Origin of the sequence: Cellulomonas sp. Leaf334 (genome assembly GCF_001424195.1) — a bacterium.
Lineage (GTDB): Bacteria > Actinomycetota > Actinomycetes > Actinomycetales > Cellulomonadaceae > Cellulomonas.
The window spans coordinates 746,294-803,964 of the sequence record NZ_LMOO01000005.1; the positions used below are offsets into that span (position 1 = coordinate 746,294).

Annotated in this window: 44 protein-coding genes, 1 tRNA gene and 1 pseudogene (2 of these 46 running past the window's edge); 26 read left to right on the forward strand and 20 right to left on the reverse strand. The window is 73.2% G+C overall.

From position 1 onward, the window contains the following. Both ASF78_RS13820 and ASF78_RS13825 read right to left on the reverse strand, forming a co-directional pair. Positions 1 to 253: the beginning of a hypothetical protein gene (locus tag ASF78_RS13820; RefSeq protein WP_156374169.1), read on the reverse strand. 311 nt of this gene lie to the left of the window's left edge; only the first 253 of its 564 coding nucleotides appear in the window; the start codon lies at positions 251 to 253; its stop codon lies beyond the left edge, outside the window. Further along, the gene (locus ASF78_RS13825; protein WP_056590276.1) at positions 250 to 600 is read right to left on the reverse strand and encodes a PadR family transcriptional regulator; all 351 of its coding nucleotides are present in this window, start codon (positions 598 to 600) and stop codon (positions 250 to 252) included. Before ASF78_RS13825 ends, ASF78_RS13820 begins: the two co-directional genes overlap by 4 nt. 108 nt (positions 601 to 708) lie before the next feature. Between ASF78_RS13825 and ASF78_RS23075 the strand changes: the two genes are divergently transcribed. The 9 genes from ASF78_RS23075 (at position 709) to ASF78_RS13870 (ending at position 8,947) form a co-directional block, all read left to right on the forward strand. Further along, on the forward strand, positions 709 to 1,440 hold the full coding sequence (locus ASF78_RS23075) for a septum formation initiator family protein (protein ID WP_235518574.1): 732 nt from the start codon (positions 709 to 711) through the stop codon (positions 1,438 to 1,440). Positions 1,441 to 1,469: 29 nt separating this feature from the next. Continuing rightward, the gene (locus ASF78_RS13835) at positions 1,470 to 1,970 is read left to right on the forward strand and encodes a DUF501 domain-containing protein (RefSeq protein ID WP_156374170.1); all 501 of its coding nucleotides are present in this window, start codon (positions 1,470 to 1,472) and stop codon (positions 1,968 to 1,970) included. A 194-nt stretch (positions 1,971 to 2,164) separates the two neighbouring features. Then, positions 2,165 to 3,118: a Ppx/GppA phosphatase family protein gene (locus ASF78_RS13840; protein ID WP_082495101.1), complete on the forward strand. Its 954-nt coding sequence runs from the start codon at positions 2,165 to 2,167 to the stop codon at positions 3,116 to 3,118. Positions 3,119 to 3,463: 345 nt separating this feature from the next. Further along, positions 3,464 to 3,793, forward strand: coding sequence for a PadR family transcriptional regulator (locus ASF78_RS13845; protein ID WP_055917522.1), 330 nt, complete (start codon positions 3,464 to 3,466; stop codon positions 3,791 to 3,793). After that, positions 3,790 to 4,902: a hypothetical protein gene (locus ASF78_RS13850; RefSeq protein WP_056590286.1), complete on the forward strand. Its 1,113-nt coding sequence runs from the start codon at positions 3,790 to 3,792 to the stop codon at positions 4,900 to 4,902. Before ASF78_RS13845 ends, ASF78_RS13850 begins: the two co-directional genes overlap by 4 nt. Before the next feature lie 116 nt (positions 4,903 to 5,018). Continuing rightward, a complete protein-coding gene (locus tag ASF78_RS13855; protein WP_082495052.1) occupies positions 5,019 to 6,503 on the forward strand; it encodes a GH1 family beta-glucosidase in 1,485 nt (494 codons plus the stop codon). 70 nt (positions 6,504 to 6,573) lie between these two features. After that, a complete protein-coding gene (locus ASF78_RS13860; RefSeq protein WP_056590289.1) occupies positions 6,574 to 8,061 on the forward strand; it encodes an NAD(P)/FAD-dependent oxidoreductase in 1,488 nt (495 codons plus the stop codon). A 76-nt stretch (positions 8,062 to 8,137) separates the two neighbouring features. Further along, a tRNA-Leu gene (locus ASF78_RS13865) sits at positions 8,138 to 8,211 on the forward strand. A 58-nt stretch (positions 8,212 to 8,269) separates the two neighbouring features. Next, positions 8,270 to 8,947 carry a hypothetical protein gene (locus tag ASF78_RS13870; RefSeq protein ID WP_056590292.1) on the forward strand — a complete coding sequence of 226 codons (678 nt, stop codon included), beginning with the start codon at positions 8,270 to 8,272 and terminating at the stop codon, positions 8,945 to 8,947. On the opposite strand, the gene ASF78_RS13875 is transcribed toward ASF78_RS13870, so the two are convergent. The 3 genes from ASF78_RS13875 to ASF78_RS13885 all read right to left on the reverse strand — a co-directional run bounded on the left by ASF78_RS13875 (position 8,922) and on the right by ASF78_RS13885 (position 13,174). Continuing rightward, positions 8,922 to 10,202: a GTPase gene (locus tag ASF78_RS13875; protein WP_056590295.1), complete on the reverse strand. Its 1,281-nt coding sequence runs from the start codon at positions 10,200 to 10,202 to the stop codon at positions 8,922 to 8,924. The genes ASF78_RS13870 and ASF78_RS13875 overlap by 26 nt on opposite strands. Beyond that, positions 10,199 to 12,034 (reverse strand): dynamin family protein, encoded by a 1,836-nt coding sequence (locus ASF78_RS13880; protein WP_235518576.1) that lies wholly within the window; start codon positions 12,032 to 12,034, stop codon positions 10,199 to 10,201. The genes ASF78_RS13875 and ASF78_RS13880 overlap by 4 nt, the downstream gene beginning before the upstream one ends. Before the next feature lie 72 nt (positions 12,035 to 12,106). Further along, complete coding sequence (locus ASF78_RS13885) at positions 12,107 to 13,174, reverse strand: IniB N-terminal domain-containing protein (RefSeq protein ID WP_056590297.1); 1,068 nt, start codon at positions 13,172 to 13,174, stop codon at positions 12,107 to 12,109. Between the two features lie 480 nt (positions 13,175 to 13,654). Here ASF78_RS13885 and ASF78_RS13890 point away from each other — a divergent pair, with 480 nt between their 5' ends. The 3 genes from ASF78_RS13890 (at position 13,655) to ASF78_RS13900 (ending at position 26,058) form a co-directional block, all read left to right on the forward strand. After that, entirely contained in the window at positions 13,655 to 16,153 is a 2,499-nt protein-coding gene (locus tag ASF78_RS13890) for a helix-turn-helix transcriptional regulator (RefSeq protein WP_056590300.1), read from the forward strand. 186 nt (positions 16,154 to 16,339) lie between these two features. Then, complete coding sequence (locus ASF78_RS13895; protein ID WP_235518579.1) at positions 16,340 to 22,504, forward strand: Ig-like domain-containing protein; 6,165 nt, start codon at positions 16,340 to 16,342, stop codon at positions 22,502 to 22,504. Positions 22,505 to 22,506: 2 nt separating this feature from the next. Further along, positions 22,507 to 26,058, forward strand: coding sequence for a family 43 glycosylhydrolase (locus tag ASF78_RS13900; RefSeq protein ID WP_056590306.1), 3,552 nt, complete (start codon positions 22,507 to 22,509; stop codon positions 26,056 to 26,058). Positions 26,059 to 26,101: 43 nt separating this feature from the next. On the opposite strand, the gene ASF78_RS22055 is transcribed toward ASF78_RS13900, so the two are convergent. The 4 genes from ASF78_RS22055 to ASF78_RS13920 form a co-directional block, all read right to left on the reverse strand. Beyond that, positions 26,102 to 27,487 (reverse strand): family 43 glycosylhydrolase, encoded by a 1,386-nt coding sequence (locus tag ASF78_RS22055; RefSeq protein ID WP_082495056.1) that lies wholly within the window; start codon positions 27,485 to 27,487, stop codon positions 26,102 to 26,104. A gap of 138 nt (positions 27,488 to 27,625) precedes the next feature. Beyond that, positions 27,626 to 27,934 carry a hypothetical protein gene (locus tag ASF78_RS13910; RefSeq protein WP_056590309.1) on the reverse strand — a complete coding sequence of 103 codons (309 nt, stop codon included), beginning with the start codon at positions 27,932 to 27,934 and terminating at the stop codon, positions 27,626 to 27,628. Between the two features lie 110 nt (positions 27,935 to 28,044). Next, the gene (locus tag ASF78_RS13915; protein WP_056590311.1) at positions 28,045 to 28,473 is read right to left on the reverse strand and encodes a VOC family protein; all 429 of its coding nucleotides are present in this window, start codon (positions 28,471 to 28,473) and stop codon (positions 28,045 to 28,047) included. Between the two features lie 2 nt (positions 28,474 to 28,475). Further along, a complete protein-coding gene (locus ASF78_RS13920) occupies positions 28,476 to 29,336 on the reverse strand; it encodes a siderophore-interacting protein (RefSeq protein ID WP_056590313.1) in 861 nt (286 codons plus the stop codon). Positions 29,337 to 29,535: 199 nt separating this feature from the next. Here ASF78_RS13920 and ASF78_RS13925 point away from each other — a divergent pair, with 199 nt between their 5' ends. Next, complete coding sequence (locus ASF78_RS13925) at positions 29,536 to 32,586, forward strand: efflux RND transporter permease subunit (RefSeq protein ID WP_056590315.1); 3,051 nt, start codon at positions 29,536 to 29,538, stop codon at positions 32,584 to 32,586. A gap of 54 nt (positions 32,587 to 32,640) precedes the next feature. Here ASF78_RS13925 and ASF78_RS13930 read toward each other — a convergent pair whose 3' ends face one another. Together ASF78_RS13930 and ASF78_RS13935 are read right to left on the reverse strand one after the other, a co-directional pair. After that, positions 32,641 to 33,504: an ABC transporter permease subunit gene (locus tag ASF78_RS13930; RefSeq protein WP_056590318.1), complete on the reverse strand. Its 864-nt coding sequence runs from the start codon at positions 33,502 to 33,504 to the stop codon at positions 32,641 to 32,643. Continuing rightward, positions 33,501 to 34,478 carry an ABC transporter ATP-binding protein gene (locus ASF78_RS13935; RefSeq protein ID WP_056590320.1) on the reverse strand — a complete coding sequence of 326 codons (978 nt, stop codon included), beginning with the start codon at positions 34,476 to 34,478 and terminating at the stop codon, positions 33,501 to 33,503. Before ASF78_RS13935 ends, ASF78_RS13930 begins: the two co-directional genes overlap by 4 nt. A 197-nt stretch (positions 34,479 to 34,675) precedes the next feature. On the opposite strand from ASF78_RS13935, the gene ASF78_RS13940 reads away from it, so the two are divergent. The 3 genes from ASF78_RS13940 (at position 34,676) to ASF78_RS13950 (ending at position 38,005) form a co-directional block, all read left to right on the forward strand. Further along, complete coding sequence (locus ASF78_RS13940) at positions 34,676 to 35,491, forward strand: Bax inhibitor-1/YccA family protein (protein ID WP_056590321.1); 816 nt, start codon at positions 34,676 to 34,678, stop codon at positions 35,489 to 35,491. A gap of 97 nt (positions 35,492 to 35,588) precedes the next feature. Continuing rightward, complete coding sequence (locus tag ASF78_RS13945; RefSeq protein ID WP_056590323.1) at positions 35,589 to 36,974, forward strand: cystathionine beta-synthase; 1,386 nt, start codon at positions 35,589 to 35,591, stop codon at positions 36,972 to 36,974. Positions 36,975 to 36,997: 23 nt separating this feature from the next. Further along, positions 36,998 to 38,005: an acetylxylan esterase gene (locus ASF78_RS13950; protein ID WP_056590326.1), complete on the forward strand. Its 1,008-nt coding sequence runs from the start codon at positions 36,998 to 37,000 to the stop codon at positions 38,003 to 38,005. Here the strand turns inward: ASF78_RS13950 and ASF78_RS13955 are convergent. Beyond that, complete coding sequence (locus ASF78_RS13955) at positions 37,998 to 38,585, reverse strand: TetR-like C-terminal domain-containing protein (protein ID WP_056590331.1); 588 nt, start codon at positions 38,583 to 38,585, stop codon at positions 37,998 to 38,000. The genes ASF78_RS13950 and ASF78_RS13955 overlap by 8 nt on opposite strands. Further along, positions 38,578 to 39,441: an alpha/beta fold hydrolase gene (locus tag ASF78_RS13960; protein ID WP_056590334.1), complete on the reverse strand. Its 864-nt coding sequence runs from the start codon at positions 39,439 to 39,441 to the stop codon at positions 38,578 to 38,580. Before ASF78_RS13960 ends, ASF78_RS13955 begins: the two co-directional genes overlap by 8 nt. Positions 39,442 to 39,619: 178 nt before the next feature. On the opposite strand from ASF78_RS13960, the gene ASF78_RS13965 reads away from it, so the two are divergent. From ASF78_RS13965 to ASF78_RS13975, 3 genes are read left to right on the forward strand one after another with little or no spacing between them, the layout of a single operon-like run. Beyond that, positions 39,620 to 40,030, forward strand: coding sequence for an FKBP-type peptidyl-prolyl cis-trans isomerase (locus tag ASF78_RS13965; protein WP_056590337.1), 411 nt, complete (start codon positions 39,620 to 39,622; stop codon positions 40,028 to 40,030). Positions 40,031 to 40,086: 56 nt separating this feature from the next. Then, entirely contained in the window at positions 40,087 to 40,935 is an 849-nt protein-coding gene (locus ASF78_RS13970; protein ID WP_056590340.1) for a MerR family transcriptional regulator, read from the forward strand. Positions 40,936 to 40,939: 4 nt separating this feature from the next. Then, the gene (locus ASF78_RS13975) at positions 40,940 to 41,854 is read left to right on the forward strand and encodes a transglutaminase-like domain-containing protein (RefSeq protein WP_056590343.1); all 915 of its coding nucleotides are present in this window, start codon (positions 40,940 to 40,942) and stop codon (positions 41,852 to 41,854) included. Positions 41,855 to 41,875: 21 nt separating this feature from the next. Here ASF78_RS13975 and ASF78_RS13980 read toward each other — a convergent pair whose 3' ends face one another. Continuing rightward, positions 41,876 to 43,120, reverse strand: a complete 1,245-nt coding sequence (locus tag ASF78_RS13980; protein ID WP_056590346.1) for a D-arabinono-1,4-lactone oxidase — start codon at positions 43,118 to 43,120, stop codon at positions 41,876 to 41,878. Between the two features lie 9 nt (positions 43,121 to 43,129). Then, complete coding sequence (locus ASF78_RS13985) at positions 43,130 to 43,930, reverse strand: CPBP family intramembrane glutamic endopeptidase (RefSeq protein ID WP_056590945.1); 801 nt, start codon at positions 43,928 to 43,930, stop codon at positions 43,130 to 43,132. A gap of 131 nt (positions 43,931 to 44,061) precedes the next feature. Here ASF78_RS13985 and ASF78_RS13990 point away from each other — a divergent pair, with 131 nt between their 5' ends. Beyond that, on the forward strand, positions 44,062 to 44,349 hold the full coding sequence (locus tag ASF78_RS13990) for a SelT/SelW/SelH family protein (protein ID WP_056590351.1): 288 nt from the start codon (positions 44,062 to 44,064) through the stop codon (positions 44,347 to 44,349). Between the two features lie 313 nt (positions 44,350 to 44,662). Here the strand turns inward: ASF78_RS13990 and msrA are convergent, their stop codons facing one another. The 3 genes and pseudogenes from msrA to ASF78_RS23420 all read right to left on the reverse strand — a co-directional run. Continuing rightward, on the reverse strand, positions 44,663 to 45,331 hold the full coding sequence (gene msrA, locus ASF78_RS13995) for a peptide-methionine (S)-S-oxide reductase MsrA (protein WP_156374171.1): 669 nt from the start codon (positions 45,329 to 45,331) through the stop codon (positions 44,663 to 44,665). A 159-nt stretch (positions 45,332 to 45,490) separates the two neighbouring features. Then, positions 45,491 to 45,730 carry a helix-turn-helix domain-containing protein gene (locus ASF78_RS22800; protein ID WP_200940606.1) on the reverse strand — a complete coding sequence of 80 codons (240 nt, stop codon included), beginning with the start codon at positions 45,728 to 45,730 and terminating at the stop codon, positions 45,491 to 45,493. A gap of 232 nt (positions 45,731 to 45,962) precedes the next feature. Next, a pseudogene (locus ASF78_RS23420) lies at positions 45,963 to 46,400 on the reverse strand (AraC family ligand binding domain-containing protein); the annotation flags it as partial. Positions 46,401 to 46,434: 34 nt separating this feature from the next. On the opposite strand from ASF78_RS23420, the gene ASF78_RS14005 reads away from it, so the two are divergent. From ASF78_RS14005 to ilvA, 5 genes are read left to right on the forward strand one after another with little or no spacing between them, the layout of a single operon-like run. Continuing rightward, a complete protein-coding gene (locus ASF78_RS14005; protein WP_162243364.1) occupies positions 46,435 to 48,813 on the forward strand; it encodes a beta-galactosidase in 2,379 nt (792 codons plus the stop codon). Continuing rightward, positions 48,800 to 51,718: a DUF5107 domain-containing protein gene (locus ASF78_RS14010; RefSeq protein WP_056590358.1), complete on the forward strand. Its 2,919-nt coding sequence runs from the start codon at positions 48,800 to 48,802 to the stop codon at positions 51,716 to 51,718. The genes ASF78_RS14005 and ASF78_RS14010 overlap by 14 nt, the downstream gene beginning before the upstream one ends. Positions 51,719 to 51,760: 42 nt before the next feature. Then, positions 51,761 to 52,993 carry a cystathionine gamma-synthase gene (locus tag ASF78_RS14015; protein WP_056590361.1) on the forward strand — a complete coding sequence of 411 codons (1,233 nt, stop codon included), beginning with the start codon at positions 51,761 to 51,763 and terminating at the stop codon, positions 52,991 to 52,993. Beyond that, a complete protein-coding gene (locus tag ASF78_RS14020; protein ID WP_056590364.1) occupies positions 52,990 to 54,282 on the forward strand; it encodes an AI-2E family transporter in 1,293 nt (430 codons plus the stop codon). The genes ASF78_RS14015 and ASF78_RS14020 overlap by 4 nt, the downstream gene beginning before the upstream one ends. Beyond that, positions 54,266 to 55,465, forward strand: a complete 1,200-nt coding sequence (gene ilvA / locus ASF78_RS14025; RefSeq protein WP_056590367.1) for a threonine ammonia-lyase — start codon at positions 54,266 to 54,268, stop codon at positions 55,463 to 55,465. The genes ASF78_RS14020 and ilvA overlap by 17 nt, the downstream gene beginning before the upstream one ends. 52 nt (positions 55,466 to 55,517) lie before the next feature. Here ilvA and greA read toward each other — a convergent pair whose 3' ends face one another. Next, on the reverse strand, positions 55,518 to 56,003 hold the full coding sequence (gene greA / locus ASF78_RS14030) for a transcription elongation factor GreA (RefSeq protein ID WP_056590370.1): 486 nt from the start codon (positions 56,001 to 56,003) through the stop codon (positions 55,518 to 55,520). A gap of 254 nt (positions 56,004 to 56,257) precedes the next feature. Then, a complete protein-coding gene (locus tag ASF78_RS14035) occupies positions 56,258 to 56,677 on the reverse strand; it encodes a DUF4307 domain-containing protein (RefSeq protein WP_056590950.1) in 420 nt (139 codons plus the stop codon). 169 nt (positions 56,678 to 56,846) lie between these two features. Here ASF78_RS14035 and mca point away from each other — a divergent pair, with 169 nt between their 5' ends. Then, positions 56,847 to 57,671 carry the 5' portion of a mycothiol conjugate amidase Mca gene (gene mca / locus ASF78_RS14040; protein WP_082495102.1) on the forward strand. 24 nt of this gene lie beyond the right edge of the window, so the window shows 825 of its 849 coding nt (coding positions 1-825); its start codon is at positions 56,847 to 56,849; the stop codon falls past the right edge of the window.

Here is a 57,671-nt window from a genome sequence, read left to right on the forward strand (position 1 = left end):
AGCGGCGGACCGTCGGGTCGGGTGGCGCGTCCGGGCTCCAGGCGGCGGCGACCGCGTCGACCGTGCCCAGGTCCGCGAGGACGCGCCGCACGTCGTCGCTCGTCGGCTCGTGCTCGAGCTCGTCGAGCGCGACGTCGATGTGCTCGCGGACGGAGTCGACGATGTCGGCCCGCTCGGCCGGGTCGGCGCCGGACAGGCGGCGGTAGAGGTCGGCGAGGTAGGCCGCGACGAGCGGCGGGACGGTACGCATCACGCGATGCCCTTCAGGAGGTGGTCCACGCCGGTGCGGAACGGCTCCCAGACGGCGACGAACGAACGCAGCGCGTCCCGGCCCTCGTCGGTGAGCGCGTGGTAGCGGCGGGGCGGTCCGGTGGGGGACTCCTGCCAGGTGGTGTCCACCCAGCGGCGGCGACGCAGCCGCGTCAGGAGGGGGTAGAGCGTGCCCTCCGACCCGAACAGGATGTCGTCCCCGCCGAGCGCGCGGGCGATGTCCTGGCCGTACGACGGCCCGCGGTCGAGGTGGGCGAGCACGCAGTACTCGAGCGTGCCGCGGCGCAGCTGGGTGAGCACCGCGTGCGCATCCGATCCGTCCGGTTCCATGTGACGCATGGTACCGAGCGACGCATGGAACCTGTCAATGGGTGGTCCGGCGCGCCACGGCAGCCGATATCCGGGCAGGTCGGGGCGGTACGGGGCACAATCGACGCCATGTCTGCCCCCCGACGCCCGGCGTCCCCGAGCGCCCCCGGTCGGCGCGCGGCACCCCGGTCCGGGACGCCCACGCCCGCGGGCGGCGTACCGCGGGGGAGCGCGGGCAGCCGGCCGTCGGCACCCCGCTCCGGGGCGGTCCCTCGCGTCGGACCCACCCCCTCGTCGTCGCCCAAGCCGTCCTCGTCGCGACCCTCCGCCAGCCGCCCCGCCACGCGCGGGACGCCGACCCCGCCCCGGGGCACCCCGCGCGCGGAGCGCGTGCAGGTCCGGGTGCCGCGACTGTTCACCATCCGCACGATGGTGTTCTCGTGCGTGCTCCTGCTGGCGTTCGTCCTGGTGTACCCGACGCTGCACGCGTACCTGGAGCAGCGCGTCGAGGTGGACCAGCTGCGGGCCGAGGTCGAGGCGGCCCGCGAGCGCAACGACGACCTCGAGGCCGACCTGGCGCGCTGGGACGACGACGCGTTCGTGCGCGCACAGGCGCGTGAACGGCTCTCGTTCGTGATGCCCGGCGAGAAGGCGTTCCGGGTCATCGACCCCGAGACCGTCCCCGACACCCCGCCCGCCGCCGAGGGTCCCGCGACCGCGCTGGACGCCGGGTCCACCCTGCCCTGGTACGCCAACGTCTGGGAGTCGGTCGAGGTCGCGGGGGAGACGCCCGTGCCCGAGGCGGAGGATGCGGTGACGCCGGGCGACAATGGGACGCCCGCGCCGCCCGCCGGCGGCTGACCGGACCCCCAGCACGAACGGATCGACCTGTGGCACCCTCCTTCGACACCGTGACCGACCAGGACCTCGCGGTGCTCGCCGAGCAGCTCGGCCGGCCCCCGCGCGGCGTCGTCGGCATCGCTGCCCGCTGCGTCTGCGGCCGCCCCCTCGTGGTCCGCACCGCCCCACGGCTCGACGACGGCACCCCGTTCCCGACGACGTACTACCTCACCTGCCCGCCGGCGGTCGCCGCCGTGAGCACGCTGGAGGCCGGCGGGCTGATGAAGGAGCTCACGGCCCGGCTCGCCGACGACGAGGAGCTCGCCGCCGCCTACCGACGCGCCCACGACGCCTACCTGGTCGACCGCGAGGCGCTCGGGCACGTCGAGGAGATCGCGGGCATCTCCGCCGGCGGCATGCCGACCCGCGTGAAGTGCCTGCACGTCCTGGTCGGCCACGCCCTCGCAGCCGGCCCGGGCGTCAACCCGATCGGCGACGAGGCCCTGACCCTGATCCACGACGACTGGCGCCCGGACCGCTGCACCTGCTGACGCACCACGGGACGTCCGCGCCGGGCGCCCCGACGACCGAATGTGCGGACGTCCGAGCATCTGCGCGCTATGGCGCGCACTACCTCGGACGTTGCGGGTTCTCGGACGGCCGGAGCTGACTGTCGTGCGGTCCTGGCTGCCATGTCCTCGGACGGTGCCGGTGGAGGTGGGCGAGCGGTGCGAGGATGGTGCGCGTGACGCGTGTGGCTGCCATCGACTGCGGGACCAACTCGATCCGACTGCTCGTCGCCGACGTCGATCCGGACGCCGGGACGCTGGTGGACCTGGACCGGCGGATGGAGGTCGTGCGGCTCGGCCAGGGCGTGGACCGGACCGGGCGGATCGCCCCGGAGGCGCTCGCGCGGACCCTCGACGCCGCCCGTCGGTACAACGACGTCTGCACGGGGCTCGGGGTGGAGGCGGTCCGGTTCGTCGCCACGTCGGCGTCGCGCGACGCGGAGAACCGTGCTGACTTCGTCGACGGCGTCCGGGCCGCGCTCGGCGTCGAGCCGGAGGTCGTCGCGGGGCAGGAGGAGGCCGAGCTCTCCTTCCGCGGGGCCACGGGCGTGCTCGGCGCGAAGCACCCGGGACCGTTCCTCGTGGTCGACCTCGGTGGCGGCTCGACGGAGCTGGTGCTGGGCACGTCGACGCCCGAGGCGGCGTTCTCGATGGACGTCGGCTGCGTGCGGATGACCGAGCGGCACCTGCGCAGCGACCCGCCGACCACCGCCGAGATCGCCGCGGCGCACACCGACGTCGCGGCGGCGCTGGACACCGCGTCGGCCGTCGTCCCGCTCGGCAAGACCGTCACGCTCGTCGGCCTGGCGGGCACCGTCACCACGGTGACCGCCCATGGGCTCGGGCTCCCCGCGTACGACGCCGAGGTCATCGACGGGTCCGTGCTCCCGGTCGACGTCGTCCTCGCCGCGTGCGACGACCTCCTGCTCCGGTCCCGTGAGGACCGCGCAGCACTGGGCTTCATGCACCCCGGCCGGGTCGACGTCATCGGCGCGGGTGCCCTGGTGTGGGCGGACGTCGTCCGTCGCGTCCGTGACGAGGTCGCCGCCGCCGGTGGGCAGCTGACCGAGGTGGTCACGTCGGAGCACGACATCCTCGACGGCATCGCCTGGAGCATCGCCACCCGCTGACGCACGGCCCCCGAGTGCGGACGTCCGCGTGATCGAGCGTCCTGACGACCGAACCCGCGGACGTCCGAGGAAGTGGCTGCCCTGTCGACCACATCCTCGGACGCCCACGTCAGGGGGTGCGGGACGTCCGAGCATCTGCGCGTCGGGGCAGCCACATCCTCGGACGCTGCGGCTGAGAGATGCGCGGGCGGCGACACGCCTGGTGCGTTCTGGACAGTAGTGCGCACTGTGTAATAGCGTCTGCCCTGCGGGGACCGGAGGGGGTTCCCGCACCAAGCTCGCCGGCCCGGTGTCGTGGGCCGCCCTGCCGGGCGGTCGGCGGAGGGTCGCGGACCCGGAGGACCCATGGACACCACCCAGCTGCTCAAGGGCGTGCTCGACCTGGCGGTGCTCGCCGTCGTCTCCGACGAGGACGGGTACGGCTACGACGTGGTCCGTCGGCTGCGCGCCGCGGGCATCGAGGAGGTCGGGGACGCGTCGGTCTACGGGACGCTGCGGCGCCTGTACTCGTCGGGAGCGCTCACGTCGTACGTGGTGCCCAGCGACGAGGGGCCGCACCGCAAGTACTACGGCATCAACGCGCAGGGCCGGGCGATGCTCGAGGCGCAGCGCAAGGACTGGCAGGAGTTCGCAGGCACGATGGGCCGCCTGCTCAAGACGGAGGTCGTGCGATGAGCGTGCTGGACACCACGGACGCGCTGGACGTCGCCGGCTACGCGGCGGCGGTGCGTCGGAGCCTCGCCGACCTGGGCCCGGAGCAGGTCGACGACCTCACCGACGACCTCGAGGCGGACCTGGCCGAGGCGCTGGACGACGAGCGGCACGTGGCGCACGGTCGCGGGGTCCTGGAGCAGTTCGGGCCGCCCGAGGAGTACGCCGCGGAGCTGCGGGCCGCCGCCGGGCTGGCGCCGGCGACGGCGGCCGCGCGGTCCGGCCTGCCGATGGGCGACCCGGTCCAGGACGCACGGCGGCTCGGCCGCTGGACCCTGCGGCGGCTGCGGGCACAGGCGTGGTGGCCGCCGGTCGAGTCGTTCCTGGTCGCTCTGCGGCCGGTCTGGTGGCTGCTGCGCGGGTGGGTCGTCTACCAGCTCGTCGCGAGCATGGCGGGGGTGTCGGGGTGGTTCCCGCACAACCTGCCGGCGTTCCTGGTGCTGGTCGGCTTCGTGGTCCTGAGCGTGCAGTGGGGTCGCGGGGCGTGGTTCCGGGGGAGCAGCGTGGCGTGGGTCGCGACGACCGCCAACGTCGTCGCCGTCGTCGCCGTGCTGCCGCTGCTGGGCTCGGCGCAGGACTGGCTGGGCGACCGGGAGGCCGTCTACGACTCCTACCAGGCGGGCGTCCTGGGCGGCGGCGACCCGCAGACGATCATCCAGGACAAGGCGGTCGACGGTGTCGTCGTCGACGGCATGCAGGTGAGCAACCTGTTCGTGTACGACGCGGAGGGCAACCCGCTGACGGACGTCCAGGTGTACGACGACCGCGGCCGCCCGGTGCGCACGACGTTCGACAACGGCTTCGAGCAGTACTGGTTCCCGGAGGCCACGGAACCCTGGTCGTTCGTCAGCCGGGTGGACTCGGACGGCCGTGCCCGCTGGAACGTGTACCCGTTGCAGGGTGCCCCGACGTCGGAGTTCACGTACGACGACGAGGGGCTGCAGGTGCTGCCGTCGGGGTCGACCGCGACGACGCCGCCGTGGCCGTTCGCGAAGGCCCCGGCGCTCGACGACGCCCCGGACGCAGCGATCGGCGCGGAGGGCCCCGTCCCGTCGCCGACCAGCACGCCGTGATCACCGTCGGCGGCATCCTCCCGAAACGGGTGCCGCCGACGGCCCTGGGCTGAGATGATGGGCCGTGGGAACGCTCCCAGCGATCCCTTCCCCGTCGGCGCTCGAAGAGGAGAGCCATGCCCGCCCGTGACCCTCGGCTGGACCGTCGTGCCGTCCTGCAGCTCGGTGGCGGGGTGGCCGCTGCCGGCATCCTGGCGGCGTGCACGTCCGGCGGGCCGGTCACGTCGACGCCGACCCCGACGGCACCGACCGGGTGGCAGCCGCCCGCCGAGCCCATGGCGTTCCCCGCGGGGTTCGTGTGGGGTGCGGCGACGTCCTCGTTCCAGGTCGAGGGGTCGACCACGGCGGACGGGCGCGGGCAGTCGATCTGGGACACGTTCGCGGCGACGCCGGGGCGGATCAGCGACGGGTCGACGGGTGACCCGGCCGCCGACCACTACCGGCTGTGGGAGTCGGACCTCGACCTGATCGCGGACCTCGGGCTGGCGGCCTACCGGTTCTCGGTGGCGTGGCCCCGCATCCAGCCGACGGGTTCCGGCGCGGTCAACCAGCCGGGTGTCGACTTCTACCGGCGCCTGGTCGACGGACTCCTGGCCCGGGGGATCCACCCCGCGATCACGCTGTACCACTGGGACCTGCCGCAGGCGTTGCAGGACGCGGGCGGCTGGGCGGTGCGCGAGACGGCGGACCGGTTCGGGGAGTACGCGGCGATCATGTTCGACGCGCTGCGGGACGTCGACGCCACGTGGCTGACCATCAACGAGCCGAAGACGACCGCGTACGTCGGGCACCGGTGGGGCGTGCACGCTCCGGGGATCACCGACGACGACCAGGCTGCTGCCGCGATCCATCACCAGCTGCTCGCGCACGGTCGCGCCGTCCAGGCGTTCCGGGCCGGCGGGGCCGCGGGGCAGATCGGGATCGCCCTCAACCTCCTGCCCGTCTACCCGACGAACCGGGAGTCGGACCGGGCCGCCGTGTACACCGACGCCGTGGAGAACCGGATGTTCCTGGACCCGGTCCTGCTGGGGCGCTACCCGTCGGACGCGATCGGTTCCGAGCCAGGGCAGCTGCCGGCGGACGCCGGGGCGTTCGCGGACCTCGTCCTGGACGGCGACCTCGACGTCATCGCCGCACCCCTCGACGTCCTCGCCGTGCAGTACTACGGGGTCACGGGGGTCGACCAGTTCGCCAACCAGGTCGACCTGTACCCGACGTCGGCTGCGGTGTGGCAGCAGGTGCATCCCGAGGGGCTGTACGACCTGCTGATCGACCTGCTCATCGACTACCCGGACGCCCCGCCGCTGCTCATCACCGAGAACGGCATCCCGGACCGGACACCCGAGGGCACGACGGACGATGTCGAGCGGCTCGAGTTCCTGCGGGCGCACCTGCAGCAGGCGGCACGGGCGATCGCGGACGGCGTCGAGCTCGTCGGGTACTACGCCTGGTCGCTGCTGGACAACTTCGAGTGGGCCGAGGGGATGAGCCAGCGCTGGGGCCTGGTGCACGTCGACTTCGCGACGCAGGAGCGGACGCCCAAGGCGAGCATGGAGTGGTACTCGGCGGTGGTCCGCGCGAACGAGGTACCGCCCTCCTGAGTTCCCGGTGTGCGCATCATCACCGGCTTCTGGTGGGGCGTTCACCCTCCTGCGCCGTTACCGTTGAGGCATGCCTACCCCCGTCTCCGATGTCGGCACCACGACCAGCACGGTTGCGGCGGCCCGTCCGGGCAAGCCGCGCAAGGTTCCCCGTGTCGTGATCCTCGGCGGCGGAACCGTGGGCCTGTACACGGCGCGCCGGCTGCGCAAGCGGCTCGGCAAGCGGGAGGCGGCCATCGTCGTCGTCGACCCCCGCCCGTACATGACGTACGCGCCGTTCCTGCCGGAGGCCGCGGCCGGGTCCATCGACCCCCGCAACATCGTCGCCCCGCACCGCCGGGCCCTCAAGGGCGTCGACGTGCTGCAGGGCAAGGTCAGCGAGATCAACCATGCCGGCCGCACGGTCCAGATCACCCCCGAGGAGGGGGACCCGTACTGGATCACCTACGACCACCTGGTCGTCGGCCTCGGGTCGGTCGCCCGCACGCTGCCCATCCCGGGGCTCGCGGAGCAGGGCATCGGCTTCAAGAACGTCGAAGAGGCCATCGCGGTCCGCAACCACGTGCTCAACCGGATCGACCTGGCGGCCAGCACCTGGGACCCGGAGCTGCGCAGGCGCATGCTGACGTTCGTCTTCGTCGGCGGCGGGTTCGCCGGCATCGAGGCGCTCGGCGAGGTCGAGGACATGGCCCGCGCCGCGGTGAAGTACTACAAGGCGATCGAGCAGGAGGAGCTGCGCTTCGTCCTCGTCGAGGGCTCGCCGCGCATCCTGCCGGAGGTCAGCGAGGAGCTCGGTGGGTACACCCTCGAGCAGCTGCGCAAGCGGCAGATCGAGATCCACCTGTCGACGTTCCTGAACAGCTGCGTCGACGGTCACGTGGTGCTGTCGAACAAGCTCGAGTTCGACGCGGAGACCATCGTCTGGACGGCCGGCGTGAAGGCCAACCCGGTGCTGCAGGACTCGGACCTGCCGCTCGACAAGATGGGGCGGGTCACCTGCAACGCCGCGCTCCAGGTCGTCGACGCCGAGGGTGCGGTCGTGCCCGACGCGTACGCGGCAGGTGACTGCGCGGCCGTCCCGGACCTGTTCAACCCCGGGCAGATGTGCCCCCCGAACGCCCAGCACGCGCTGCGCGAGGGGAACCACCTCGGCGACAACCTGGCGCGCGTCCTGCGCTCGGCGGAGGTGACCGACTACAAGCACAAGAACATCGGTGCCGTCGCGTCGCTCGGCATGTACAAGGGTGTCGCGCAGATGTTCGGCCGCATCAAGGTCCGCGGCTTCCTCGCGTGGGTGCTGCACCGCTCGTACCACGTGGCGGCCATGCCGACCTGGAACCGCAAGATCCGCATCGCGGCCGGGTGGACCGGCGCGCTGCTGCTGCGTCGCGAGGTCGTCGCGCTTGGCAGCCTGCACGACCCGCGGGCCGAGTTCCGGGCCGCGTCGGTGCCGCCCAAGCCGCGGGCGGTCGAGCCGGGCGAGGGTGACCCGGCCCTCCCGCCCCAGAAGGCGGAGCCGGGGTCGCCGGCGAAGAAGAAGTCCGCCAGGACCGCCTGACCAGCCCTGACGCGAGCCCTCGACCCGAGACGGGTCGAGGGCTCGCGTGCGTGTACGGCTGGCAGGATGGCTCGCAGCCCCCGTAGCCCAACTGGCAGAGGCAGCCGGCTTAAACCCGGCACAGTCCGGGTTCGAACCCCGGCGGGGGCACGATCGCCTCCGCGCTTTCGCCCGCACGTCGCAGGACGGTCCGGCTAGCGTGGGACGCATGTCCTCGGCGGCGCCGCGCGAACCGGAGGGCCGCGCGACGCCGCGGGCCCCGACGGAACCGGTCGACCACGCCACCACGCCCCCGACGGACGAGGTGGTCGGCAGCGCACCACCGCCGCGTCCGCCGGTGCCCGGCCTCGCGCCCCCACCGCGACCCGAGGTCGGCGGCGTCGGCTTCGTCGCGACGAGCGCGCCTCCTGCGATGCCCGGCGCGGTCTCGACGGGCATCAGCCTGTGGGTCGGGAGCCTCGCGGCGGGGCTGCTCGCGGCGGGGTCGATCGTGCGGTCCCAGCCGGCGCTGCGCGACCGCTTCGCCGCCGAGGTCCTCGAGCGGGACCCGACCACCACGCTCGGCACCGCGCAGGACGCCGCGAGCGTGCTCGTCTGGGTCCTCGTCGGTGGGCTCGTCCTCGTGTGGCTGGTGCACCTGGTGCTCGTGATCCGCACGGCAGGCGGTCACGGTGGGGCCCGCTGGGCACTGGTGCTCCTCGGTCTGCTCGGTGCCGCGACGGTGCTGCTGGTGCAGGACGTCCTGGCCGACCCCGACGTCTCGCTGGTCCACGACCTCAACCGGGTGGCGCTCCTCGCGCAGGCCGTGCTCGCCCTGCTCGGCTCGGTCGTGCTCGCCGCGCCGCCGGCCGGGCGATGGTTCACGGAGCTGCGGCGGCGGCGCTGACGCTCTCCGAGTGCAGCGGACGCGTCGCCGCGAGCAGCCGGCGGGCCTCCTGGACGACCTCGGGAGCCCGGTCGTCGTGCTCCAGCAGGTCGAGCATCCGGCCGAGCCCATCGCGGGTGAAGCGCCGGTCGCGGCCCTCGACCGCGACGTCGAGCGAGCGGCGCAGCTCCTCCACCCCGCTGCGGCGGGACAGCTCGGCGGTCAGGGCGGCGGCGTCGAGCTGGTTGCCGCGCAGCAGGGCCAGGCACGTCCGGACGCCGAACATGCCGAGGCGGTCGAGCAGCTCGGCACGGGCGTGCGCGGACACGGGCACGGACAGCGAGGGGCGTCGGAAGCGGTCCACGGACAGCAGCAGCTCCTCGACCACGTGCCGGTCGAGCGCAGCGAGCGCGCGCAGGTCGGCAGCCTCGCTCGGGCGCAAGGTCTGGGCGGTCTCGGCGAGCAGGCCGGCGACCGGCAGGGCGACCCCGCACAGGCGGGTCACGTCGGGGTTCTCGCGGTGGCGGCGGGCGAGCCGCTCGGCGGACACGAGGGCGTCGATCCGCCCCGCGCCGACCTCGTCGGCGCGTGCCACGACGGCGATCGTGGTCGCGACCGCGTCGTCCCCGCGCAGGCGCGCGAGGTCCTCGAGGTAGCGCAGGTCCGCGCGCCGGACCTGACGCAGCAGGTAGACCACGACGTCGACGGCGGAGGTCACCGCGTCGGTCGCGAGGAACTCCTGCGACCGGCGCGACGCGACCCTGGACAGGGCGTCCAGGCCGGGGGTGTCGATCAGGGTGCGCGTGCGGAGCGCCGGTGCGGGCCACCAGACGTCGACGTGGTCGATCTCGTCGACGGGTGCACCGCGCAGGTCCACCTGCAGCCCGGTCCGGCCGGCCATCGCCGGGCTCTCCCACGACCGGCCCGACCGGGGGTGCACGGCCACCCGGGGTGTCGCCCCCCACCGGTACCAGGTGACGGTCTGCGTGCACTCGGACGCGTCCGAGGCGGCGATGCGCGCTCCGACGAGCGCGTTGAGCAGGGTCGACTTCCCCGACTTGATGAGCCCGGCGAGGCCCACGGTCAGCGGCTTCTCGAAGCGCTCCTGCAGCTCCCGCAGCTCCGCCTCGACCAGGGGGTCGTCCGCGCAGGCGTCCGCCGCCGCTCCGAGGAGCCGTCGGGCGCGGCGCGCGGTCGGGCGCAGGGGCCCGTCGAGCTCGCGGGCCTGCCGACGCCGCCGACCGGTGGTCCTGGCGCGGTCGTCCTCGTCGCTCATGCCGGCACCGCCTCGAGCGCGGGCAGCGCGTACCGCTCCGCGTCGGCGTGCAGCTGCTCCAGGTCGGCGACGCGTCGGCGCAGGTCGTCGAGGGTGTCGGCGCGCTCACCGGGGGCCGCCCGGGTGGCTTCGCGGGCCGACCGGATCGACTCGTCCAGCGACCGCACCAGCTCGTCGGCGCGGGTGGTGAAGTGGTCGCGCAGCACGCGCTGCAGCCGCCGCAGCCGGTCCTTGGAGTCCTTGCTGACCTGGAACACGACCTCGTCGAGGTGCCGCTTGACCGCGACCTTGGCCTCCGTCTGACGCCGTCGCACCCGGTTGGCCTTGTCCTCGCGGTAGGCCCGACCGCCCAGGATGACGCCGACGCCCACCGAGATCGGGTTGATGATCGACATGCCGAGCGCGATCGCGGTGACCATGCCGAACATCAGGACACCCCCGTACGAGCCGCGCAGCGCGACGATGACCTTCTGCGTGCGGGAGACGTGCTCCACCTCGACGCGCTCCAGTCGCGCGACGAGCTCCAGCGCCTCGCCGTCGTCCCCCTCGACGAGCTCCGGCAGGGCGGCGTCGGTGGCGTCGAACTGGGCGGCGACCTGCGCGGCCAGCCACTGCGCACGTTCGTGCGCCCAGACGAAGTTCGCCGCGACGGTGGCGCGCACCCGCTGGCTCAGCCACTCGTCGAACTCGTCCCACACCGGGCCGGGGTCGGACCCGTCGATCGCCTCCTCGGCCTCGCGACCGATGCGACGCAGCCGGTCGCGCAGGTCGTACTCGATGTCCGCCGTCAGGTCCGTGACGCCGTCCTGGAGCAGCTGCTGCCACCGCGCACTGCGTCGGCGCAGGTCACCCGCGTTCTGCCGGCCGGTCTGCAGGCCGGCGATGAGCGTCTCGCCGGCGGCCGGGTCCTCCAGCGCGGCCAGCTGGGCGCGGGCCGCCATGAGCAGGTGGTCGGTGACGGTCAGGACGTCGTGCGCGACCGAGCGCCTCGCGAGCACGCCCGCGTTGTCGACGACGTCGTCGCGCAGGTAGCGGACCAGCTCGGGGAAGCCGGACTCGTCGTGCAGGTCCCGGTCCTGGCGGCGTGCGGCGAGCAGGCGGAGCGTCGAGGAGACCGGGAACAGCGGGGCGCGCACCCCCGCGCGCTGCAGGTGACGACGGTCCAGCTCGGCCACGGCCCGCCAGTGCGGGTACAGGTCCGTCTTGGTGAGCACGCACGCCACGTTCGGGCACACCGCGAGCGCCTGCTGCAGGAACTCGATCTCGGGCGCGGAGTACTCCTGCCCCGCGTCGGAGACGAGCAGGACCGCGTCCGCCGACGGCAGCGCCGACATCGTGGCCGCGCCGTCCGCCGAGCCGATCCCCCCGACGCCCGGCGTGTCCACCAGCACGAGGCCGCCCGCCAGCACGTGCCGCGGCAGGCCCACCTCGGAGCACTCGACCGAGGAGCCGTCCGGGGCGCGGCGCTCCGCGACGCACCGCGCGTGCGCGTCGATGGGGACGGTGGTCCGGCGCAGCCGCGTCGGGTCCAGGTCGACCGTGCCGTCCGCCGGCGCGGGCAGGCCCAGCAGCACCGCCGTCGGCGTGGCCGACCAGCCCACGACGGTGGTGACGGACGTGGCGACGTCGTCGTCGACGGGACACACCGGTGCGTTGACCAGCGCGTTGACCAGCTGGCTCTTGCCCTGCTTGAGCTCGCCCACGACGAGCACGCGGACGTGCGGGTCGTGCAGCCGCCGCCGGGCCTGTCGCAGGCGACCGAGCAGGTCGGCGCGGTCCGCGTCGCCGGACAGCGACTCGGCGCGGTCGAGCAGGTCCATCAGGGACAGCACGGCAGCTCCTCCATGCGCGCGCCCGACCGGCCCGGGCTGCCAGGTCCCCGGGCCGGTCGGTGGTGCGAGCGGTCAGACGTCGACATCGACGAAGTCGTCGTCGGACTGGTCCGAGTACGAGCTGTCGTCGTCGATGAAGTCGTCGTCCGAGCTGTCCGTCGACGAGTCGTTGCCGGAGTTGTCGACGTCGAACCCGTCGTCGTCGGAGTTGTCSGTCTCGGAGTGGTCGTCCACGGAGTTGTCGGTCTCGGAGTGGTCGTCGACCGAGTTGTCSGTCTCRCTGTGGTCGTCGACCGAGTTGTCSGTCTCSSWGTGGTCGTCGGTSGAGCTGTCGTTGCCGGAGTTGTCGACGTCGATGCCGTCGTCGTCCGAGTTGTCGCTGTGGTCGTCCGTCGAGTTATCGGAGTGGTCGTCGGTCGAGCTGTCGTTGTGCGAGTTGTCGTTGTCCACCCCGTCGTCGTCGGAGTTGTCGCTGTGGTCGTCGACGGAGTTGTCGGAGTTGTCGTTGTACGAGTCGGTCGGGTTGTACGAGCCGTTCGTGTTGCCCTGGTTCGAGTTGTCGGTGTTGCCGACCGCGTTGCCCTCGCCCACGACGTTCTCGTCGCCGACGACGACCGTGCCGGACACGTCGCGACCGGCCGCCACGCCGCCGCCCGACGCCGTCACCGTGTCGAGGTCGAACATCTGGTCGACGTCGCCGTCCGCCCAGATGTTCTGGTTGACCGAGGAGTCGACGATCGTGTCGCGGTCGTCGATCGACGTCGTGTTGTAGGTGTAGGTCTGGAAGACCTGCTGGAGCGCGGGGATCGCCGCGTTCACGCCGATGCTGCCCCCGCCCGCGAGCGCGGCCGACCCTCCGCCGTCTCCGGCGCCGCCTCCGCCACCGGCCGTGCCGCCACCGCCCGCGGACGACTGCATGGCGCTGAGGGTGTTGCCACCGGTCTCGTACGCGCGGTCGAAGCTCGACGGCGACGCATCCATCAGCACGGGCATGATGTCCTCGATGTCGACCGAGGTGATGTCGCCGAGGCCGTGGTCCTCGAGGGTGCCTTGCGGGTCCCGCGCGAAGGCTGCGGCGGTCTCCGGGTCGCGCAGGAGGTTGAGGATGAAGTCGAGCAGTGTGCTCGCGACGCTGGACATGGGCTCCCCTTCGTTCGTGTGCCGATCCGTGTCGGGTCGGTTCGAACGCTAGGGAGACTCGGACGGGTGTCCATCGGGGGTCACCCCCCTCCCGTGAGGGGTCCGTTGGGGGACCGCAGGCTCCGGGTCCGTGGTGCACGGGTGGGTCGGCCTCGGGGCGGGGGTGAAATCCGCCGGTCCGGCGGCGTCGCCCCGTCGGCCGGTCGTGGCCCTCCTGGACTGCTGACCAGGGACGACACGGCAGCGTCCGGCTCGTGGTCGCCGAGCGGGGTCGGGGGAGAAATCGGGACGGAAGGTGCGTTTCCCCCTCCCCGGGGGCATCATGCGGTGGGGGAGGGCCACGGCGACGGAGCCGGGCCAGCACCGACGAGCAGTGCACCACCCGTGCGAGGCCGACGCCGAAGCAACCGGCGTGGCACTCGACGGCGCCGGGCGCCGTGGGCGGACGGGGGCGCGGCACGCCGCGACGGGGGACGAGGCATGGAGTCTGACGACCTCACCACGCACGGGGTCGCCCAGGTCGAACGGTTGCTCCGGACGATCAGGGCGGACCCGGGCGCACCGCGGCTCGTCGCGGTGACGGGTCCGGGGGGCAGCGGCAAGACTCTCGCGCTGGCGTCGGTGCGGACCCTGTACGCGCACCTGGACGAGCGCGACGGGGATGGCAACCCTCTGATCGTGGACGACGTGCACGCGCTCGCCGACGACGCGGTGCGGCGGATCGTCGCCGCGGCCCACCGGCCCGGGGCGCAGGTCACCGTCGCGTTCCGCCCGTGGCCGGTCGAGCAGGGTCTGGGCGAGCTGCGCGAGCTCATCGGGGCGCGCGGGACGACGGTGTGCCTGGACCCGCTCGACCGCGACCAGGTCGCCGTGCGGGCGCGGCACCGTCTGGGCAGGGACCTGGACGGTCCCGCGATCGAGGCCCTGACGGCGTGCACGAACGGGGTGCTGTGCCTCGTCGACGCGGTGCTGGACGCCGCCGACGGCATCGGGCCGCAGCCGTGGGACCGCACCGGTGTCCTCGCCGCGTGGGACCCGGTGCGACGGCTCGCGGGTGTCGGCGACGGCGACCTGCCGCTGATCCGGGACGTCGTGCTCGCGATGTGCCTGGGCGCCCCGGTCGATCCCGTCTCGGTCACCGCGGCCCTCGGCCGGGGTCCCTCCGAGGTCGTCGACGCGCTCGAGCGCGTCCGGGTCAGCGGGCTCGTGTGCGCGGACGGGTCGGTGGTGCCCTCGGTGCGGGACGCCGTGCTGGCGACCGCGGCGCCGGACCGCGGAGCCACGGTCCTCGGGAACGTGCTGCGCGCGCTCGAGGACCGTGGTGACCCGGTGCTCGACATCGTGGGGCGGACGGCGGGCGTCACGGTCCATCACGCGCGGCTCGCCACCCTCCGCACCCGCGCCGCGTACGAGCAGGTGGACCGTGACCCGGCGCGTGCGGCTCAGCTGTTCGCCGACGCGGTCGCGGTCGGGGCGGACCGGGACGCACTCGCCGTGGACCGCGCGCGCAGCTGCGCGCTCGCCGGTGACGTGCAGGCAGCGACCCGCCTCGCCGACGAGGCGCTCACCCGCTCGACCGGTCCACGCGCCGGGGAAGCAGCGCGGGTCCTCGGCGCGGCGCTGGCGCACGAGGGTCTGGAGAGTCACGCCGCCGCGGTGTACCGACCGCTGGCGGACGCCGGCGACGTCGCGGCGGCACAGCTGTGGTCGCTCGCCGCCCTCGCGACCGGCCGGGCCGCCGGCCGCCTCCCGGACTGGCCGACGGAGACGCACCCGCCCAGCCTCGAGGACGGGGCACGCGAGGCCATGGTGCGCGGCGTGCAGCAGTCGCTCGACGGCGACGGGACGGTGGCGCTGCCGACGCTGCTCGAGTCGGCGGCGGTGCTGCGGTCACGGGGTCGCGGTGCGCTGCTCCCGGACACCCCGGCGGCGTTCGCGGCGCTGGTGGCGCTGCACTGCGGCGCGAGCGTGCACGCGACGACGACGCTGCGGGAGGCGGTGGCCTCCGGGCTCGGCGGGCCGGTCGCACAGCCGCGGCACCGTCTCCTGCTCGCGTGGGCCGCGATGCTGGACGGCCGGTTGGACGAGGCCGCCGAGCAGGTCGCCGCCGCGGGTCGTTGCGCGGGTGGACGCCTGGGTGCGCGCGACGAGCTCTTCGCCCGCGCGGTCGACGTCGGCCTGGCCCGTCGGCGCAACGACCTCGCCGCCCTGGTCGAGGCGTGGCCCGCGGCGCTCGAGGTGGTCGTCCGCCGCCCGCCGGACCTGTTCGGGCTGCTCCCGCTCGGCGAGATCGCCGTCGCGGCGGCACGTGTGAACGAGGCGTCGCGGGTCGCGTCGCACCTGGTGCAGGCGGTCGCGCTGCTCGAAGGGCTGGGTCGTCCCGTGCTCTGGTCGGCGCCGCACCACTGGTACGGCATCCAGGTCGCGATCGTCGCCGAACGTCCCGACTGGCTGGAGCGTCACACCCGGCCCCTCGCCGCCGCCGCGCGGGAGAGCCACTACGCCGAGGTGCTCGCCGACGCCGCCCGGGTGTGGCTGCAGGTCCTCGGTGCGCGTGTCGACCCGTCCGCCGTCGAGCGGGCCGCCCGACGGCTGGTCGGCGTCGGGCTGGCGTGGGACGGTGCCCGCCTGGTGGGGCACGCCGCGGCGCGGACGCCCGATCGCGCGTCGATGGTCGGGCTGCTCCAGGTCGCCCGGTCGTTGCGGCCCGCACGGGACGACCGGCCCTCGACCGCGCGGCGTCCCGGCGGTGCGGTCCCGGGGGCGGTGGGGACGACCCCGCTCAGCGGGCGTGAGCTCGAGGTGGCCCGTCTGGTGGTGGACGGTCAGACGTACCGGCAGATCGCCGAGCGGCTGTACATCTCCCCGAAGACCGTGGAGCACCACGTCGCGCGCATGCGGCAGCGCCTGGACCTGCACTCCCGTGGTGAGCTCCTGGCGCACCTGCGTGGTCTGCTGGGGCAGCTCCCGGCCGCCTGAGCCGTCGGTGATCGACGGACCGAAAAGACCGAAAACCATTGCGGCCTCTCCACCGCGTATGCGACGCTCCTGACATTCCTCGCATTCTCAATGGAGAGAGGCGTTCCGGACGTGAAGATTTCGCTCCTCGCATCTGGCCGTGCCCGGGTGCTCGCAACCTCGTTTGTCGTCGTTTCGGTCGTGGCCGTGTCGTTCCCGGTCGCCGCGTCGGCGGTCCCCGGAGCGGAGGTCCCGCAGAGCAGTCTCGGGATGCCGGTCTTCGAGGGATCGGCGACGCCCGTCCCCGACACCGGGGTCGAGTACGGCCCGTCGCCGTACCTGCAGCGCGTGTTCGACGCGGACGTCGCGGCCGGCGCCGGCAGCGCACCCGGCACCGACTTCTGGGTGGACCGGATGCTCGCGCGCACGGGGCCGGGGTTCGACGCCGACGAGAACCGCGTGGCGTTCACGCGCGGCCGCGCCGTGTTCATGAAGAGCCACGCACCCGCCGCGCTCGGCTGGGGCGGGGACGTGGCCTACTGGGAGTCGCTGGGCCGCGGGGGAGCGTTCACGTTCACGGTTCAGGCAGACGGCGCACCCGTGACCCTCACCGAGCAGCCGTCGCAGCGCAGGCAGACCCCGTCGTACTTCTCCAGCGTGTTCACGGGCGGCGGGCTCACGCTGCGGCAGACGAAGTTCATCACCGACGACGACGTGCTGGTGGCCGACGTCGACGTCACCGACTCGTCCGGCGCCGCGCGCACGGTCACGCTGAGCGCCACGTCGCCGCTGACCACGCACGCCGAGGGCGACGAGCTGGTGGGCGCCGTCCGGGCGTTCAACTCGATCACCACGGTCTACCCGCGGCTGTCCGGCGACGGGTTCACGGCCACGCCGGGCGCGCTCGTCGGCGACCTCGCCGTCCCCGCGAACGGCACGGCGGGCACCAAGCTCCAGCTCGGCATGCTCGTCGACGAGCTCCCGGGGTCCGCGTCCGGCTACGCCGCCGCCCGGGCGGCGAGCCCGGCCGAGGCGTTCGGCGCGCACGTCACCGCGTACAACCGGTGGTGGGCGGAGAACATCCCGTACCTCGACACGCCTGAGGACAACATCGACAAGACGCTCTTCTACCGCTGGTGGCTGATGCGTTACAACTACCTCGACGCCGACGTCCCGGGCAACGACTACCAGTTCCCGACGTCCATGGAGGGCGTGCTCGGCTACAACAACGCGATCGTGCTCACGGTCGGCATGTTCGTCGACGACCTCAAGTACTTCCGCGACCCGACGTACGCGTACGGGCCCGCCGTGGCGGTCGGCGAGGTGTCGAAGAGGGGCAAGTTCGTCGACAACCCGGGCGACCCGGCCAACTGGTCGAACTCGTACACGCAGTACATCACCGAGGCCGCGTGGCGGGCGTACGAGCTGCACGGCGGCCCGGGCGCGATCGGTGGCACCCTCGGCCAGCACTCGATGGACGACGTCGAGGGCCTGCTCGACGCGTACGACGGCAACGGGAACGACCTCATCGAGTACAGCTGGGGTGCGATGACGGGCAACGACGCCGACGCGGTGTCGTTCCACTGGCCCGGTCACGGCGACAACATGGACCGCACCGAGAGCGCGTACCTGTACTCCAACGCGAAGGCGGCTGCCGAGTTCTTCCGCGTCGCGGGGGACACCGCGAAGGCGCAGCACATGGAGGACCTGGCCACGCGGGTGCGGTCGGCGGTCCTGGAGCACCTGTGGGAGCCGGCGCAGACGACGCCGGACCAGGTCGGCCTGTACGGGAACCTGCTCAAGCACCAGATGACGCAGGACGGGACGCTCAACCCGTACAAGGAGATCAACAACTACTACCCGTTCACGGTCGGCCTCATGCCGAAGCAGGAGGACCCGGACTACGACGCGTCGTACGTCGAGGCGCTGCGCCTGTTCGCCGACGCCGACCAGTACCCGGTGTTCCCGTTCTTCACGGCCAACCAGGTGGACAAGGCCGACTCGCCGGACCCGGGGTCGAACAACTTCTCCGTCATCAACTCCACGGTGCTGTTCCGGATGTTCGCCTCGGTGCTGCGCGACTACCCGTCGGACTACGTGACGCCGGAGATGTACAAGCAGCTCCTCTACTGGAACGCGTTCGCGCACTACCAGGAGGGCGACAACCGGCTGCCCAACCAGAACGAGTTCTGGGCCAACGGCTCGGCCGCGGACGGCGGTTCCATCGGGTACCGCTCGTGGATCCAGCACACGATCCTCGGCGCGACGAACTTCACGGTCATCGAGGACGCGATGGGCCTGCGCAGCCGCGCGGACGGCAAGATCGAGCTCGACCCGGTCGACATCGACTGGCCGTACTTCACGGCCAACAACATCCGGTACCACGACCGTGACCTCACGGTGACGTGGGACGAGACCGGCGACCACTACGGCGCCGACGTGCCCGCGGGGTACTCGGTGTTCCTCGACGGGGAGCTCGCGTTCACGGTCGACGACCTGGCGCACGTGGTCTACGACCCGGCGGCGGGCACGGTAGAGCTGCCCGAGGGTGGCGCGCAGGTGGTCACCGAGTCCGCGTCGACGCTCGCCGCGGCCGACGAGGTCCGGTTCGCCGACGACGCCCGCGTGGTCGACATCTTCGCCAAGGCGGGCACCGACATCACCACGGCGTCGACGGGCTCCGCCAACCTGGCCGCGGGCCGGCCGGTGACGGCGACGTTCGAGGCCGCGGGCAGGGGTGCCGCGGGCGCGGTGGACGGCACGACCGTCAACGAGCCCTTCTGGGGCACGGCGGGCTCGCCGAACGCGACGGACTCGGTCGAGGTCGAGCTCGACGGCACGCAGACCGTCGACGACGTGCGGCTGTACTTCTACCGCTCGTCGTCCACCGCGACCGTGCAGGGCTACGCGGCACCCGAGCTGTACACGCTCGAGTACCACGACGCCGCGGGCTGGCACCCGGTCACCGGGCAGGCGCGCACCCCGGTCTACACGAGGGCGAACCTCAACCAGGTGCAGCTCCCCGCCGTGCAGGCGGACCGGCTGCGCGTGACCGTCAAGCACGCCGCGGGCTTCCGCACGGGCCTGAAGGAGCTCCAGGCCTTCGCGACGGGCGTCGAGGCGCCACCGTCGACCAACGCGGCCCCGAAGGTCACCGCGTACCAGGACCCGGCGTTCGACCAGCCGGGCCAGGTGCGGATCATCGGGTCCGTCACGGACGACGCCCAGCCGGCGGGCACGCTGACCAGCAGCTGGACCGTCGTCAGCGCCCCGGACGGGGCCGAGGCCGTCATCGCGAGCCCCGCGGCGGCGACCACCGTCGTGCGGTTCGACACCACCGGCCGGTACGTCCTGCGCCTCACGGCGTCGGACGGCGAGCTGAGCACCGGCACGGACGTCGTGGTCGATGCCGTGATCAGCGGCAGCGCGAAGACCAACGTCGCACCGGACGCGACCCCGACGGCGTCCGCCGTCACGGGCTGGAACAGCGTCGCCGCCATCAACGACGGCAACACGAACTACCCCGCGGCCGCCGAGTCGGACGCGTGGGGCACGTGGGGGACCGCCTCCGGTGCGGGCAACACGTACTGGGCGCGGCTGACGTGGCCGGAGCCGGTGCGCGTCGACGAGTCGCGCATCCTGTTCCACTCCAACCGGGACCCCGGCGGCGTGCTGCCCCCGTCGTCGTGGTCGCTGGAGTACCTGGCGTCCGACGGCTCCTGGCTTCCGGTCACGGGCGCGAGCGACTATCCGACGGCAGACGGTGAGTTCAACGCGGTCACTCACGACGCGGTCACGACGACGTCGCTGCGCGCCACGCTGGTCCGCAACGGCGCCAGCTACCCCGGCATCATCGAGTGGCAGGCGCTCGCGGACGAGCCCGTGTCGGTCGAGCCGGTGGCCGTCCGCACGCTCGTCGGCGTCGCGCCGGTGCTGCCCGACGAGGTCGAGGTCGTGTTCGCCGACGGCACCCGCGTGCCGCGCGCCGTCACGTGGCAGGACGTCCCCGGCGAGGCGTACGCCGCCCAGGGTGACTTCACGGTGCCCGGCTTCGTGCAGGGAACCTCGCGCCTGGCGCGGGCGACGGTCTGGGTGCGCCCGACCGACGCCGTGCAGGTCAACACGTTCGAGCCGCTCGCGGTGACGACCGTCGCCGAGACCGCGCCGGTGCTCCCGGCCCGGGCGATCGCGGTCTACAACGACGGGTCGCAGGCGTCCGTGCCGGTGACCTGGGACGCGGTCGACCCGGTGTCGTACGCCGAAGCCGGTGAGTTCACGGTCGAGGGGACCGTGGCCGGCACCGACAAGCGGCCGACGGTCGTCGTCACCGTGACCTCCGGGGCGCCCGCGCCGCCGGTCGTCACGGCCACGACCGAGCCGGCGCGTCCGGCGAGCGGCTGGTTCACCGGACCGGTCGTCGTCACGGTCACCGCGACCGACGAGGACGACCCGTCACCGCTCGTCGAGGCGCAGGTCGACGGCGGTGCGTGGACCGAGGTCACGGGTCCGCTCACCGTCAGCGGCGACGGGCGGCACACCGTGCGCGCCCGGGCCACCGACGACGGCGGGCTGGTCTCGCCGGTGCAGTCGGTCGCGGTCGACCTCGACGGCACGGCACCCGTGGTGGCGGCGAGCTTCGACGAGACGCGGCGACGGCTCACCGTCACGACCACGGAGACGGGGTCCGGCGTCGCGTCGATCGAGTACCGCGTCGACGGTGGCGCGTGGACGACGTACGGCTCCGGCGCGACGATCCCGCAGGCGGCGACCGTCGAGTACAGGGCGACCGACCGCGCGGGCAACGTCTCGGCCGTCGGCTCCCTGGACGTGCCGCCACCGGACCCGAACGCGCCGGTGAACATCGCGCCCAACGCCGTGGTGAGCGTGTCGGCAAGCACCACGTGGAACCGCGCGGCCGGCATCACCGACGGCGTCGCCGTCCACCCGGTCACGTCGCAGGCCTCGGCCTGGGGCACGTGGAACATCGCGGGCGCCACCCAGTGGGCGCGCCTCGACTGGCCCACGCCGGTCACCACCACCACGAGCAGGCTGATGTTCTTCGACGACGGTGGCGGCGTCCGCCTCCCCGCGTCGTGGGCCCTGGAGTACCTGCTCGAGGACGGCACCACCTGGGCCACCGTGCCCGAGCCGTCGGGGTTCACCACGACGCTCGGCCAGTTCGACACCGTCACGCACGCCCCGGTCACCACGACGGCGCTGCGCGCGACGCTGACCAAGCCGGCGAACGGCTGGGTCGGGATCGTCGAGTGGGAGGTCGACAGCGCGCCCGGCGCCCCCCTGGTCCTCACCGTCCCCACGGGGCCGGTCACCGCCGGTGACGCGTTCGACGCGACCCTGGCGGGCGGCACGGCCGACGCCGACTACGCGGTGACGCTCGAGCCGGGCGGCATCCCGCTCGGCACGCTCGCCACCGACGGCGACGGCGCCGGCTCGCTGCGCACCGCACCGCTGCCGGCCGCGCTCGACGCGGGGTCGTACACGGTGCGGGCGACGAGCGGGGAGTCGGTCGCGGAGGCACCGCTCGAGGTGGCCGCCGGACCCGGTGAGGCCGTCGTCACGGCGGGCACCGTCGAGGTGGTCGGGATCCCGACGGTCGGTCAGGTGCTGCTCGCGCAGACCGCCGGCTGGGGCCCCGACGGCGTCGAGCTCGCCTACCGCTGGTCGGTCGGCGGGAAGGTGGTCAAGGACGCGACCGGCTCCGAGTACACGCCAACCTCGAAGGACGTCGGCAAGACCGTGACCGTCGAGGTCACCGGGTACCTGGACGGCTGGGAGAGCGTCTCGGTGACGTCCGCGGAGTCCGCGGCGGTGGTCCGGCCGACCGTGCAGGCGGGCACGGTGGCGCTCGGTGCGGCCGTCGTCGGCCAGCGGGTCACCGCGCAGACGACCGGGTGGCCGGCCGACGCACGGCTCGAGTACCGCTGGACGCTCGACGGGAAGGCGGTCCGCGGGGCGACGAGCAACAGCTACGGCCCGCGCCCGGCCGACGTCGGCAAGGTGCTCGCGGTCGAGGTGCGCGGCACGGCTCCCGGGCACGACCCGTCCGCGTGGGTCTCGTCGCCACCGACGACGGTCCAACCCGGGCAGCTCGGCGCGCACGACGTGCGCGTCGTGGGCATCGCGAAGCCCTGGTTGCCCGTCGTCGCGGTCACGACCCCGTGGTCACCGTTCCCGGTGTCGACGAGCTACCAGTGGTACCGGGACGGGAAGGCGATCCAGGGCGCGACGCTCCCGGTGTACGTCGTGCGGACCGCCGACAAGGGCTCCGTGCTCACCGTCACGGTGACCGGCACCAAGGACGGCTACACCCCGACCAGCCGCACCTCCGACGGCACGAAGGTGGGACGTTGATCATGAGGAAGACACTCACCACCGTGCTCGCCGGTGTGCTCGTCGCGACGTCCCTGACGGCGTGGCCGTCGGCGGCCGTCGCGGCGGACCCGCCCGCCACCCGGTCGTTCCACACCGAGGGCAACCCGGTCCTCGGGGACGGGTCGTACTACTCGGCCGACGCGGCACCCCTGTCGGTCGACGGGACCCTGTACGTCTACGGCGGTCACGACGAGGCGGCCGAGCAGCAGGGTGGCTTCGAGATGCACGACTACGGCGTGCTCACGACGGCCGACCCCGCGTCGGGCGACTGGGACCTGTACGCCGACAACCTGGACCCCGACGAGGTCTTCGACTGGGCCACCGGGGACGGTGCGTACGCGGGCCACGTCACCCGCGGCGCGGACGGCAAGTTCTACTGGTACGCGCCGGTGCAGTGGGAGAACACCGCGGTGCCCAACCGGATGGCGATCGGCGTCGCGGTCTCCGACGGCCCGCTCGGTCCGTGGACCGACGCGGTCGGCGAGCCGCTGCTCACCTGGACCGACGTGTTCGGCACGTCGACGACCGGCCAGGAGGTCATCGACCCGCACGTCTTCACGGACGCCGACGGCCGCGTGTACCTGTACTGGGGCTCGTGGGGCGTCGCGCGGGTGGTCGGGCTCGAACCGACGATGACCGCCACGACGGGCGCCATCTCGACCATCCCCGGGCTGACAGGCTTCTTCGAGGCGCCCTGGGTGTTCGAGCGCGAGGGCACGTACTACCTGGCGTACGACTGGAAGCAGGGCGGGTCGGAGTGCACCCCGTCGAACTACCAGGCGTGCATCGCGTACGCGACGGCTCCGTCGGCCATGGGGCCGTGGACGTACCAGGGAATCATCCTCGGCGGCACGTCCGCGACGACCGTGCACCCATCGATCGTCGAGCACGAGGGCCGCTGGTGGATCACGTACCACACCAAGGACGCCGTGAACGGGGGGCACTTCCGCCGGTCCATCGCGATCGACGAGGTGCAGTGGGACGGTGACCGGATCCTGCCGGTGGTCCCGACGCGTGCCGACGACCCGGCCTTCCGGCTGACCTCCAACGTGGCACTGGAGGCGACCGCGGCCGCCTCGTTCACCGAGCAGCCGCCCATGACGCTCCGCTCGATCAACGACGGCTTCCGCGCCACGACCGCGCTGCTGCCGCCCGACCAGTGGGGCAACTACCGCGGCACCACGAGCTCGAACGCGACCGACTGGCTCCAGTACACGTGGGACGCCCCCGTCCGGACCGGCAGCGTCGGCATCGAGCTGCACCGCGACGGCAACTGGATCCGGCCGCCCGCGTCCTGGGTGGTCGAGTACCGCGACGAGGCCGGCGACTGGCAACCCGTGCAGGGTGCGACGTACCCGACGGCCACCGACGAGTGGCACACGGTGACGTTCACCCCGGTGACGACCACCGCGTTGCGGGCGACGTTCCGCGGCCAGGACGAGGGTGCCTACGTGCACTCCGTCGCGGTCTCCGAGTGGGAGGTGTACGCGGTCCAGGCCGACACGCTGCCGGACGTGGACGTCGCGACGCCCGTCGGCACCGCGCCCGTGCTGCCGGAGGCGGTTCGCGTCGGCGACCTCTGGACGCCCGTCAACTGGCGGCCGGTCGACCCGGCGCAGTACGCCGCCGAGGGGACGTTCACCGTCGAGGGGCGGGCGCTGGGGCAGTCCGCGGGGTACCTGACCGCGACCGTCCACGTGGGCGGCACGGTCGACCCGGGAGGTGACGACACGACGGCTCCGACGGTCACCGTCGCCACGTCCGGTACGTCGGGCGAGGACGGCTGGTTCTCCTCGCCGGTCACGGTCCGGGTCGCCGCCGCCGACGACACGTCGTACCGCACGGTCATCGAGACACGCGTCGGTGACGGTGCCTGGACCGCGACGCCGGACGCCCGGTTCGTCGACGTCCCGGTCAGCGCGCAGGGCGAGTCGACGGTCACCGGCCGAGCGACCGACGCGGCGGGCAACGTGTCCACTCCCGTGAGCCGCACGGTGAAGGTGGACACCGCCGCACCGACGGTCACCGCCACGCTCGACGCGGCGACCCGTGCGGTCACGGTCGGCGGCGCGGACGCGCTGTCCGGGCTGGCGGCGCTGGAGTACCGGTTCGACGGCACGGGCGACTGGCTCGTCGTCGAGCCCGGGGCGATCGTCCCGGCGCCCGACATGCTGCCGCACGAGCTCGTGGTCCGGGCGCGGGACCTGGCGGGCAACACGGCGAGCACCACGGTGTCGGTGCCGCTCGGCGACGGCGCCCAGCTCCAGGGCAACGTCGCGCCGTACGCCACGCCGACCACCTCGTTCACGTCGGGCTGGGAGTCCGTCAACGGTCTCGTCGACGGCACGAACGCCTGGGGCGAGGACGACGCGAGCAAGTACGGCGCGAGCTGGGGCACGTGGGACCGCGTCGGTGAGCAGTGGGCACAGCTGACGTGGGACTTCGACGTCACCGTCGACCGGGGAGGCGTCTGGTGGTACCAGAACGTCCCCGACGCTCAGAACGAAGGGCTCATCGCTCCGCGGTCCTGGGTGCTCCAGTACCTCGACGGTGCCACGTGGCACGACGTGACGCTGACGTCCGGCGAGTACGGCCGGAACAGCGAGGGGTTCGAGCCCGTCGAGTTCGCGCCGGTGACCACCCGGGCGCTGCGGATCGTCGCGCAGTCCTGGGGTGCCGCGGCCGGGCAGGGTTCGGTCGGCATCCGCGAGTGGCAGGTCGGGGCCGCAGAGGCCGACGGCGTCGTGACGCCGGTGGCGCCGACGTTCCAGGCGGCACCGACCTGCGACGGGTCCGCGACGGTCACGATCCCGGACGTCGAGGGCGTGCTCTACGCGATCGACGGCCAGGACGTCACCGGCACGACGCAGGTCGCCGCGGACGCCACGGTCGTCGTCACGGCACGCGCGGCCGACGGCTTCCAGCTGTCCGACGGTGCCGTGACCGAGTGGGAGCACACGTTCGTCGCGCCCGAGTGCCCGGATGTCGTCGTGACTCCGCAGGCGCCCGTATTCACGGCGCCCGCGTGCACCGGTGACGGGTCACTCGCCGTCCCGACCGTCGAGGGCGTCGCGTACACCGTCGCCGGGGCGGCCGCCGAGGGCATCGTCCCCGTCCCGCTCGGGGGGACCGTCACCGTGACGGCCCGCCCGCTCGACGGGTTCGCGTTCCCGGCCGGCCCGCAGGTGGCCTCGTGGGCGTTCCGCGCCGACGCCCCCGACTGCGCACCGTCGCAGGCGGTGGTGCCCGGGACGGTGAAGGTCACCGGGGACGCCCGCGTCGGCAAGACCGTCCGGGCGACGACCTCCGGCTGGCAGCCCCGCGACGTGCGCCTGGCGTACGCGTGGTTCGCCGACGGGGTGCGGCTCGACGGGGTGACGGGGGAGAGGTTCACCGTGCCGGCGACGCTGGAGGGAGCGTCGCTCACGGTGCGGGTGACGGGGTTCGGGGCGGGACTCGTCACAGCCTCCGCGACCTCGGAGCCGGTCGGTCCCGTGAAGCCGGAGCGGGGGTCGCGCTGGCCCTGGGACTGACGACGCACAGGGGCCCCGGTCGTGACGACCGGGGCCCCTGTGCTCAGCTGACGACCGGCCAGCCGGCCGAGTCCCAGCCCAGCCGGTTGATGCCGAGCCGGGAGTCACCCGCGTCGGTGTAGTAGTGGTAGAAGAGGATCGACCCGTCACTGTCGGTCAGGGTCGCGGAGTGGCCGGGTCCGTGGATGGACCCGTGGCCGGCGAGGATCTGCGTGCCGCCACCGCTGGTCATCGCGGTGCCGTTGCGGTCCACGTAGGGACCGGTGACGGACGTCGACCGCCCGACCATGATCCGGTAGGTGCTCTGCGCGCCCTTGCAGCAGTTGTCGAACGACGCGAAGAGGTAGTAGTACCCGCCCCGGTAGTAGATGTCCGGTGCCTCGATGCCGCTGCCGTTGCGCGATGCGATCGACGTCATCGAGGTCCCCGACCGCAGGCCGGTCGACGGGTTGATCGCGATGACCTTCAGCCCGGACCACCACGACCCGAAGCTCAGGTACCACCTGCCCTGCTGGTCGACGACGAGGTCCGGGTCGATCGCGTTGTAGTTGCTGGAGCCGGTGGTGCTCACCACCTTGCCGCGGTCGGTCCACGTGCCGGGGTTCCCGCTCGGGCTGGTGGCCAGGAAGATCGCCGAGTTCATGCTCCCGAACGTCGACGCCGAGTAGTACAGGTAGTACTGGCCGTTCAGGTAGGACAGGTCCGGCGCCCACAGGTCACCGGTGGTGTAGCTCGACGTCCACGGGGTGCCGTTCGGGAACGCCGCACCGACGTCGGTCCAGGACGTGCGGTCCGACGACGTCTTCAGCGGGATGCCGCGGCCCGTCGTCGCGACCAGGTACGACCCGTCGGGACGCTTGACGACGGTCGGGTCGTGCGCCCAGGTCGCGCCGGTGATGGTGCCGGGGCCCGGATAGGTGGGGGCCGGGCTGGTGGACGCTGACCAGCGCTGGTTGGCGCCGCCGTTGCAGGTCCAGAGCGCGACCGGGGTGCCGTTCGCGGTGCGTGAGCCGGTCACGTCGACGCACAGCCTCGACTGCTGGTGGACCAGCGAGCCGTTGGACCCCCACGCGAAGCGCTGGTTGGCGCCGCCTGTGCAGCTCCACGAGATGAGCTTGGTGCCGGGGGTCGTGCCCCAGTCGAGGGCGTCGAGGCAGCGGGTGCCGTCGAACGTGCGCAGCTCACCGGCCGACGTGAGCGTCCAGCCCTGACCGGCGACCCCGTTGCAGTCCCAGATCTGGATGCCGGCGCCCGGCGTGGAGCTGTTGCCGTTGACGTCCAGACACCGTCCCGACTGCGCGGACACCAGCGGTGGTGCGGCGGCCTGAGCGGCCGGTGCGAGGGCCGTGATCGTCACCCCGGCCACCAAGGTCGCGGCCGCCGCGAGCGCGGCGAACCTCCGGGGTCTGCGGGTTCGTGCTGGGCTCATGGTGGTTCCTCCGTGACGTCGTCGTGACGGCTCGTCCCCCGGGAGCGCGGCGCACCCGCTCGGACGCACGGCACCGTCGCGGCACCGTGTGAGCGCTAACATCGCGCCCCACGAGCGCCACGGCAAGGTCTGAAGCGGTTAGGCGGACCGACCTGGGGTAGCGCTTACCCGTCGGGACCGCCGGAGCAGGACGATCGTCCCCACCGCGAGAGGTGCGTTGACCAGTCCCGGGGCGCCCACCCAGAACGAGCCCGTGACGAACGCGTACCCACCCCACAGGGCCGCGTTCACGACGAGGAGCACCTGGGACGTGATCGAGACGCCACCGAGCCGCCCCCCGTCGCGACGGTGCCGCCACACGCGCGCGGCCTGCGGCCACCAGAGCACGAACGACACCGCCGACGCGAGGAACCCGATGCCCTCGGTGAGCAGGACGGAGGTCGGCATCGACTCACCACCCCCTGCGGACGACCGGCTTCGGGTAGCCACCGTCGCGCCGGGCGCGGGCGACTCGCCTCGGGGGAGCCACCCCAAGCCCGTCGGCCCGCCCCCTGGGGTCAGACCACGCAGAACTCGTTGCCCTCAGGGTCTGCCAGCACGACGTGGTCGAGCCCGTCAGGCCCGGGGTGCTCGGCAAGCACGGTCGCACCCGCCGCGGTCAGCCGCTCGACCGCGGCGCCGATCAGGGCCTCGCGCTCCACCTGTGGCACCGACCGCCCCCCGGACACCCGCAGGTCGAGGTGCACCCGGTTCTTCGTGACCTTCCCCTCGGGGACCTTGAGGAAGGACAGCGACGGGAGCACCCCGGCGGGGTCCGCGAGGTAGGCGCCGTCGTCCAGCTCGTCGTCGGGCACCTCGTGGTGGCGCGCCCAGGCGTCCCACGTCGCGAACCCGTCGGGCGGGGGTGGCGTGACGTACCCGAGCGCGGGACCCCAGAACCCGGCCATGACCGCGGGGCTCGTACAGTCGAACGTCACGCTCCACATGGTCAGTCGAGTCCTTCCGCCGCCTCGGACTGCTCGATCGTGGCGAGCCAGTCGCGCTTGGTCGCGCGCCAGTCCTCGTCGTCGGCGCCCAGCCGCCAGTAGCCGGACACCGACAGCTGGTCGCGGGTGATCCCGCGGTCGACGCGCACGTGCCGGCGCAGCTCACGCACCACCCCCGCCTCACCGTGCACGAACGCGCTGACCGGCGCGGGCAGGTCGGGGAGGGCCGTGACGGTGTCGACGAGCGCGAGACCGGCGACCGAGAAGCCCTGGTGCACCCACACCACGTGCATCCCGGCGGGGGAGGCCAGCGGGATCTCGTCCTCGGGGCCGTGCACCTCGATGACCGCGTGCCCGGCAGCGTCCGCGGGGAGCCGCTCGAGGGCGACCGCGATCGCGGGCAGCGCGCTGGCGTCCCCGGCGAACAGGTACGACGCCGCGGCGGGGTCGGGGGACCACGCGCCGCCGGGGCCGACCAGGAGGACCTCGTCGCCGGGCTGCGCGGACGCCGACCACGGTCCGGCGATCCCCTCGTCACCGTGCACGACGAAGTCGAGCGTGAGCTCACGTGCGACCGGGTCCCAGGCTCGCACGGTGTACGACCGCTGGCGAGGCTGCTGGTCGGGCGGGAGGCTCGCGCGCACCGCGTCCAGGTCGAGCCGGCCGTCCTCGCGCAGCGGCCGGTCGGTGCCGGTGGGCAGGAAGACGACCTTGACGTACGAGTCCGCGTGCGGGGACGGCTCGAACGCGGCCAGGCCCGGGCCGCCGACCACGACGCGGACCATCGTCTCGGCGAGGCGTTCCGTCCGGACCACCTCCCCGACGAGCGGTGCGGGGCGGGGCCGGGCCGGTGCGTCGGTCATCGAGATCCTTCGTCGGGAGGGGAGATCCTGCGGCGGCCCACGCTAGCCGAGCGGGTCCCGGCCCGTGCTCCGCGCGGCGGGCGTGTGACGCAGGACGCGTCCCGGGACGGGAACGCCCCGGGTTTCACGCGCGTTCTCGCACGTGGACGCGGTTCCGCGTCACCTGTTGCACAAGTACGCGGACCCCGCCGGAGGATCCATGTCTCGCCTCGCCCGCCTCTCGCTGGCCAACCGCTCGGTCGTCGCCCTGCTGACGATCGCCATCGCCGTGTTCGGCTGGATCAGTCTGGGGTCGCTCAAGCAGGAGCTCATCCCGTCGCTGCAGATCCCGACGGCGGTCGTCGTCGCGGTGGACCCGGGGTCGTCGCCGCAGCTGGTCGAGCAGCAGGTCACGGTGCCCGTCGAGCAGGCAGTGCGCGCCGTCGACGGGGTCGAGGACGTCACCTCGACGTCCTCCACCGGGCTGTCGACGACGACCGTCGAGCTGACCTACGGCGGCGACCTCGACGCGTCCGCGCAGGCGCTGCAGCAGGCCGTCGACCGCGTGCGGAGCTCGCTGCCCACCGGCGTCGAGCCCACCGTCTTCACGGGCTCCCTCGACGACTTCCCCGTGGTCCAGCTCGCCATCTCCGGCGGCTCCGGTACGGACGACGCCGAGCTGGCGACGCTCGTGCAGGACACCGTGGTGCCGCGCTTCGAGCAGATCGAGGGCGTCCGGGACGTGACGGTGACCGGGGTCGCCGACGACGCCGTGACCGTCACGCTGGACCTGCCCGCGCTGGCGGGCGCGGGCCTCTCGCCGGCGGCCGTCGGGACGATCCTGCAGGACAACGGCGTCGTCCTGCCCACCGGCACGGTCGACGAGGGCGACACCACGCTGTCCGTCCAGGTGGGCAGCGAGCTGTCCTCGGTCGAGGACCTCGAGTCGCTCCCGCTGGTCGGCGCGTCGGTCCCGGTCACCCTCGGTGACGTCGCGGACGTCACCGTCGCCCCCGTGACCGCCACGTCGTTCTCCCGCCTCGACGGCGAGCCCGCACTGGCGGTCGCCCTCACCAAGACGCCCGACGGCAACACCGTGGAGGTCTCGCACGGCGCGCAGGACGCGGTCGCGGACCTGGAGGAGCAGCTGGGCGACGACGTGCAGGTCGCGGTCGTGTTCGACCAGGCGCCGTTCATCGAGGAGTCCATCCACGGCCTGGCCACCGAGGGCGCGCTCGGCCTGGTGTTCGCGGTGCTCGTGATCCTGCTGTTCCTCGGCTCCGTCCGCTCGACCCTCGTCTCCGCCATCTCGATCCCGCTGTCGCTGCTGGTCACGTTCGTCGGCCTGAACGTCGGCGGCTACTCGCTGAACATCCTCACGCTCGGCGCGCTGACCATCGCGATCGGCCGGGTCGTCGACGACTCGATCGTCGTGATCGAGAACATCAAGCGGCACCTGTCCTACGGCGAGGCCAAGACGACGGCCATCCTCACGGCGGTGCGCGAGGTCGCCGGGGCGATCACCGCGTCCACGGTCACCACGGTCGCCGTGTTCCTGCCGATCGCGCTCGTCGGCGGCATGGTCGGGGAGCTGTTCCGGCCGTTCGCGATCACGGTCGCGATCGCCATGACCGCGTCGCTGTTCGTCGCCCTGACGATCGTGCCCGTCCTGGCCTACTGGTTCATCAAGGCGTCCGCCGAGGACGACGAGTCGGCCCGCGAGGCCGCCGAGGAGAAGGAGCGCACCGGGTTCCTGCAGCGCGGCTACCTCGCCACGCTGCGCCCGGCGCTGCGGCACCCCGTCCTCACGCTCGGTGCGGCGTTCCTGATCTTCGTCGGCACCCTCGCGCTGGTGCCGCGGCTCGAGACCAACTTCCTGGGCGACTCCGGCCAGGACACGCTCACGGTGACCGAGACGTTCGCGCCCGGCACCTCGCTCGACGCGCAGGACGCCTCGGCCCGGCAGGTCGAGCAGGCGCTCCTGGCCGTCGACGGGGTCACCACCGTCCAGACGACCGTCGGCTCGTCGGGCGGACCCGAGGCCGCGTTCACGGGAGGCTCCGGCACGCCGCGGGCCACGTTCGCGCTCACGCTCGACGGCGACGCCGACCCGGAGGTCGTCCAGGAGGACGTCCGCGACGCGACCGCCGAGCTCGGGGACGTGACCGTCGCCGGCGGCGGTGCCGCGTTCGGCAGCTCGACCGTCGACGTCGTCGTGCGCTCGGACGACCCCGACCAGCTCACCGACCTCGCCGCGCAGGTGCAGACCCTCGTCGAGGGCGTCGACGGCACCTCCGACGTCACCAACAACCTCGCGGCGGCCCAGCCGACCGTGCAGGTGGTCGTCGACCGCGCGGCCGCGGCGGCGGTCGGGCTCACCGAGACGCAGGTGGCCGGCACGGTCGCCGCCGTCATGAGCCCGCGCCCGGTCGGCACCGTCGACCTGGGCGGGGGACCGCTCGACGTGACGATCCGGGCGACCGCGGGCCCGACGACGCTCGACGAGCTGCGCGCGGTGGTGCTGCCGACGGCCACCGGCCTGGTCCCGCTGGCGCAGGTGGCCAGCATCGACGAGGTCGACGTCCCGACGTCCGTCACGCGGGTCGACGGAGAGCGGTCCGCGACGATCTCCGCGACGCCGACCGGCCAGGACCTCGGGGCGCTCACCACCGCCCTGCAGGCCGACCTCGACGACCTCGACGTCCCCGCCGGCGCGAGCGTCGAGATCGGCGGTGTCGCCACCGACCAGCAGGACGCGTTCGCGGACCTGGGTCTGGCGCTGCTGATCGCGATCGCGATCGTCTACCTGGTGATGGTGGCGACGTTCCGCTCGCTGCTCCAGCCGGTGATCCTGCTGGTCTCCGTGCCGTTCGCCGCGACCGGCGCGCTCCTCGCGCTGCTGCTCACCGGCACCCCGCTGGGCGTCCCGGCGCTGATCGGCGTGCTCATGCTGGTCGGCATCGTGGTCACCAACGCGATCGTGCTCATCGACCTGGTCAACCAGTACCGCCGGGCGGGCAGGCCGCTGGCCGAGGCCGTGACCGAGGGCGCTCGCAAGCGCCTGCGGCCGATCCTCATGACGGCCCTCGCGACGATCTTCGCGCTCCTGCCGATGGCATTCGGGCTCACGGGTGGCGGGGTGTTCATCTCGAAGCCGCTCGCGATCGTCGTCATCGGCGGCCTGGTCACGTCGACGCTGCTCACGCTCGTCCTCGTGCCTGTGCTCTACACCCTGGCCGAGAAGGCGAAGGCTCGCGGCCGGACGGTCTGAGCACGACGAAGGGGGCGGTCCGCACGCGGACCGCCCCCTTCGCTGTGCGTCAGGTCAGGCGTCGCGCTTCTTCAGCAGCACGGCGGCCACACCGAGAACCACGACGACCCACAGGACCAGGACGCCGTAGCCCTCCCAGGCGCTCAGGTCCGCACCGACGTCCGAGAACGACGCCGCGAACTCGAGCTGTTCGTCCGTCTGCGTGACCTGCTGACCGGCGAGACCGGGCAGGAAGGGCGCCATCAGGGTCAGCGGCTTCCACGGGATCGACGTGAAGAGGATCGGCGCGACGAGCAGGAGGCCGAGCACGGTCGCGATGGCCGCGGCCGAGTGGCGCATGAGCGCACCCAGGGCGAACGCGAAGAGCGCGATCGTGGCGAGGTACACCGCGGTCCCGACGAGCGGCCGGATCATGTCCGGGTCGCCGAGGTCGACCGAGAGGCCCTGGCTGTCGAAGAAGAGCGCCTGCAGGCCCGTCCCTGCGGCGACGGCGACGATGCTCGCCCCGAAGACCGCGATGATCAGCACGATCGCCTTGGACCACAGGACCGGGAGGCGCTTGGGTACGGCCGTCAGGCTCGAGCGGATCATCCCGGTCGTGTACTCGCTCGTGATGGTCAGGGCACCGAGGACGGCCAGAGCCAGCTGGCCGAGGGTCACGGCGAAGCTCAGCGGCGCCAGCGCGTCGGTCGCGTCGGGCGGACCACCCTGCTCGGGACCGGGAGCGTTGACGTACGCCAGGCTGATCAGCACGACCAGGCCGACGGTCGCCAGCAGGAAGATGCCGAGCGTCCAGATGGTCGAGCGGACCGACCAGAACTTGATCCACTCGCCGCGCAGCAGGTGGCCGAAGCTGAGCTTGTGACCCGACAACGGGGCGTCGGTGCGGTGGGGGGCGGTGGCGACGGCGGCGCTCATCGGGCGTCCTCTCCGGTGGGTGCAGCAGCGGCGTGCGCGGCGGCCGGACGTGGTTCGGCGCCCGGGATCTCGGCCGAGTGGTACTCGACCGACTCGGACGTCAGGGACATGTAGGCGTCCTCGAGGGAGCCCTGCAGCGGCGTGAGCTCGTGCAGGACGATGCCCGACGCGGCGGCGATCTCGCCGACCTCGACGGCCGTCGCCCCGTGCACCTCGAGCAGACCGTCCTCGGCGGGGGTCACGGTCACGGCGGGACCGGCCAGGCGTGCGGCCAGGTCCGTGGCCTGCGGCGACCGGACGCGCACGGTGGCGCGGGTGGCCTCGGAGATCACGGTGTCGACCGGGCCGTCGGCGATGATCTTGCCGCGCCCGATGACGATCAGGTGGTCCGCCGTCACGGCCATCTCGCTCATCAGGTGCGAGGACAGGAAGACCGTGCGGCCCTCGGACGCGGCCAGGTACTTGACCAGGTTGCGCACCCAGAGGACACCCTCGGGGTCGAGCCCGTTGACCGGCTCGTCGAGGATCAGCGTCTGCGGGTCGCCGACGAGGGCGGCCGCGATGCCGAGGCGCTGCCCCATGCCGAGCGAGAAGCCGCCGACCCGCCGCTTGGCGACGGTGTCGAGGCCGGTCATCGAGATGACCTCGTTGACGCGCTTGTTGCCGATGCCGTGCGTCGCGGCGATGGCGCGCAGGTGGTTGCGGGCGCTGCGGCCCGTGTGGACCGCCTTCGCCTCGAGCAGCGCGCCGACCTCCGTGAGCGGGGAGCGGTGCTCGGCGTAGGGGCGGCCGTTGACGGTGACGGTGCCGTGCGTCGGGCGGTCGAGCCCGACGATCATGCGCATCGTGGTGGACTTGCCGGCACCGTTGGGGCCCAGGAAGCCGGTGACCCGGCCGGGCTGCACGGTGAACGAGATACCGTCCACCGCCGTCTTGGTGCCGTATCTCTTCGTGAGGTCGTGGGCCTCGATCATCACTTTTCCTCGTCAGTCGGAAATTGGGGCCGTGACGACCCTAGGGGTGCCCGGCAAGCCCATACATCGGACCAAGGGGGGATCCGCCCCCGCCGAAAGGCCGAGGCGGGCGAGACCTGGGAACGAACGCGCCCCCGTCGACGTTCGTTACGCTGACAGCCTCGTCTGACAGCGCCCGATCCGTCCAGGAGGACGCCATGGCCAATCCCATCTTCAACAACAGTCCGGTCTTCCAGGATCCCGTGCAGCGCAAGGGTCAGAAGTCGACCGTCTCCTACGGCACCGCCGGTGCCCAGGTGGCCGACGCCGCCACCCTCGACCAGATGTACGACGCCCCCGCCGCCACCACGCGCGAGACGGGCCGGCTGACGTACGACGACGTCATCATGAAGACCGCCGGCCTGCTGGCCGTGCTGGTCGTGACCGGTGCAGCCACCTGGGTGCTCGCGCCCGGTCTGTGGATCTTCGGCGCGATCGTCGGCCTCGTGCTCGGCCTGGTCAACGCGTTCAAGAAGCAGCCGAGCCCGCCGCTGATCCTCCTCTACGCCGCGGCGCAGGGCGTGTTCCTCGGTGGCCTCAGCGCCTGGTACGAGTCGTTCTACGAGGGCATCGTCGGCCAGGCCGTCCTCGCGACGCTCTCGGTGTTCGCGGTCTCGCTGTTCCTCTTCAAGTCCGGCAAGGTCCGGGTCACGCCGAAGTTCCAGCGGATCCTGCTCGTCGCGATGGTCGGGTACCTCGCGTACTCCCTCATCAACATCGTGCTGATGCTGTTCGGCGTCGGTGGCGGCGATTACGGCCCCATGCGCTCCGGCACCCTCGGCGTGGTCGTGGGTCTCTTCGCGGTCGGCCTGGCCGCGGCGATGCTGATCGTCGACTTCGACTCCATCAAGCGCGGTGTCGAGGCCGGTGTCCCGGCCAAGCTCGCGTGGACGGCGGCCTTCGGTCTCGTGGTGACGCTGGTCTGGCTGTACCTGGAGCTGCTGCGGATCTTCGCCATCCTGCGTGGCGACTGACCTCTGACTGCCCCACGTCGGCCCGGGTGCGATGATCGATTCGCACTCGGGCCGACGTGCGTCTGCCCGCCCCGCCACCCATGGGAGCAGATCAGTCGTGAAGTACGCGAAGCACATCTCGGAGCTCGTCGGCGGCACCCCGCTCGTCCAGCTCACGTCCGTGACGGCAGGCCTGACGGCGACGATCCTCGCCAAGGTCGAGTACATGAACCCCGGCGGCTCCGTGAAGGACCGCATCGCCCTGAAGATGATCGAGGCCGCGGAGGCGAGCGGCGAGCTCCTGCCCGGCGGCACGATCGTGGAGCCGACCAGCGGCAACACCGGCGTCGGCCTCGCCCTGGTCGCGCAGCGCAAGGGCTACCGCTGCATCTTCGTGTGCCCCGACAAGGTGAGCCAGGACAAGCGCGACGTGCTGCGCGCCTACGGGGCCGAGGTGGTCGTGACCCCGACCGCGGTCGCGCCGGACCACCCGAACTCGTACTACTCGGTCTCGGACCGGCTGGCCAAGGAGACCCCCGGCGGCTGGAAGCCGAACCAGTACGCCAACGTGAACGGCCCGGCCAGCCACTACGAGACGACCGGCCCGGAGATCTGGGCGGACACCGACGGCCAGGTGACGCACATGGTCGCGGGCGTCGGCACCGGCGGCACGATCACCGGCACCGGCCGCTACCTGCACGACGTGTCCGACGGGCGGGTGGTCGTCATCGGCGCCGACCCCGCCGGCTCGGTGTACTCCGGCGGCGACGGGCGGCCGTACCTCGTCGAGGGCGTCGGCGAGGACTTCTGGCCCACGGCGTACGACCCGACCGTGCCCGACGAGATCATCCCCGTCTCCGACGCCGACTCGTTCGCGATGACGCGACGGCTCGCGCGCGAGGAGGGGCTGCTGGTCGGCGGCTCCTGCGGCATGGCCGTCGAGGCGACCCTGCGCTACGCACGCCGGCTCCAGGAGGAGGACCCCACGGCCGCCGAGAAGGCAGTGATCGTGGTGATCCTCCCCGACAGCGGGCGGGGCTACCTGTCCAAGATCTTCAACGACAAGTGGATGCGGTCGTACGGGTTCCTGGCCGCCGACGAGGGCGCCACGGTGGCCGACGTGCTGCGCACCAAGACCGGCACCCTCCCCGACCTGGTGCACACCCACCCGAACGAGACCGTCCGCGACGCCATCGAGATCCTGCACGAGTACGGCGTCTCGCAGATGCCCGTCGTCGGCGCGGAACCGCCCGTGAAGATCGGCGAGGTGGCCGGCGCGGTCAGCGAGCGCGAGCTGCTCGACGCGGTGTTCTCTGGCGACGCCGAGCTGTCCGACCGCGTGGACCGCCACATGGCCGCGCCACTGCCGCTGATCGGCTCGGGGGAGAGCGTGGAGTCCGCGCGGTCCGCGCTGCAGAAGGCCGACGCCCTCATGGTGGTCGACGACGGGTCGCCCGTCGGGGTGCTCACCCGGCATGATCTGCTCGGGTTCCTCGCCCGCTGACCCCTCCCGGCACAAGGAGCACGATGGCCCTGTTCGACCTTCCCCTGCCCGAGCTCGAGCGTTACCTGCCCGAGCTGGACGAGCCGGCGGACTTCGACGAGTTCTGGTCGTCGACGCTGGCCTCGGCGAGGTCGTACGACCTGGCGCTCTCCGTGCAGCCGGTCGACTCCGGGCTGACCGTCATCGACGCGTTCGACGTGACGTTCGCGGGGTTCGGCGGGCACCCGATCAAGGCGTGGGTGACCCGGCCGGCCGGGGCGGTCGGGGTCCTGCCCGCGGTCGTCGAGCTCATCGGGTACGGCGGCGGGCGCGGGTTCGCGCACGAGCGGCTCGCCTGGGCGGCCGCCGGGTACGTGCACCTCGTCATGGACACGCGCGGGCAGGGCTCCACCTGGGGCAGCGGCGGGCACACGCCCGACCCGGCGGGCTCCGGGCCGGCGTCGCCCGGGGTGATGACGCGCGGGATCCACGACCCGCACGAGCACTACTACCGGCGGCTCGTCACGGACGCGGTCCGCGCGGTCGACGCCGTGCGGGCGCTGCCCGGCGTCGACCCCGCGCGGGTGACCGTCGCGGGGATCAGCCAGGGCGGCGGGCTCGCGCTCGCGGTCGCCGGGCTGGCCGACGGGCTCGCCGCCGTCCTGCCCGACGTACCGTTCCTGTGCCACTACCCGCGTGCGCTGGGGATCACCGACGCGTTCCCGTACGGCGAGCTCGTGCAGTACCTCGCCGTGCACCGCGACCAGGAGGCGACCGTCCTGCGCACGATGTCCTACCTGGACGGCGTGCACTTCGCGCGCCGGGCGTCGGCCCCCGCCCTGTTCTCCGTCGCGCTGCGGGACCAGACGTGCCCGCCGTCCACGGTGTTCGCCGCGTACAACCACTACGCGGGCCTGTCGCCGGCACGCCCGGCGACCGAGATCGAGGTCTACGCGTTCAACCAGCACGAGGGAGGGCAGGCCCACCAGCTCGACCGGCAGCTGCGCTGGTTGCGGTCGTTGCTGGCGCTGGAGGCTGTGCCCGTCAGCTGACCGACAGGCGCTCCAGCCCGCCCACGAGCCCTGCGACGAGGAAGTCGAAGCTCACGTCCACGTCGTCGGGCATGCCGAAGCCGCCGTCGAGCTCGAGCACGACGAACCCGTGCACGGCGGCCCGGACGGCGCGGACGGCGTCGATGCGCCGCTCCGGGGGGACGCCGAGTGCGGTGACGGCGTCTCCGAGCTCGTCGACCACCCGGACGCTCGCGTCGCGGACGGCCTGGGCGTCGGGGTCGTGCACCCAGGCCGCGCCCTGGACAGCGCCGTAGCGCCCGGGGGAGCGTCGCGCCAGGTGCCGGATCGATCGCGCCATGGCGGGGAGGAGCTCGGCGCCGGAGTGCTCCGCCCGCACGGCCCGCAGCGCCATGCCGTACTGCTCGATGCAGACCAAGGCGACCTCGCGCCGCAGCGCGGGCAGCCCGGCGACGTGCTTGTAGAGGCTCGGCACGGCGACGCCCGCGCGCGCCGCGACGGCGGCGAGCGTGAGGTCGGCGAAACCGGTCGACCCACCGTCGTCGACGACTGCGAGGGCCAGGGCGACGACGGCCGCACGGTCGAGGCCCGCCCTAGGCACGGTCGCTCGTGCGGGCTCCGAAGCGGCCGGCGGGGTCGCGCGGCAGGCCGGCCAGGAACGTCAGCGTGGCCGGCACGACGACCGCGGGGGCCTGGTGGTGGGGGTAGTGGCCCGCGTCGGGGACGACGGTGACCTCCGCGCGGAGCGCGTCGCGGATCCACTGGGCCTCCGCTGCGGGGTCGGAGTAGTCCGGGTCCACGGCTCCGACGAACGCGATTGCCGGGGCGCTGACCTCCGCAAGTCGCGCCTCGACCGGCGCGTGGGTGAGCCCGGCCGCGAGGTGACGGAAGGAGCGCAGGTGGGCGGGGTCCTTCATCGCGGCGCGCAGGTCCGCGACGTGCTCGTCGAGCCAGGGTGCCTTGTGGCCACGGTTGAGGTAGCCCTTGTAGTACGACGCCCAGACGGCACCGCCCCACGGGCGGGCGAAGAGCGCCCGCATGAGCTGGTGCATCCCGGCGGCGACGACGGCCGGCATCGCGGGGTCGCGCAGGAACGGGCCGGTGAGGACCAGGCCGGCGACGAGGTCGGGTCGTTCGGCGGCGGCCCACGCTGCGGCGCCCGCGCCCATCGAGTTGCCGACGAGCACCGCGGGGCCGCCGAGGTGCTCGACGAGTGCGAGGGCGTCCTGGCCGGTCATGACGTCGCCGTGCGTCGCGAACGTGGTGTCGGAGTCGCCGTGGCCGCGCAGGTCCGTGACGGCGACGCGGTGGCCGGCGTCGACCAGGGGGCCGACGAGCTCACGCCACGTGCTGCGCACGTCCCCCATGCCGGGGACCAGGACGACCAAGGGACCGTCTGCGGGTCCGTCGAGCGAGTAGGCGATGCGCCCTCCGGGGCGACTGAGGTAGGAGGTCATGACACAAAGCTAATGCCATTAGCCAAGCACGTCAACGCCCAGCGCGGTGGACGCGTCCGAGCGCGCCCGCTCCAGCGGGTGCGCTCGAGCGCTTCGGGTGCGCTCGGGTCGGTTGGGCGTCTGCCGCTCGGGGTTGGCAGGATGGGTGCCGCACTGTCATCCACCGAAGGAGTACGTCATGTCCGCAGCGCTGCCCGAGGTCTCGGGTTCTTTCGGCCAGAAGCCGACGCTGACCTTCCCCGACGCCAGTGCGTCCGGTGAGCTCGAGGTCCTGGTCCTGTCCCGCGGCGACGGCGCCCTCGTCGAGGCCGGTGACGACCTCGAGGTGCACTACCTCGGCCAGGCGTGGCAGGGCGGCATCTTCGACAACTCGTACGACCGCGGGTCCTCCATCAACTTCCCGATCGGCGTCGGCGCCGTCATCGGCGGCTGGGACGAGGGCCTCGTCGGCCAGCAGGTCGGCTCGCGCGTGCTCCTGTCGATCCCGTCGCACCTCGGCTACGGCGACCGCGGCGTGCCGCAGGCAGGCATCAAGGGTGGCGCCACGCTCGTCTTCGTGGTCGACATCGTCGGCACCAGCAGCAGCTGACCTCTCGCGACGGGCCCCTCCACCTCGGTGGAGGGGCCCGTCGCTATCCTCGGCCCGTGGCGGGCGACGAGGTGACCATCGGGGAGTTCGCGCGCCGGTCGGGGCTCTCGCTCAAGGCGCTGCGCCTCTACGACGCCCGCGGGCTCCTGGAGCCGGTGCGGGTCGACCCGGGCAGCGGGTACCGCTACTACGTCCCGGAGCAGCTGGGCCGGGCGCGCACCATCTCGCTGCTGCGGCGCCTGGAGATGCCGTTGGGCGCGATCGCCGACGTGCTGGCCGCACCCGGGCAGGCGGCAGCGATCCGGTCCTGGTGGGACGGGCGCCGCCGCGAGCTGGTCGACCGCGGGCCCGAGCTCGACCTCGTCGTGCAGTCCCTCGGTGAGCCCACCGGCCCCGCCCACCCCGGGCTGTTCGGGGTCGACGACGTCGTGGTCCGGCCGGTGGGGGCGCGGACGGTCGCGTCGGTCCGCCGCCACGTCGCGCAGGAGGACCTCGTCGCCGCGTTCGCGTCGGACGTGCTGGAGCTCCGGACGTTCCTCGACGCCGCCGGCGCGTCGTACGCCACCGAGTTCTGGGTCCTGTTCCACGGTGCGGTCGGGCACGACGGGGACGGCCCGATCGAGACGTGCGTGCCGTACCAGGGGGCGATCGTGCCCGTCGGCTCGATCGTGCTGCGGCAGGAGCCCGCGCAGACGATGGCGTACGTCCCCGTGACCGCAGCGGACTGCAGGTACCCCCGGATCATCGGCGCGTACGTCGCCCTGGAGACCTGGTTCGGCACCGACGGTCGTCGGGCGGCCGGCCCGTCGCGGGAGATCTACCCCGTCCCGTGGTCCGACGAGGGGGTCGTCGCCCACGTCGCGCAGCCGGTCTTGACCCTGCCCCTAGGGCAGGGGCCACGCTGACGCCATGCCCGATCTCGCCGCGTACGCCGCCCACAGCCCGTTCACCGACCCCGGTGCCCACGCCGCACTGCTCGCGGCCGTCGGCACGGACCCCGCCGCGTTGCACCTCGCCGCGTGCAGCACCGTCGTGCACTACCGCGCGGGCGCGGAGCAGCTGGTGCCCGGGCAGGACGCCGACATCGACCTGCGCTGGCTGTCCGACATCCTCGGCGAGGCGCAGGAGCGCCTTGCCGGACCCCTGGACGTCACGCGCCCGACCGCCCAGCAGATCGCGGGCTGCTGCCGCGACCACACGCTGGTCGCGATCGGCGTCCTGCGCGAGCACGGCGTCCCGGCACGCAGCCGCGTCGGGTTCGCCGGGTACTTCCGCGCCGGGTTCCACCACGACCACGTCGTCGCCGAGCGCTGGGACGGGGCCCGCTGGGTGCGGTTCGACGCCGAGCTGGACATGGCCGAGAACTGGTTCGGCTTCGACTCGCACGACATGGCCACCGGGCTCGGGGCGCCCTTCGAGACGGCCGCCGAGGTGTGGCTCGCGCACCGTCGCGACGGTCTGGACGTGTCGACCTACGGCGTCGACCCGTCGATGCCCGAGCTCTGCGGGCCGGAGTTCGTCCGCGCGTACGTGGTCATCGAGCTCGCGCACCGGCAACGCGACGAGCTGCTCCTGTGGGACGTCTGGGGCGACACGCTGCCTGAGACGTCGACGCAGAGCGACGAGCTGGACCGGTTGGCCGACGAGGTCGCGGAGCTGCTCGTCGCCGCGGACGCCGGCTCGTCCGACGCCGAGGCGTCCTTGGAGGAGCGGTACGCGAGCGACCCGCGGCTGCACCCCGGCGGGGGAGTCGTGACGCTCTCGCCGACCGGCCGCGTCGGCGACGCGGACCTCGTCGAGAGGGTCAACCGCTGGCGTTCGTAGCGACAGCAGCGACGCGACGAGCTAGAGGACGTGCCGGTCCAGGAAGTCGTTGCGGAAGACGCCGTCGGGGTCGGTCCGCGCGACGAGGGCCCGGAAGTCGTCCCAGTGCGGGTAGAGGCGGCCCAGGTCGCGGTTCTCGTCGGCGAAGAGCTTGCCCCAGTGCGGGCGGGCGTCGAACGGGGCCAGCGCGGCCTCGATCGTCGGCAGCACCGCCGCCACCTCGGGCTGGCGCGGGAGCCACGTGAAGTGCAGGGCGACGCGGGGACCGCCCTGCGCGCCGGACAGCCACAGGTCGTCGCCGGCCATGGTGCGGACCTCGGTGACCTGCAGCAGCGGTGAGACGAGGTCGCTCAGGGACCGGACCGCCTCCAGCGCGGCGACCGCGTGGGCGCGCGGCACCAGGAACTCCGACTGGAGCTCGTCGCCGTTGCTGGGCGTGAAGTCCATCCGGAAGTGCGGGAGGCGGTCGTGCCACGGTCCGGGCTCGCCCAGCTGTGCGGTGCAGTTCACGGGGTCGATGCCGGGCAGCGGGTGGCGGGGGCCGTCGGCGGGCGTCGTGCCGAACAGGTCCGACCGCAGCGCGTAGCCGGGCGTGACGCGGGTCTTGCGCCAGACCTGCTGGATCGTCTCGCCGGTCCAGTCGGTGAAGAGACTCACGGAGTCGGCGCTGCTCGTGATCTCGTCGAGGTGCTCCAGCGCTGCCGTCCACGGCAGGTCGACGTGGACCTCCTGCGCGACGTCGTAGGTGGGCTCGATGTCCAGGGTCACGCGCGTGACCACCCCGAGCGCGCCGAGCGCGACGACGGACCCGGCGAAGTCGACGTCGCCGCGGCGGACGGTCCGGAGCGTCCCGTCGGGTCCGACGATCTCGAGAGCTGCGACCGCCGCGGAGAGGTTCTGCGACCGATCACCCGAGCCGTGCGTGGCCGTGGCGATCGCGCCCGCCACGGAGATGTGCGGCAGGGACGCCAGGTTGTGCACCGCCCAGCCGGCAGGGTGCAGGTGCTGCGCGAGCGTGCCGTAGCGGGTGCCGCCCGTGACCGTGACGGTCCGCCCCTGCTCGTCGATCTCCGGTGCCGACTCCAGGCCGTCCAGGGCGACCAGCGCCGCGGGGTCGTCGGCGAGGTCGTTGAAGCAGTGCCGGGTGCCCAGCGCGCGGATGCGGGGGGAGCCCGCGACGAGCTCCTGCAGCTCCTCGACGGAGGCCGGGTGGTGCACGACCCCCGCGCGGTAGACGTAGTTGCCGGCCCAGTTGGTCAGAGTCACCGGTCCAACCTACGGCTGTTCCCTGGGGCTGGGCCCCGTCACGAAGATGTCGAACATGCTCGGGTCGTGCGCGTGCACGAGCACCATGAACACGAACAGGTCGAACAGCAGGTGCACCGCCACGACGTACGTCAGCGACGTGGTCCGACGGAAGATCCAGCCCTGGATCAGCGCGAACGGGACGGTCAGCAGCGGCCCCCACTCGCGGTAGCCCAGCTCCCACAGGAACGACACGAACACCGTCGCCTGCAGCAGGTTGGCCAGCCAGAACGGGAAGTGCGGCCGCAGCAGCGCGAGCACCACGCAGATGAAGAACAGCTCGTCCCAGATGCCCACGGCGTTGACCCCGACGAAGAGCCTCGCCACGTCGCCCGTGCCGTCGAGGTCCGGCCAGTTCTGCCACACGCCCGACCCCAGGAAGTACGCGGGCAGGATCAGGTACGCCGCGAACGCCACCGCCACCAAGTACAACGCCTGCCAGCGGTCCCAGCGGCGCCCCGTGCGGACGGGGTAGTGGATCTTGTCGTCGTGGAACACCCGGCTCGAGATGAGCGTCGGGACGATCACGGCCAGGCCCAGCGCGAGCGTGAACTTCAGCATGCCGACGTTCGACAGGTCGGCCTTCAGGGAGATCGTGCTGATGATCACCTGGCCCAGCGCGATGAGGGCGAGGTCCCTGCCGAGGAGCCTGTCGACGACGAGGCCGAGGGCCACGCCGGCGACGAGCGGCACGTAGCCGAGCGGGCGGACGTGGACGGCGAACAGCAGGATCGCGGCGCCGCACACCAACGCGGCAGCGAGGATGCGCAAGGCATCCTGACCCCGCGTCCGATCGACGACCTGGGTGGTGCTCGCGCTGAGCGGGTCTGTCACGGGGGAGCCTCCGGGGGTGTCGAAGCAGCAGTCTGACTGGTCGTCGGCCGCTGGGCGACACTTGCCCCATGGACCTCCCGCGCGTCGCGATCACCTACTGCACGCAGTGCCGCTGGCTCCTGCGGGCCGCGTGGTACCAGCAGGAGCTGCTGACCACCTTCCACCGCGAGCTCGGGGAGGTCGCGCTGCGGCCCGCGACCGGCGGGGTGTTCCAGGTCGAGGTCGACGGTGTCCTGGTGTGGGACAGGTCGGAGCGCGGCGGATTCCCCGATCTGCCCGAGCTCAAGCGGATCGTGCGGGACCTCGTCGCGCCGGACAAGCCACTGGGGCACACGGACCGGGTGGCGGAGGGCTGACACGGGCGAGATGGACGTTCGTGCAGGTGGACCGGGGTCCAGCGCCCGATGGACGACCGTGGACGAGGCCGGTCCGGCGTCGATAAGTTCGCGGCGGACCGGCAGGGAGAGCGACCCGGCCGGTCCGCCACAGACGCTCCCGAGGGCGGCTGGCCGGGAATCACGGGGGACTCCGGCCGGCCCCATGACGGGCGGGTGACCGACAGCGGGGGCTCCTCGGTCACCCGCCCGTACATCTGACGGGCAGCGACGGACGTGCGACGACGCCGGACCGCCACTGATCAGCGACGGCCCGGCGTCGGTCGGACGAGACTCAGGCGCCGGTCGGGCGCGGGCAGGACACGCCGGTTCCGCCCAGGCCGCAGTAGCCGGCGGGGTTCTTGTCGAGGTACTGCTGGTGGTAGCCCTCGGCGTAGTAGAACGTGCCCGCGTCGTCGGCGGACCGGATCTCGGTGGTGATCTCGCCGAAGCCGGACCGCGTCAGCCGCGGCTGGAACTCGTCCCGGGTGCTGCGTGCGGCGAGCTCCTGCTCGGGCGTGGTGGTGTAGATCGCCGACCGGTACGTGGTGCCGACGTCGTTGCCCTGCCGGTACCCCTGCGTCGGGTCGTGCGACTCCCAGAAGGTGCGCAGCAGGTCGCCGGCCGAGACGACGGTGGGGTCGTACGCGATCATCACGATCTCGGTGTGCCCGGTCTGCCCGGTGCACGTCTCCTCGTAGGAGGGGAAAGGCGTGAACCCACCCTGGTAGCCCACGGCGGTCGTGACGACGCCGGGGATCTTCCAGAAGGTGCGCTCGGCGCCCCAGAAACAGCCCATCCCCACGTAGAGCACCTCGGTGCCGTCGGGCCACGGGCCCTGCAGCGGGGTACCGAGGACGGTGTGGGTCGTCGGGACGGTGTACGCGTAGCGCTCGCGTCCGGCCAGGGCCTTCTCGGGGGTCACCATCGTGGTCTTGAGGGCGGAACCGAACAGCCAGTTCATGGTCGTGATCCTCTCCGGGAGCCCGGTTGGTCACCTGGGTCCTCCCGGGATCTGCAACGGTACGCACCCCGTCCGTGTTCCCGCGGAGATGAGGAAGTCTTGACCGAACCGATACCAGGCCAAGAGCGCACCATCACATGACCTGGAGCGCACCTGCGGCTAGTGCGCGCGCGCCCGGTACGCCGTCGGGGACAGGCCGTGGGTCCGCGTGAACTGCCGGGAGAAGTACAGGGCGTCCTCGTACCCGCAGCTCTGCGCGACGGCGGCGACGGGCAGGGACGTGCTGTCGAGGAGCTCCCGGGCGCGGGCCATCCGCAGGTCGCTCTGGTAGCGCAGCGGTGCCACCCCGACCTGCCGGCGGAACAGCCAGCCGAGCTGCGAAGGACTGAGTCCGACCATCGCGGCGAGCGAGTCGACGGAGGTGCGGTGGGGTGTGGTCGCACGCAGGTGCTCGACCGCCCGCTCGACGGGACCGAGCGCCGCCGGGGGGACGTCGCCCGGTCGCGACCACCTGGGCCAGCGCGTTCCAGGCCGCGCCGGACGCGCTCACGAGCCCGCCGGCGGTCCCGGCGTCGAGGGCGTCGACGACCTGGGAGACGAGGGTTGCGATGCCGGCGGGGTCACGCAGGTGCGAGACGGGTCCGCCGGCAGCCTGCTGCGCGGCGCGGACGAGCCCGGCGGCGTCGTGCCCGACGACGTGGAACCACCAGACGGTCCAGGGGTCGTCGTCGGATGCCGCGTACTCGTGCGCGACGGACGCGGGGAGCACCACCGCGTCGCCGCGCCGGACCGCGAACCGTCCCTCGGGGGTGCGGCACCAGCCCTCCCCGTGCGTGCACACCAGGAGGACGTGCTGCCCGGCGCCACCGGGCCGCACCCTCCCGTGCCGTGACGCGTGCGGGAAGAACCCCGCGTCGGTGACGAGAAGACGGTCCGTCACGGGGCGCGCGAGCGCGGCGCGGACGACGGGGGGTGCGAGGACGACCATGCGCTGCCCGGTGAACCCCTCGCGCAGCGCCCCGGGTCCGACGACCGGCGTTTCGTCCATGTCCGGCATCGAATCCCCCATCGTCAGGAGCGTCAAGGCGCCCTACCGTCGTCCCATGCTCTCTGCCGAGTCGCGGACCAGCCTGCAGGCCGCCGCACCGGCCGCGCCGTTGCGCGGCCACCTCCCGCTGGGCGACCCGCCCGGGACGCCCGACCGCATCGAGGTCACCAGCCGGTGGATCGAGCGCGCGGGCAGGCCGTGGTTCCCGGTCACCGGGGAGATCCACTACGCGCGGCTCCCGCGGGACCGGTGGTCGGAGGTCCTCGGCCATGCTCGGGCGGGCGGCCTGGACTCCGTCGCGACCTACGTGCTGTGGCAGGCCCACGAGCCGGAGGCAGGCAGGTTCCGGTGGGACGACAACCTCGACCTGCGGGCGTTCGTCCAGCTCGCCGCGCGGCACGGCCTGGACGTCGTCGTCCGGATGGGCCCGTGGGCGCACGGCGAGGCGCGCCACGGCGGGTTCCCCCAGTGGCTGGTCGACCGTGAGCTGGCGACGCGCACCGACGACCCCGCCTACCTCGCGCTGGTGCGCCTCTTCTACGCGCAGATCGTCACCCAGCTCGTCGGCCTGACCCACGCCGAAGGGGGACCGGTCGTCGGCGTGCAGGTGGACAACGAGCTCTACGACCAGCCGGAGCACCTGGCGACCTTGCGGACGCTCGCCGAGGACCTCGGGCTGCGCGTCCCGATCTGGACCGCCACCGGCTGGGGCGGCGCGCAGGTGCCGGCCACGCTGCTGCCGGTCTACAGCGCGTACGCGGACGGGTTCTGGGAGGAGGCGACCACCGGGTGGCCGGCGTTCGCCGCCTTCCACTTCCGTTACAGCGAGGTCCGCGACGACCTCACCGTCGGCGCGGACCTGCGCGAGGCGCTGGACGGGATCGTGCTGGACCCGACGGCCGTCCCGCTCAAGGACGACGACGCGCTCCCGTTCGCCACCTGCGAGCTGGGCGGCGGCATGCACGTCGCGTACCACCGGCGTCCGCTGGTGACCCCACGGGACGTCGCGGCGCTGGCCCTGGCCAAGCTCGGCGGTGGGTCGATCTGGCAGGGCTACTACATGTACGCGGGGGGAACCCAGCGGGTCGGCCCCCAGGGCAGCGAGCAGGAGTCCCAGGCGACGGGCTACCCGAACGACGTGCCCACCCGCACCTACGACTTCCACGCACCGGTCGGTGAGCACGGCCAGATCCGGGAGCACCACCACCTCCTGCGCCGTCAGCACCTGTGGCTGGAGACCGACGGGGCCGCCGTCGCCGCGATGCAGGTGACGGTCGGAGGTGGCAGCGAGGACCCCGCCGAGCTGCGGTGGGCGGTGCGGTCCGACGGGTGCCGCGGCTACGTCTTCTTCACCACGTACCAGCCGCCCGTCAGCCCCCTCGCGCCGCAGCCGGGCGTCCGGGTGGACGTCGAGCTCGACGGCGAGGTCGTCACCATCCCGTCGAACCCCGTCGACCTGCCGGCCGGCATCTCGGTGGTGTGGCCGCTGCGCTACCCGCTGACCGGGTCGCTCACGCTGCGCAGCGCGACGGCGGGGATCCTCACGCGGATCGCCGACGCCGCCGGGGAGGTCGTCGTCCTGACCGCGACCGACGGGGTGCCCGTCGAGCTCGTGCTCGAGGGCGACGTCGCCGTGGGCGGTGCCGGGACCGCACGTCGCGACCGCGCACACACGGTCGTCACGCTCGACGTCCCCCCGGGTCCCGAGACGGTCGTCGACCTGCCCGGCGTCCGGGTCATGGTCGTCGACGAGGCCACCGCCGACCGGCTCTACCGGCTGGACCTCGGCGGTCGGGAGCGGCTCGTCCTGTCGGACGTCCCGGTGTACGCGCTCGACGGCCGGCTGGTCGCGCACCCGGACGTCGAGTCCGCGTCGATCTCCCTGTTCCCCGCCCCGAGCGCGCTGACCGGGGACGGTGTCGAGCCGAGCACCGACGCGCTCTGGCGCACCTGGACCGTGACGACGCCCTCCGCCGGGGTCACCCGCCTCGCCTCGGACCTCGCGCCGGTCGCACCGCACCCGCCCGAGGCGACCAGCGGTGGCCCGATGCACCGCCTGAGCGCGCCGACCGACTTCTCCGGCGCCGCCACCGTCGAGGTCGAGATCCCGGCGCACCTGCTCGCGGACGTCGACCGCGCCCTGCTGCGGATCACCTGGACCGGTGACGTCGGACGGGCACTGGTCGACGGCGAGGTCGTCAGCGACCACTTCTGGCACGGGCGCGTCTGGGACGTCGACCTGTCGCCCGTGCGCGACGAGGTCGCGGCCCGTGGCATCGTCCTGCAGCTCCTGCCCTGGCGCTCCGCGACCGGTGTCTGGGTGGACCCGACGGTGCGCGGCGTGGCCGACGGGATCACCGTCGCGTCGCTCGACGTGGTCCGCGTGGCCCGGGTCGTCCTGGAGCTCACGGGAGCCGACGATGCCCACGAGTGAGATCACCCTCCCTGACGCGCCCGCGGACCTGGCCGACGCCCTCGGACGCGGTGCCGCCGTGGCGTGGAGCGAGCCGCTGACCATCCGGACGTACGAGGCGGGGGAGCCCAGCCCGTACCCGATGTACCTCGACCACCGCGTGTACCAGGGCTCGAGCGGCAAGGTCTATCCGCTGCCGTTCGTCGACCACGTCGCCGACGAGGGGGCGGACCGCCCGTGGCAGGCGATCCACCTGGAGAACGCGTACGTGCGCCTGGTGGTGCTGCCCGAGCTCGGCGGCCGGATCCACGTCGGCTACGACAAGACGACCGGGTACAACTTCTTCTACCGCAACAACGTCATCAAGCCCGCGCTGGTGGGCCTCGGCGGCCCGTGGATCAGCGGCGGTGTCGAGCTCAACTGGCCCCAGCACCACCGGCCGGCCACGTACCTGCCCGTCGAGACGCACGTCGAGCACGCCGACGACGGGTCGGTGACCGTCTGGTGCCACGACCACGACCCGTTCACGCGGATGTCCGCCCAGCACGGCGTGCGGCTGCGGGCGGACAGCTCCGTCGTCGAGCTCGTGGTCCGGCTGCACAACCGGACCAGCGAGCGGCAGTCGTTCCTGTGGTGGGCCAACGTCGCGGCGCGCGTGCACGACGACTACCAGTCGTTCTTCCCGCAGGACGTGCGCTTCGTCGCCGACCACGCGCGGCGCGCCCTCACGGCGTTCCCCCGCGCGGACCGCCCCTACTACGGCGTCGACTACCCGGCCCGGGCCGAGCAGGAGCCGGGTGCGGACCGGATCGACTACTACCGCAACATCCCGGTGCCGACGTCCTACATGGTCGTCGACTCCCAGCAGGACTTCTTCGGGGGCTACGACCACGCCGCAGGTGCGGGGTTCGTGCACTGGGCCGAGCGTCGGGTCTCTCCCGGCAAGAAGCAGTGGACCTGGGGCGACGCGCCCTTCGGCCACGCCTGGGACGCCCAGCTCACCGACGGCGACGGCCCGTACGTCGAGCTCATGGCCGGCGTCTACACGGACAACCAACCCGACTTCAGCTGGCTGCTGCCCGGCGAGACGAAGGTCTTCACCCAGTACTGGTACCCGATCCCCGCCATCGGCGCCGCCCACCAGGCGACGCCGGACGCCGCGGTGCACGTCGAGCACGACGACGCCGTGGTCGCGCACGTCACGGTCACGTCCCCGCGCCCCGGTGCGGAGCTGCGCGTCCTGCGCGACGGGGTCGTCGTCGCGGCGCGGACCGTCGACCTCGTCCCGGGCGTCCCCGCCACGATCACCGCCCCGGCCGACACCGGGGTGCTCGGCGTCGAGCTCGTCGACGGCGCCGGCCGCAGTCTCGTGCGCTGGGCACCGACGGAGGTGAGCGGCGAGGAGCCGTGGGTCGCCGACGAGCCCCCTGCGCCGGAGGCCGTCGGGTCGGTCGAGGAGCTGTACCTCACGGGTCTGCACCTGGCCCAGTACCGGCACCCGACGCGTTCCCCGCTGCCGTACTGGCAGGAGGCGCTGCGCCGCGACGCCGGAGACGTCCGCACCAACCTGGCCCTGGCCGACCGCGACCACCGCGCGGGCCGGTACGAGCGCGCGCTCGACCGGGTGCAGGTCGCGCTCCGGCGCCTGACCCGCAGGAACGCGAACCCGCAGGACGCGGAGGCGTTCTACCTGGCCGGTCTCGTGCTGCACCGGCTCGGCCGCACCGTGGAGGCCGAACGCGCCCTCGGCAAGGCCGGCTGGGACGGCACCTGGGCGGCCGCCGCGGGTCTCGAGCTCGCCCGGTCCCTCGCCCACGGGGGCAGCAACCGTGCCGCGCTCCGGGTCCTGGACACCCTCGACGGGGTCGTCGGGCACGACACCCGGCGCACGGCCCTGCGTGTGGTCGTCGCCCGGCGGCTCGGCCACGACGAGGAGGCGTCCGACCTGCTGGCCTCCGCGCTCGCGCTCGACCCGCTCGACGCGACCCTGCGGGTCCTCGCGGGCCGGGACGCCCCCACCGATCCCGGTCTCCTCCTCGACGTCGCCGGCGACCTGTGGCGGGCGGGCGAGCTCGAGCACGCGGTGGCGGTGCTGGACGACGTCGTGGCGGCGGCGGTCCGGGTGTCGGGCAACGTGCGACCGGTCGCGCTCTACACCGCGGCCCGCGTCCTCGACGAGCTCGGGAGGCCGGCGGAGGCCGCCGCCCGCCGAACGCAGGCGCGCGAGGCCGACCTGACCTGGGCGTTCCCGTTCGGGCTGGATGCGCACGACGTGCTCCAGGCCGCCGTGCTCGCCGACCCGGACGACGCCGTCGCCCGGCTCCTGCTCGGCATGCTCCTCCACGCGCACGGGCGACGCCGGGAGGCCGCCGAGCTGTGGGAGCGCGCGATCGGGCTCGGCCTGCGCCACCCCGTCCTCCTGCGCAACGCCGCCCTGACCGCGTACAACGTGACCCACGACGACGACCTGGCCTGGCGGCGGTACGCGCAGGCGGTCGCGGCGGCGCCGGACGACGCCCGGCTGCGCCACGAGCAGGACCAGCTCGCCGAGCGCCTCGGTCACCCCGGTGCGGACCGGCTCGCGCGGCTGCGTCCCGTCGAGCACCTCGTGCTGACCCGCGACGACCTGACGACCTCCTACGTCGGGCTCCTGGTCGCCACGGGGTCAGCACAGCGGGCGTACGAGATCCTCCGCACCCGCCCGTTCCACCCCTGGGAGGGAGGTGAGGGCGCCGTCGTCGCCGCCTGGGACGCGACGCTGGCCGCGCTCGGGCTGCCGAGGGCGGACCCGCCGGCGAGCCTGGGGGAGACCCGCGCCCGGTACGTCGCCCCTGCGGCGGTCCGGGACGACGGGGTGACGGACTACTTCGCCACGAGCCTGCCCGAGCTGCTGCTGTTCACGCGCGAGCACGACGGCGCGGGCTGACGTGCGCAGGCGCCACGGCCCCGAGCGCCTAGCCTGGGACGCGTGACGAACCACGCGCACCCCCAGGACGACGACTGGTCCTCCGCAGGTTTCTCGACCCGCGCCATCCATGCAGGTCAGGACCCGGACCCCACCACCGGGGCGGTCGTGCCGCCCATCTACGCGACGTCGACGTACAAGCAGGACGGCGTCGGCGGGCTGCGGGGCGGGTACGAGTACTCGCGCTCGGCCAACCCGACGCGCACCGCGCTGGAGTCGGCGCTCGCCGCCGCGGAAGGGGGTGCGGCGGGATTCGCGTTCGCGTCGGGCCTCGCCGCCGAGGACACCCTCCTCCGGGCGACCCTGCGTCCGGGAGACCACGTCGTCATCCCGAACGACGCGTACGGCGGCACCTACCGCCTGATCGCGCGGGTGTTCGGCCCGTGGGGCATCGAGCACACCCCCGTCGACCTGTCCGACGCCGACGCGGTGGTCGCCGCGATCCAGCCGGGCCGCACGAAGGTCGTCTGGGTCGAGACGCCGACGAACCCGCTGCTGGGCATCGCCGACATCGCGGTCCTCGCCGCGCACGCGCGGGCGGCGGGCGCCCTGCTCGTCGTCGACAACACGTTCGCGACGCCCTACCTCCAGCAGCCGCTCGCGCTCGGCGCCGACGTCGTCGTGCACTCGACGACGAAGTACATCGGCGGGCACTCCGACGTCGTCGGCGGGGCGCTCGTCGTCGCCGACGGTGCGCAGCTGCCCGTGGGCCTGGAGGCGCCGACCGGGACGACGAACCTCGCGGACGCGGTGCGGTTCCACCAGAACGCGTCCGGTGCGGTCGCGGGACCCTTCGACGCGTGGCTGACGCTGCGCGGGCTCAAGACGCTCGCGGTGCGCATGGACCGGCACGAGAGCAACGCGCGCGCGATCGCCGACTTCCTCGTGACGCACGACGCGGTGACGTCCGTGATCTACCCGGGCCTCGACAGCCACCCCGGGCACGAGGTGGCCGCCCGGCAGATGAGCGGGTTCGGCGGGATGATCTCGTTCCGGACCGGCAGCGAGGCGTCGGCCCTGGCCGTCTGCGCGGCCACGCACGTCTTCACGCTCGCGGAGTCGCTCGGCGGCGTCGAGTCGCTGATCGAGCACCCCCACCAGATGACCCACGGGTCGGTCGCGGGCACGGAGCTGGAGGTCCCCGACGACCTCGTGCGGCTCTCCGTGGGCATCGAGGACGTCGCCGACCTGATCGCCGACCTCGACACCGCGCTGGCTGCCGGGCGAGACGCGTGAGCACGACCGGGCCGCGCACCCCGAACGCTGACGGCACCTCGGTGCCCCCCTCGGTCCGCAACGCCGCCGCGTGGTCGTGGCGGCTGCTGCTCATCGGTGCGGCGCTCGCTGTGCTGCTCTGGCTCCTGAACGAGCTCAAGGTCGTCGTGGTGCCGATCGCGGTGGCGCTGCTGCTCACCGTGCTGCTCGCACCGTTCGTCGGCTGGCTGGACCGTCGCGGGCTGCCCCGCGTGGCAGCCGTCGGGCTCTCGCTCGCCGGGCTCATCGCCCTCGTCGCCGGCCTGCTCACGCTCGCGGGCCGCTCGATCGTCAAGGGCTTCGGCGAGCTCTGGGACCAGGCCGCGCAGGGGATCGACAAGCTGACCACCTGGCTCGCCGAGGGCCCCCTCCAGCTCACGACCGCGGACATCTCCGGCTGGATGGAGCGGATCCAGGGGTCGCTCAGCGGCGGCAGCTCCGAGCTCGTCACCGGTGCGCTGCACGCGGGGACCACCGTCGCGCACGTCGCGGCGGGAGCGCTCATCGCGCTGTTCTGCACGTTCTTCTTCCTGCTCGACGGCCGCACCATCTGGGCGTGGGTCATCGGGCTCCTGCCGCGCGGCTCCCGCGAGCACGTGCACCAGGCCGGTCGGCGCGGACTCGTCACGCTCGGCGCCTACACCCGGACCCAGATCCTGGTCGCGGCCGTCGACGCCGTCGGCATCGGCCTCGGCGCGGCGATCCTTCAGGTCCCGCTCGCGCTGCCCCTGGCGGTGCTGGTGTTCCTCGGGTCGTTCATCCCGATCGTCGGTGCGGTCGTCACCGGGTCGATCGCGATCCTGGTCGCGCTCGTGTCCAACGGCCCGGTGACGGCCCTCTGGATGCTGGTCGTCGTCCTGGCGGTGCAGCAGATCGAGGGTCACGTCCTGCAGCCGTTCCTCATGGGCCACGCGGTGTCGCTGCACCCCGTCGCGGTCCTGCTGTCGGTGGCCGCGGGCTCGTTCGTCGCGGGCATCGTGGGTGCGCTGTTCGCCGTGCCGATCGCCGCGACCCTCAACACCGTGCTGCTCTACCTGCACGGCCACGACAAGTTCCCGCAGCTCGGCACCGACGACCACGTCCCCGTGCGCGGGCGCGGGCATCCCGTGCTCGACCGCGCCATCGCACAGGTCGCGGAGGCGACCTCGGAGCGGGTGGCGACGGAGGCGGAGATCGCCGAGCGTGCCGACGCGGACGAACGCGCCGCAGTGGTCGACACCGTGGCGGAGGACGCCGGCGAGCCCGGAGGGCCTGATGACAGGCCTCGCTGACGTCCGGGCGGCCGCGCTGCTGCTCGAGGGCGTCTCGGACCGCACCCCGGTGCAGCTCAGCCGGGCCCTGTCGCAGGTCTGCGGGGCCGAGGTGTGGCTCAAGTGCGAGAACCTGCAGCGCGCCGGGTCGTTCAAGCTGCGCGGCGCCTACGTGCGCATGGCCCGGCTGTCGCCCGAGGAGCAGGCGCGTGGCGTCGTCGCGGCCAGCGCCGGGAACCACGCGCAGGGCGTCGCGCTCGCGGCCCGGATCCTCGGCCTGACGGCGGTCGTGTTCATGCCCGCGGACGCCGCACTGCCGAAGATCGCCGCGACCCGCGACTACGGTGCCCGCGTCGAGCTGGTCGGCGCCAGCGTCGACGAGGCCCTCGTGCACGCCCGCGAGTTCGCGGACCGCACCGGCGCCGTGCTCATCCACCCGTTCGACCACGAGGACGTCGTCGCCGGCCAGGGCACGATCGCGCTCGAGATCGTCGAGCAGGTCCCCGACGTGGCCACCGTCGTCGTGCCCATCGGCGGGGGTGGGCTGGCCGCCGGGGTCGTCGCCACGCTCGCCGAGCTGCGGCCCGACGTTCGCGTCATCGGGGTCCAGGCCGCCCGCGCGGCGTCCTACCCCGCCTCGCTCGCGGCGGGACACCCGATCCCCGCCCCCGAGCTGCGGACCATGGCCGACGGCATCGCGGTCGGGCTGCCCGGCACCGTGCCCTTCGAGATCCTGGCGGGCCACCACATCGAGGTGGTCACCGTCTCCGAGGAGGACCTGTCCCGCGCGCTGCTGCTCGTCGCGGAGCGCGCGAAGATGCTGGTCGAGCCGTCCGGGGCAGCAGCCGCGGCCGCGGTCATGGCCGGCGTCGGACCGCTCGACGGTCCGGTCGTGGTGATCCTGTCCGGCGGCAACATCGACCCGCTCGTGCTCATGCGGGTGGTCCGGCACGGGCTCGCGTCCGCCGGGCGGTTCCTGCAGCTGCAGGTCCGGATCGACGACACGCCCGGAGCGCTCGCCGACCTGCTGCGGGCGCTCGCGGACACCGGCGGGAACGTCATGCACGTCTCGCACGCGCGGACGGTCGGTGACCTGCAGCTCGACGAGGTCGCGATCGTCGTGCAGGTCGAGACCAAGGGACCGGACCACTGCGAGTACGTCGTCGGACAGCTGCGCGCGGCGGGCTACCGGCTCGGGGCCTGAGAGCACGACGAGACGCCACCCCAGCGGGTGACGCCTCGTCGTGGTGCGGGACTCAGCCCGCGAAGGGCTTCGCGTCCGTGATCTTGACCTTGATCTCACGCCCGTTCGGCGCGGTGTACGAGGTCGAGTCACCGATCTTGGTGCCGTTGATCGCCGCGCCGAGGGGCGACGTCGGCGAGAAGACCTCGATGTCGGAGGTCCCGGCGATCTCGCGGGAACCGAGCAGGAAGACCATCTCGTCGCCGGCCACGACGGCCGTCACGACCATGCCGGGCTCGACGACCCCGTCGTCCGGGGGCGTCCCGATCTGGACGTTGCGCAGCTTCTCCTTCAGCTCGCGGATGCGGGCGGCCTGCTTCGCCTGCTCCTCGCGAGCGGCGTGGTAGCCGCCGTTCTCCTTGAGGTCGCCCTCGTCGCGCGCAGCCGCGATCCGCTCGATGATCTCCGCGCTGCCCTCACCTTCGAGGTGGGCGAGCTCGGCCGTGAGGCGGTCGTAGGCCTCCTGGGTCAACCATGTGGCCGCAGTCGTATCGGTCACGATCGCTCCTTTCCTGACGTACGTGTGTGCCGGACGGGCCGACGTCCGCGCTGCCCGGGGGGCCAGCGCTCGGCAGTCCGATCGGCCGGACGCATCCTGCGGACGCGTCCGGATAGCGGGTACTGAGGGGGTGCTCCGCCGTTCCCTCTCGGTCGGGTGGACCAGTGTCGGCGCCGGACCGGGGCGGCGTTGAAACGAACAGGATAGCAAGGTGGGGCCGACGGAACCGCGAGATCACCCGCTGAGCAGCCCGATCAGGGCGTGGGGTCCTCGACCAGCTCGCACGACTCGACGATCCCGGTCACCGCGAGCTCGGTGGTCTGCACCGGGACGGTGACCCGGCGGGTGGCCGCGTCCGCGGGGCCGACCTCGACCGTGCGGACACCGACCTCGGCGTAGGACTCGGACAGCGCGGTGACCCGGCAGGTCACCGTCGCCTCCTTGGGCTTGGTCACCTCGAAGGTCACGTCGACCGCCTGGGGCCCCTCGACGTGGAAGCCCACGTCCTTGGTCGACACGGGCTTCCCCGCCATGGCGAGGCCGATCCAGACGACGAGGGCGAGCCCGACGACCGCGGCCACGACGATCCCGATGCGTCCGCGCCGCGCGGACCGCGCGGTCGGCTCGGGACCGTACCGACCGGCGGGCGGTCGGGTGGTGGGCGACTCGGTCACGGAGCTCCTCGTGCTGGTGGGGTGGCGCGACACGGGTGCCGCGTGAGCGATCATTGTCTCTCGTCCCACCACCCGCCCGTGCCGAGCGGACCGCGACCCTGCGGTCCCGGCGGGCCCTCGGCGGGCGACCGACGGGAGGCCCGAGGTGACCGGAGAGCGGCTGCGCCTGATGGCGGTGCACGCCCACCCCGACGACGAGTCGAGCAAGGGCGCCGCGACCACGGCGAGGTACGCGGCCGAGGGCGTCGACGTCCTCGTCGTGTCGTGCACTGGTGGGGAGCGCGGCGACGTGCTCAACCCGCAGCACCCCGCGGTCGAGGGCGGCCTGGACGGCATGCGGGAGTACCGCCGGCACGAGATGGCCGCCGCTGCGGCCGCGCTCGGGGTGCAGCACCGGTGGCTGGGCTTCGTCGACTCGGGGCTGCCCGAGGGCGACCCGTTGCCGCCGCTGCCGGAGGGCTGCTTCGCGCTCGTCCCGCTCGAGGAGGCGTCGGCCCCGCTGGTCGAGCTGGTCCGCGAGTTCCGGCCCCACGTGATCACCACGTACGACCCGTCGGGCGGCTACCCCCACCCCGACCACATCATGTGCCACCGCGTCTCCGTGGAGGCGTTCGAGGCCGCCGGCAACCCCGAGCGCTACCGCGGGCACGGTGAGCCGTGGACGCCGTCGAAGCTGTACTACAACCACGGCTTCTCAATGGCGCGGATGCGGGCCGTGCACGACGCGATCATCGCCGCCGGCCGGGAGTCGCCGTTCGGTGACTGGCTCGACTCGCGCCAGGCGCGGGAGATCCCCGAGCGCGAGGTGACCACCCGCATCGAGTGCTCGGCCTACTTCCCGCAGCGCGACGACGCCCTGCGCGCGCACGCCACGCAGATCGACCCGGACGGCTTCTTCTTCGCGGTGCCGCGCGAGCTCGAGATCGCCCAGTGGCCGACGGAGGAGTACGAGCTGGCGTCGTCGCACGTGCCGGTGTCGCTGCCGGAGGACGAC

Excerpts from the sequence above, each read along its gene's own strand:
- ASF78_RS13825 (WP_056590276.1), bottom strand. The coding sequence starts at position 600 with ATGGAACCGGACGGATCGGATGCGCACGCGGTGCTCACCCAGCTGCGC.
- ASF78_RS23075 (WP_235518574.1), top strand. The coding sequence starts at position 709 with ATGTCTGCCCCCCGACGCCCGGCGTCCCCGAGCGCCCCCGGTCGGCGC.
- ASF78_RS13845 (WP_055917522.1), top strand. The coding sequence starts at position 3,464 with ATGGACACCACCCAGCTGCTCAAGGGCGTGCTCGACCTGGCGGTGCTC.
- ASF78_RS13850 (WP_056590286.1), top strand. The coding sequence starts at position 3,790 with ATGAGCGTGCTGGACACCACGGACGCGCTGGACGTCGCCGGCTACGCG.
- ASF78_RS13855 (WP_082495052.1), top strand. The coding sequence starts at position 5,019 with ATGCCCGCCCGTGACCCTCGGCTGGACCGTCGTGCCGTCCTGCAGCTC.
- ASF78_RS13860 (WP_056590289.1), top strand. The coding sequence starts at position 6,574 with ATGCCTACCCCCGTCTCCGATGTCGGCACCACGACCAGCACGGTTGCG.
- ASF78_RS13870 (WP_056590292.1), top strand. The coding sequence starts at position 8,270 with ATGTCCTCGGCGGCGCCGCGCGAACCGGAGGGCCGCGCGACGCCGCGG.
- ASF78_RS13875 (WP_056590295.1), bottom strand. The coding sequence starts at position 10,202 with ATGAGCGACGAGGACGACCGCGCCAGGACCACCGGTCGGCGGCGTCGG.
- ASF78_RS13890 (WP_056590300.1), top strand. The coding sequence starts at position 13,655 with ATGGAGTCTGACGACCTCACCACGCACGGGGTCGCCCAGGTCGAACGG.
- ASF78_RS13900 (WP_056590306.1), top strand. The coding sequence starts at position 22,507 with ATGAGGAAGACACTCACCACCGTGCTCGCCGGTGTGCTCGTCGCGACG.
- ASF78_RS22055 (WP_082495056.1), bottom strand. The coding sequence starts at position 27,487 with ATGAGCCCAGCACGAACCCGCAGACCCCGGAGGTTCGCCGCGCTCGCG.
- ASF78_RS13910 (WP_056590309.1), bottom strand. The coding sequence starts at position 27,934 with ATGCCGACCTCCGTCCTGCTCACCGAGGGCATCGGGTTCCTCGCGTCG.
- ASF78_RS13915 (WP_056590311.1), bottom strand. The coding sequence starts at position 28,473 with ATGTGGAGCGTGACGTTCGACTGTACGAGCCCCGCGGTCATGGCCGGG.
- ASF78_RS13920 (WP_056590313.1), bottom strand. The coding sequence starts at position 29,336 with ATGACCGACGCACCGGCCCGGCCCCGCCCCGCACCGCTCGTCGGGGAG.
- ASF78_RS13925 (WP_056590315.1), top strand. The coding sequence starts at position 29,536 with ATGTCTCGCCTCGCCCGCCTCTCGCTGGCCAACCGCTCGGTCGTCGCC.
- ASF78_RS13930 (WP_056590318.1), bottom strand. The coding sequence starts at position 33,504 with ATGAGCGCCGCCGTCGCCACCGCCCCCCACCGCACCGACGCCCCGTTG.
- ASF78_RS13935 (WP_056590320.1), bottom strand. The coding sequence starts at position 34,478 with ATGATCGAGGCCCACGACCTCACGAAGAGATACGGCACCAAGACGGCG.
- ASF78_RS13940 (WP_056590321.1), top strand. The coding sequence starts at position 34,676 with ATGGCCAATCCCATCTTCAACAACAGTCCGGTCTTCCAGGATCCCGTG.
- ASF78_RS13950 (WP_056590326.1), top strand. The coding sequence starts at position 36,998 with ATGGCCCTGTTCGACCTTCCCCTGCCCGAGCTCGAGCGTTACCTGCCC.
- ASF78_RS13960 (WP_056590334.1), bottom strand. The coding sequence starts at position 39,441 with ATGACCTCCTACCTCAGTCGCCCCGGAGGGCGCATCGCCTACTCGCTC.
- ASF78_RS13965 (WP_056590337.1), top strand. The coding sequence starts at position 39,620 with ATGTCCGCAGCGCTGCCCGAGGTCTCGGGTTCTTTCGGCCAGAAGCCG.
- ASF78_RS13975 (WP_056590343.1), top strand. The coding sequence starts at position 40,940 with ATGCCCGATCTCGCCGCGTACGCCGCCCACAGCCCGTTCACCGACCCC.
- ASF78_RS13990 (WP_056590351.1), top strand. The coding sequence starts at position 44,062 with ATGGACCTCCCGCGCGTCGCGATCACCTACTGCACGCAGTGCCGCTGG.
- msrA (WP_156374171.1), bottom strand. The coding sequence starts at position 45,331 with ATGAACTGGCTGTTCGGTTCCGCCCTCAAGACCACGATGGTGACCCCC.
- ASF78_RS22800 (WP_200940606.1), bottom strand. The coding sequence starts at position 45,730 with ATGGTCGGACTCAGTCCTTCGCAGCTCGGCTGGCTGTTCCGCCGGCAG.
- ASF78_RS14005 (WP_162243364.1), top strand. The coding sequence starts at position 46,435 with ATGCTCTCTGCCGAGTCGCGGACCAGCCTGCAGGCCGCCGCACCGGCC.
- ASF78_RS14010 (WP_056590358.1), top strand. The coding sequence starts at position 48,800 with ATGCCCACGAGTGAGATCACCCTCCCTGACGCGCCCGCGGACCTGGCC.
- ilvA (WP_056590367.1), top strand. The coding sequence starts at position 54,266 with ATGACAGGCCTCGCTGACGTCCGGGCGGCCGCGCTGCTGCTCGAGGGC.